Below are 57,671 nucleotides of genomic sequence, written 5' to 3'. Positions count from 1 at the left end.
GGTTGGAACGGGGCGTACGGCCAATAGGCTGCTGGTCGATATCAATAATCTTATCGATATGCTCCAGGCCCTTGATTTTTTTATGTTTCCCCGGTTTACCCTTGGCATGGTACAAACGTGAGGCAATGCCTTTAAACAGAATCTCATTGACCAGCGTACTCTTGCCTGAACCGGATACACCTGTGACCAGGGTAAGCGTGCCCAAGGGGAATTTTACATTGATGTCTTTGAGGTTATTTTCCCCGGCCCCCTGCACTTCCAGGAACTTGCCATTACCAGGACGGCGCCGTGCCGGTACCGGTATAAACTTTTTCCGGGATAAATACTGGCCTGTCACCGACTCCGGCACCTGCATGATTTCCTGCGCCGTACCCTGGGCTACCACCTGGCCGCCATGTTCGCCGGCACCCGGGCCTATATCAATGATATGGTCTGCGGCATACATGGTATCTTCATCATGCTCTACCACCAGCAAAGTGTTGCCTAAATCCCGCAGATTTTTCAAAGTTTCCAGCAGCCGGTTATTGTCGCGCTGATGCAGGCCGATACTCGGTTCATCAAGTACATAAAGCACACCCTGCAAGCCCGAACCAATCTGCGTAGCCAGTCTTATGCGCTGGGCCTCACCGCCGGAAAGCGTACCTGCAGCCCGCGAAAGTGTCAGGTAATCCAAACCGACATTTAAAAGAAAGTTCAGGCGCGCATGAATTTCTTTCAGAATCTGCCGGGCAATTTTGGCCTCGCGTTTGTTTAAATCCAGATTCTGGAAAAACACTTCCGCCTCGCGGATATTCAGCTGGGTGACTTCACTGATATTTTTGCCGCCCACCAGTACCGATAATGTTTCCGGTTTCAAACGGGCACCATGACAGGCGGAGCAGGGAATCTCCGTCATGTAATTTTCATAGGACTCCCGCATTTCATCAGAATCCGTTTCATGATAACGGCGCGAGAGCAGGGGCATTACACCTTCAAACTCCACGTTGTATTCCTTGTTTTCACCAAACATATTGGTGTAATAAAAACGGAATTTTTCATCTTTCGCCCCGTATAAAAGCACCTTTTGCGTTTTCTTGTCCAAATCCTTCCACGGTGTATTAAGGTCACAGCCATAATCACGCAGTACAGCCTCCATGGCACACATGGCATAGGAATGAGGATTCTTGGACAAGGGCGCAAATACGCCATCGCCCACCGACAATTTCGGATCAGGAATCACCAAATCCTCATCGAACTCCATATGGCTGCCCAGCCCCATACAAACAGGACAGGCCCCGTAAGGATTATTAAAAGAAAACATGCGTGGCGTGATTTCCGGCAGACTGATACCGCAGTCCACACAGGCAAAGTTTTCGCTGAACATCAACAGTTCACCATCAACCACCTGTACATAGACCACGCCGTCCCCCAGTTTCAAGGCTGTTTCCAGGGAATCTGCCAGCCGCTGGTCCATGCCTTCCCGTACCACCAGACGGTCCACCACTACTTCAATGGTATGTTTTTTATTTTTTTCCAGATTGATATCATCGTTAATGTCAAAAATTTCCCCATCGATACGCACACGGACATAGCCCTCATGACGGATATGGTCGAGAATTTTTCGATGCTCGCCCTTCTTGCCTCGTACCACCTGTGCCATAATCAGCAATTTAGTGCGCTCCGGCAGTTCTTTTATCTGGTCCACCATCTGGTCCACGGTCTGCTGGGTAATGGGCTTGCCGCATTTAGGACAGTGCGGCCGTCCGGCGCGGGCAAAAAGCAGGCGCAGGTAATCGTAAATCTCCGTCACCGTCCCGACCGTCGAACGGGGATTATGACTGGTGGTCTTCTGGTCAATGGAGATTGCCGGGGACAGCCCGTCAATATTGTCCACGTCCGGCTTATCCATCTGCCCCAAAAACTGCCGGGCATAAGAGGACAAGGATTCCACATAACGCCGCTGCCCTTCCGCATACACAGTATCAAAGGCCAGCGAAGATTTGCCCGAACCTGACAATCCTGTAACCACTACGAGTTTATCCCGGGGAATATCCACATTGATATTTTTTAAGTTGTGGGCTCTGGCCCCCTTGATTTTTATATATTGTTCCATGAAAATACCTCTTTCACGCAATCACAATCACTTTTATTGTAAAATAGTTTATTACAACGAAACCCTTATGTCAATTTGACAATCCGCTTAGTAAACCTTTATACATTTATTTGTTGACAATAACCAAGCAATCGTATATCTTAAAAATATCACTAACAAAGGATATGATGATATGACAACACAACTGCACGACTTGGAAAAAGAAATCCTGCAAGGCTATCGCCTTTCGCGGCAGGACGATTTAAACTGGCTGATTATCGCCCCGCTTGATGACCTGCTGGCCTGCGCCGGCAGACTGCAAAAACATTTTTGCGGCAATCACGTGGATTTATGTACCATTATCAACGGGCGCAGCGGCCGCTGCAGTGAGGACTGCAAGTACTGTGCCCAGGCAGCCTGCCACCATACCGGCGTTGATGAATACGCCTTCCTGCCGGCAGAAGAAATTCTGCATAGTGCCCAAGCTAACGAACAGGCCGGCGTAAACCGCTTTGCCATTGTCACCTCCGGCCGGGCGCTTGGTGGTGAGGAATTTGAGCAGGCCCTCCAAGCCTATGAAAAAATGTTTGCGACATTAAAGATTGACCTCTGTGCCTCGCATGGCATACTAAATCGGCAGCAGTTCCAGCGGCTCAGAGCTGCCGGGGTAAAAAGCTATCATCATAATATCGAAACCTCACGCCGCTATTTCCCCCATATCTGTACCACTCACAGCTATGATGACCGTATCAACACCATCCGCCTGGCTCAGTCAGAAGGCCTTGATGTTTGTTCCGGCGGCATTATCGGTATGGGGGAAACCTGGGAAGACAGGCTCGATATGGCCCTTAGTCTGGCCGAACTGCATATAAAGTCCATTCCGATAAATGCCCTGATGGCAATAAAAGGCACCGGCATGGAAGGACAGCCGCCTCTGCCGGCAGAAGATATCCTCCGCACCGTAGCCATCTTCCGCCTCATCAATCCCGAGGCCAATATCCGCCTGGCCGCCGGCCGCAAACTCCTCCCCGAAAACGGCGCTACCGCCTTCCAGTCCGGAGCCTCGGCCTCCATCACCGGCAACATGCTCACCACCTCCGGCACCACCATCAAAGAAGACCTCGCCCTGCTGGAAAAATTGGGGCTTACCAACAAATAAATCCGCAAAAATCAGCTCACACATATAAATTGCAATTTGACAGTTAATGAGTTCTTAAAAATATCCCGTTAATATGTGCATGGGGTTCACGGGGTAGTAATTTTTCTGCCTCCGCTGAACGACACACCTCGCTAAAAAGAACTGTCCAGTTACCTGCGCCGGGCAGGCCAACGGCGCTCCTTTCAGCGTAGGTGCTTAGCTGCGTACTACAGTGTGCCGGCCTTCGCTGCGCTCAGGCAGTCGCTCCCCGCATAAAAATCACTACCCCGTTCGCCCCCGGCAAGGCCTGTACAATTGGCACGAACTCGTTGCTCCCGTTACAAGAACATCGATGTTCTTGTTCCCTGTCACTGCGAAATAATTCTTTTAAACGGACGACGCTTAGGGCGGAGGTGGTGATGCTTTTCGCAGTGGAACGACTGTCCGAACGCAGTGAGGACTGGCCCACAAACAACAGTTTCTAGAAACCGAGATGAACAATCGCGCCGACTGCTTGCCGGCGCATGTTACTAGAAAAGTACATACTTTTGCTGGTGGGCCATTCAGTGAAACAGCGAAAAGTATTACCACATCCACCTCACTGAGCTGTAACAAATAAAAATAAGCACGCACTAACCAACAAACTGCAATTTATCAAAGCCCCCATAAGCCAGATTTCTTCTTCCGGCTTATGGGGGCTTTTCCCTGCTCACTTTCCTTTGCCCTGCGGCAATGTCCCATCCAATTCCAGTATCATATCGCGCAGTTCAGCAGCCCGCTCGAACTCCAGCGCCCTGGACGCCTGCTGCATTTCGCGCAGCAGGGTTTTAACCAGATTTTCCTTATCCTTTTTGTTGAGTTTCTTTTTCTTCCGCCCCTCACCTGCCGTATATCCGGCAGCGGACTCAGCCACCAAAGTAGTTTCTATCAGTGGCTTAATCGGCTTAATAATAGTCTTGGGCACAATCCCATGTTCTTTATTATAAGCCTGCTGAATTTCCCGGCGGCGTTCCGTTTCGTCCATGGCCCGTTTCATGGAATCCGTAATTCTGTCGGCGTACATGATTACCCGGCCGTTGGCATTACGGGCAGCACGGCCGATTATCTGAATCAGGGATGTATCCGAGCGCAGGAAACCTTCCTTGTCGGCATCGAGAATCGCAATCAGGGAAACCTCCGGCATATCCAGGCCCTCACGCAAGAGATTTATGCCTACGAGTACATCAAACTCCCCGGCCCGTAAATCATGAATGATTTCCGCCCGTTCGATGGTAGCAATGTCCGAATGCAGATAACGCACCTTCACGCCGGCCTCTTTGAGATAATCCGTCAGATTTTCTGCCATTTTCTTGGTCAGCGTGGTGACCAGCACACGCTCATTGCGCTCAATACGCAGGCGGATTTCCGTCAGCAAATCATCAATCTGACCTTCCAGCGGACGCACCTCGATTTCCGGGTCCACCAGGCCCGTGGGGCGGATTACCTGCTGGGCAATCTGCTGCGCCTGTTCCTGTTCATACTTTCCTGGCGTAGCCGATACATAGATAATCTGATTTATCCGGGCCGCAAATTCCTCAAAAGTCAGCGGACGATTGTCAAAGGCTGAGGGCAGGCGGAAACCATTTTCCACAAGTGACACCTTGCGGCTCCTGTCCCCGGCGTACATCGCGTGCACCTGGGGCAGGGTTACATGAGACTCGTCCACCACAATCAGAAAGTCCTCCGGGAAATAATCGAGCAGTGTATATGGTGCCTCCCCGGCCTTTCTATGTGTTAAATGCCGGGAGTAGTTTTCAATCCCGGAACAGTAACCCATTTCCTGCATCATTTCCAAATCGTAATTCGTGCGCTGTTCTATGCGCTGTGCCTCCAGCAGCTTGCCATTTTCCCGAAACAATTTCAGCTGCTCATCCAGCTCGTTCCGGATATCCTGCATGGCAATTTTCATATCCTCGTCTTCCGTGACATAGTGTGATGCCGGGAATACCATCAAATGCGTGCGTTCACCGTAAACCTCGCCGGTCACCACATCGTATTCCACCATACGGTCGATTTCATCACCAAAGAGTTCTATGCGCACAGCCCGGTTATTATAGCCGGCCGGAAATACCTCGACAACGTCGCCGCGTACCCGGAACCGGCCGCGTTCAAAGGCAATATCATTGCGCTCATAGCGCATTTGTACCAGCTTATGCAGGATATCATCACGCGGCACTTCCTGCCCCTTGTGCAGGGACAGCACCATTTCATGATAGCTTTCCGGAGAGCCCAGGCCGTAAATGCAGGACACTGAGGCCACGATAATCACGTCGCGCCGCTCAAACAGGGAACAGGTAGCGGAATGACGCAGCTCATCGATTTCATCATTGATGGAACTGTCCTTTTCAATATAGGTATCAGTTGAGGCAATATAGGCCTCCGGCTGATAATAATCATAGTAGCTGACGAAATAGCCCACATAATTTTCCGGAAAAAACGCCTTGAACTCACTGGCCAGCTGTGCCGCCAGCGTCTTATTATGCGCAATGACCAGCGTCGGCTTTTGCACTTTTTCAATGACCTTGGCTATGGTGTAGGTCTTGCCTGTGCCGGTAGCCCCGAGCAAAACCTGCGCCTGCTGGCCATTTTCTATGCCGGCGGCCAGGTCGGCAATAGCCTGCGGCTGGTCACCCATCGGCTCAAACGGTGCCACGACCTTAAACGGCGTTTCCTTATCAAACTGCATGGTATTTAACTTCGGCACCATAGCCATAGTGAATCCTCCTATAACAAAGCCGCCCCCACATGGGGACGGCTGCCTTTTATTTTAACTTATCCCATAACCTCATTGGCCGTCAGAATGCACGTCACTTTTATATCACGTCTCTGCCCCAGGTCAATGAACTCGCCCCCGGCAGTCTGCACAACCGGCAGGGAGCGCACACGGCTTTCATCCAGGTACACAATCCGGCCTTTATCGCCATTGCTCAGGCCTACCCAGTTACCATTCAAGGCATGGCACAGATGTTTGATGAATAACACACCATACTCCGTATCCAGCTTGCCATCCAGAATATCGTCATACAAGGTTGAAAATACGTCAAAGGGAGATTTGCGCTTGGCAAAGACGCGGTCACTGGCCATGGCATCATAAATATCCAAAATAGCCAGTATCTTGCCAAACTTGGAAATCTTATCTCCCTTTAAGCCGTTGGGATAGCCAGAACCATCGCAGCGTTCATGGTGCTGCAACACGCCCTGCATAATATCCTGATTCGCATTCATCGTCGTCTGCGACAGCATATCATAGCCAAACTGCGCATGTTTTTTCACCATTTCAAACTCGCTGTCGGTAAGGCTGCCCTGTTTTTCCAAAATCTCGCGGGGAACACGCAGCTTACCGATATCCAGAAAGAGGCCGGCAATAACCAGATTGTACTGGTCGAGTACCGACATGCCCAGCCACTTGGCCATAAGTCCGGCCAAAATCCCTACATGCAGGCAATGATGTATCAGATATGAACCGCTTTGCTCCATGTTATGAATCTGGGACACAGCCTTGGCCCCATCACTTAGTTCCGTGAAGTTTTTCTCATCCATAATAGACTGCAAATCCGCAGCATTAAACTCACCGCGCTCTGCCAATCCCGTAAAGAGAACACTGAGCTTATCATAAACTTCATTGTAGCAGTTGGTATAACTGTCGTCCAGCAGATGTTCCTTGCCTGGTATTTCTCCGTGAGTTTCTTCTTCTTCGATATATACGGCAAAAATTGGTCTGTCAAGCAGGCCATAAATCATTTCCTTAGTCAGATTCGTGCCCGTACCAATAAGTATCTGGTCGTTTTCATCCATGATATCACGGCCAACCCGCATCCCCGAGCGCAGATTCTCAACTGCGTATACCTTCAACATCAGCCATCATCCTCCCTAATCCCAGCTTTTGCATAATTAAATATTGATTCTTATCATTATTCCCATTATAGCATACAATAGTACAAATCGCTACATATAAATACACAGGCAAGGTATTTTTCACCCTTGCCTGCATTTATCAGCCATATTATTTTACTACGATATTAACAAGTTTCTTCGGAACACAGATAACCTTGACAATAGTCTTGCCTGCAGTGAGCTCCTTAGCCCGGGGCAATTCCTTGACAGCCTCTTCCATCGCAGCTCTGTCAATATCTGCCGGCAGGGTGATTCTATCCCTTACCTTGCCGTTAATCTGCAGCACGATTTCAATTTCGGCCAGTTTCGTGGCCTCTTCTTCAAACGCTGGCCACTGCTGCTGATGCACGCTGCCCTCACCGAAGAGATTATGCCAGAGTTCTTCCGTAATATGCGGTGCAAACGGAGCCAGCATCTTCACGAGGCTGCCAGCGAACTCTCTGGCCAGACCGGCATTGAGTTCCTTATCCTGGAATACATACGCCGCATTGACCAGTTCCATAATTGAGGAAATAGCCGTATTGAACATAAAGCGGTCGCGAATATCCTCCGTAACCTTTTTGATGGTCACATGGAGTACACGGCGCAGTTCTTTTTCTTCCTTGGTCAGCGCGGACACATCGTAGTCGTCCTTGCCGGCCTTGACCATATCCTCAAAGTGGTCGAGGATACGCCATACACGGCCTAAGAAACGGAAAGCACCTTCCACGCCCTGGTCGCTCCACTCGAGGTCACGGTCAGCCGGAGCCGCAAACAGGATAAACAGACGGGCGGTATCAGCGCCGTACTTGGCGATGATTTCTTCCGGGGAAACAACATTGCCCTTGGACTTACTCATCTTGGAGCCGTCTTTCAGAACCATGCCCTGCGTAAGCAGATTGGCAAACGGTTCGTCAAAGTCTACGAGGCCGGCATCATGGAGCACCTTCGTAAAGAAACGCGAGTACAGGAGGTGCAGGATAGCATGCTCGATACCGCCGATATACTGGTCAACCGGAGCCCAGTAATTGACTTTTTCCTTGTCAAACGGTGCCTGGTCATTTTTCGGGTCAGTATAGCGCAGGTAATACCAGGAAGAACAGATAAAGGTATCCATGGTATCCGTTTCACGCTTGGCATCAGCACCACACTGCGGGCACTTGCAGTTGACAAAGGCCTCGCTGGTAGCCAATGGCGACAGCGCACCACTGTCGAAGGACACGTCTTCCGGCAGTCTGACCGGCAGGTCTTTTTCCGGCACGAGCACTTCACCGCAATGCGGGCAGTGGATAACCGGAATCGGTGCGCCCCAGTAACGCTGACGGGAAATCAGCCAGTCACGCAGGCGGTAGTTAACTTTACGCTTACCAAAGCCCTGCGCCTCAGCTTCATCGATAATGCCGCTCATGGCTTTGTGGATTTCCATGCCGGTAAATTTGCCGGAGTTAACCAGTACACCGTCCTTATCCGTATAAGCAGCGTCCATTTCCTCGAGCTTGAGTTCCTTGTCCTTCGGCTGCAGCGTCAGGATAATGGGCAGGTCGTACTTCTTGGCAAACATCCAGTCGCGCTGGTCACCGGAGGGCACGCCCATAACAGCGCCGGTACCATAATCAGCCAGCACGTAGTTGGTCACCCAAAGCTGAGCCTTGTTGCCGTTGAACGGATTGATAGCATAAACGCCGGTAAAGATACCTTCCTTCTCCGACTCACTGGAAGTACGTTCCATTTCCGACTGATTGCGGACTTTATCACAGAAAGCCTTGATTTCCGCAGCTTTCGGGTTGTTTTCGCAGATTTTTTCCACGAGCGGATTTTCGGCAGCCAGAGCCACGAAAGTAATACCATAAGCCGTATCGGGACGGGTGGTGTAGACGGAAAGTTTCTCATCCAGTCCTTCTACAGGCATCTCGAATTCGAGGCCTTCACTGCGGCCAATCCAGTTGTCCTGCATGGTCTTAACACGCTCCGGCCAGCCTTTGAGCTTATCAAGGTCTTTTAAGAGCACATCGGCATAATCCGTGATTTTCAGGAACCACTGGGACAGGTCCTTCTTCTGTACTTCAGAGTCACAGCGCCAGCACTTGCCGTCGATAACCTGCTCGTTAGCCAGTACCGTACCGCAGGTATCGCACCAGTTTACGGACGCCTTTTTCTTGTATGCCAGCCCCTTCTTGTAGAAGAGTTCAAAGAGCCACTGCGTCCACTTGTAGTATTCCGGGCTGCAGGTGATAGCCTCCCTGTCCCAGTCATAGGACAGGCCCATGGAACGCTGCTGGCGTTTCATGTTCTCGATATTGCTGTACGTCCAATCCGCAGGCTTGACATTATTCTTGATGGCTGCATTTTCCGCCGGCATACCGAAGGAGTCAAAGCCCATGGGATGCAGGACATTAAAGCCCTCCATGGTCTTATAACGGGCCATCACATCACCGATGGAGTAATTGCGGACATGTCCCATATGCAGATTGCCGGAAGGATACGGGAACATCTCCAGCGCATAATACTTCGGACGGTTCGCGTCCATCTCTGTTTTAAAGGCAGCATCTTTTTCCCATTTATCCTGCCATTTCTTTTCTATCTCCTGGGGTGAATACTTATCCAAGCCTATCTCCTCCTAATAATGTTCACAATTAGGTGTATTATACCGTAACTGGGGCAAAATCGCAACCATTGGTCAGATATGTCCGCCAGTAAGCTCCTTATGTCTTTTCTGTTCTTCCTGCCACTTGGCACGGGCGTCCTCATACGTCTCACATTCCAGGGTAAAGCCCTTGCCGGAAACCTCCGAGGTATCCGACACAATCATAAAGGCCTGCCGGTCATAATGGTCAACGATGGCCTTGACGCGGCTGACCTGCGTAAGACGTACCACAATGAACAAAATATCCTTGTGTTCCTGCGCAAAACCGCCCTTCCCTTCCAGGAAGGTCACGCCGCGATGGACATTTTCCATGATGTCCTGACAGATTTGCTCCGCCGCCGGCGACACGATAAAAATCGATTTTTCGCGGTTGAGTCCGGCAGCCACACGATTGGTCAGCTCCGCCGTAACGTAAATGGACACCAGCGTATACAAGGCCTCATCAATGTTAAACATCCAGGCCGAGGACATGACGATGATGAAATTCATCAGGAATATCACCGTGCCCATATCCACGGAATAAAACTTTTTGACCACGGCCCCCACTACATCAAGGCCGCCGGTATTGGCATTGGCCCGAAAGATAATACCAAAGCCTATGCCTGCCATCACACCACCGAAAATGGCATTGAGCATGCCGTCCTGCGTGATGTTCCAGTCCACCAGAAAATGCGTAGCATCCAGAATCAGGGACAGTACCACCGTTCCCACCACTGTATCCCAGGCATACAGCCGGCCAAACACCTTATAGGCCAGATACAGTATCGGCAGATTGTAGACTATGTTCTGCATACCTACCGGCAGGTCCGTCAGATAGTAGATAATCAGGGCAATACCGCTGATACCTCCGGTGAGAAGGTGCGCCGGTATAATAAAAAGATTAAAGCCCAGGCAGACAATCAGCGCGCCCAGTGTAATCTGGATATAACGTACGGTCTGCTTTCGCAATTCATTCTTTGTCATATTTTTGCTCTAAAACTTTCTCTGCATTTTTTGTCATCACATGATTTGGAAAAAGTCCGTAGACTCCCTGTCAGCGATAACTTCCACGTCATATTCCGCCAGCTCCTGGGAAAGTTTTTCCCTGAGAACTTCCACCACGGGGAACTCCGTGGCAAAATGACCGGCGTCAATAACGTGCATCCCCAGCTCCACGGCCTGCTGGGCCTCATGGTATTTTACATCACCGGTAACGTAGGCGTCAGCCCCCATAAAGGCGGCCTTTTGAATAAATTCTGCACCGCTGCCGCTGCATAAAGCCACCTTGCGCACAGCCCGTTTGCCGGCATTAACCAGACGCACATGACTGGCAGGCAGAGCATCGCGCACCTGCCGGGCAAAATCCTCCACCGCCATGGGTGCCGGCAAGGTACCCATACGGCCCAGACTTTCCACCGTACCGTCCTCAGCCTGCGAGGTAATAACAAACGTGGACAACTTTTCCAGACCAATCGCTGTCGCCAGAACATCATTAACGCCGCCCACAGCGATATCAAGATTTGTATGTGCTGCGGCCACGGCTATATCGTGCTTCAACAGCTGCTGCAGCCGTGCTCCCAGCGGCAGGTCCGTGCGGATTTTTTTCAGGCCTTTAAATATCAAAGGATGGTGAGCCACTATCATATCGGCCTCACAGGCAATGGCCTGCTCGACCACTGCGTCACTGACATCCAGGCATACCAGAATACGCCGCACATTTTGCTTAAAGGAACCGACCAACAGCCCGGGATTATCCCAGTCCTCGGCCAGCCGTTTCGGAGCCAGCCGTTCTATGGCATCCATCACCACTTGGCATTTTACCATTTCAGCCGTCCCTCCAATGACCTTACCAGACGTTTTACCCGGGCAAAACGTTTATCACCCTTAGCCCGGTCACTTTTCTCCATGCCGTTAATAATCCGGCGCTGCTGGAAAAGCAGGGCCTCAATATGATTACGCAGCAGCGGCGGTTTTTTCTGCCACAGCTTTGGTCCCACCAGCAAATCCAACGGCCCCGGCTTTTTCCGGCTGCCTTTCTCCGCCTTGATGACCTCGTAGATACGCCCATCAGCAATGACGAGATTCTCATCACTGATATGCCAGGCATTATCATAGAGCCATTCGCGCAATTCTGCGGCACCGTTCATGGGCTGCAGCACCAGCGTCCCCAAGGCCGCAGTCACCTCCGGCTGCGCCTCGAGTATCGAGGCTATCAGTACACCGCCCATACCGGCTATGCACACCGTATCCACTTCACCGGGCTGTAAAACCGCCAGGCCGTCACCTAACCGCACGGCAATCTGGTTTTCCATCAGCGCCTGCTCTTTCACCGTGCGTATCGCAGCCTCATAGGGGCCGCGATTCTTGTCACCAGCCACTACAAAGGCCGCTTTGCCCTGCTGAATAAGTGCTGCCGCCAGATAGCCGTGGTCCGTGCCAATATCTGCAGCCCGGCAGCCCTCCGGCACGAAATCAGCCAGGGCTTGCAATCTTTCATCTAAATGCATAAGGATGCCTCCTTTAATCATAAGAAAAAGGGTGTAACCATTACGTTACACCCTTGAGTATACATGGCTCCCCGAGCGGGACTCGAACCTGCGACATATGGATTAACAGTCCACCGTTCTACCAACTGAACTATCGGGGAATATACATCGATGCCTACGCACCAACAGGGATAATTATATTAAACAGAATCTTTAATGTCAAGGAAATGTTATTAGTCCAGGAAGTCCTTGAGCTTGCGGCTGCGGCTGGGATGACGCAGTTTGCGCAGGGCCTTGGCCTCAATCTGGCGGATACGCTCACGGGTAACACCAAAGTTCTGGCCGACCTCTTCCAAAGTACGGGCGCGGCCATCGTCCAGACCAAAACGCAGGCGCAGAACTTTTTCCTCACGCGGCGTCAAAGTGTCCAGAACTTCCTCGAGCTGTTCCTTCAGGAGCATGAAGGACGCCGCGTCAGCCGGTGCCGGTGCATCCTGGTCCTCGATGAAGTCACCGAGATGGGAATCTTCTTCTTCACCGATAGGCGTTTCCAAGGATACAGGCTCCTGGGCAATCTTCATGATTTCCCGGACGCGCTCTACGCTGATATCCATCTCCTTGGCGATTTCTTCCGGCGACGGTTCACGTCCCAGCTGCTGCAGGAGCTGACGGGACACGCGAATCAGCTTATTGATGGTCTCTACCATATGCACAGGGATACGGATAGTACGCGCCTGGTCTGCAATGGCACGGGTAATGGCCTGACGAATCCACCACGTAGCATAGGTACTGAACTTATAGCCCTTGGTGTAGTCAAACTTTTCCACAGCCTTAATAAGGCCCAGATTGCCCTCCTGAATCAAATCCAGGAACAGCATACCACGGCCCACATAGCGCTTGGCAATGCTTACTACCAGTCGCAGATTGGCCTCTGCCAGACGTTTCTGGGCGATTTCATCGCCGTCCTGCATGCGCTTGGCCAATGCCACTTCTTCATCAGCTGTGAGCAGGGGCACACGGCCGATTTCTTTAAGGTACATGCGTACCGGGTCATCAATGCTGATACCTTCGGGCACAGAGAGGTCAATCTCCACGTCCTCGGTCTCCTTATCATCTATTTCATCGTCAACAGTATCCACATTGCTGGAATCATCAACAATTTCGATACCCTGCTGACTGAACGTGTCATACATACGGTCGATTTCGTCCGGTGAAAGGTCTTCCTGCTGCAAGGCTTCCACAAGTTCGCCATACGTTAATGTACCGCCATTCTTCGCACCTTTGGCCAATAAATTTTCCACAATCTCCGAACTGTGGTTCTTACTGCCAGCCTCAGCCTGAACGCTTATCTTCTTCTTAGCCTCAGCCATTCAGAATTCCCCTTTCCACGACTTCATAACTCCATACAAATTCACTCAAATTGCAACTCTTCCATTTCACTTTTTATTTTTTTTGCTTCGTTTAACTCCGCAATATAGGCGGTGTTGCCAGCCTGCAGATACTCCTCCGCCAGCCGGGCATGCCGCGTGTAACAGGCATTTAAATATGCGTGACGCAATACCCGTATGGCGTCGTTATATGCATCAGCTTCGTTTCTGTTGCCTAAATCCTCCACCAGTGCCCGGGACAGTTCGGCCATTGCTGCCTCACTTATTTTTTCCGCAGCCTGTACTTCATTAGGATTCTGCCTGCTTGCCGCTAATTCCTGCAAGTAAAGCAAAACTTCTCGCTGATTGTCATCTGCAATACTATCCAGGGGTACCATTGTCTGTAAATGGATTAAAATCCCCATATCCTGCCAGGCCATACGCAAAACAATGCGTCCAGCCCGTTTCAGAGCTGAATCCACCTGCCTGGTTGCCTGCCGGATAGGTGTGCTGGCCACAGCTCCCTCCTCCGGCATTTGCGGATTGCGGCCATACCGCCGCAGTTCCTCCTGAATAATGCCTTCTTCCAAAAGCAACGCACTGGACAATTTTTTTTGATACTCAATAACTACAGCTGATTCGCGAATGCCGGCCAAAACCGGCAGCATAGCATGAAGTGCCTTTACCTTGCCTTCCAGCGTATCGTGATTGATATGCTTTAGCACATACTGCAGCCGGTATTCCACCAGCGGCAGGGCTTTTTGCACCAGTTCCTGAAAGGCCTGTGCCCCATGCTTACGAATAAATTCATCCGGATCCTTGCCATCCGGCACCACAATCACGCGCACCGTTGCCCCGGAATCCCGGACAATGGACAGCGCCCGGATAGTAGCCTTTTGCCCGGCCTCATCACTGTCGTAACAGAAATAAATTGCCGGTGCATAACGCATAATCAGCTTGCAGTGCTCTGCTGTAAAAGCCGTGCCCAGCGATGCCACCACATTACGGATTCCGGCACTGAATACAGAAATCGCGTCCATGTAGCCTTCCACGACTATGGCATAGCCGGCCTTGCTTATAGCCCGATGCGAGCGGTCCAAGCCAAAAAGAAGTCTACGCTTATTAAATAAGATAGTTTCCGGAGTATTGAGGTACTTCGGCGTACTGTCATCCAGCACGCGGCCGCCAAAACCGACGACACGTCCCCGTTCATCAGCTATCGGTATGATAACCCGGTGCCGAAAACGGTCATAAATCCCCTGGCTGTTCTTGCGCTCCGCAGCCAGCCCGGCCTCCAACAGGAACTCTTCTTTAACCCCGCGTTTTACAAAGGCTGTGGACAGTTTATCCCATGCCTCGGGGGCATAGCCTAACTTAAACTCTTCAATCGTCTCCGGCGAAATACTTCTCTTGGCAAAATATGCCTTACCGGGCTCACCGAGTTTTGTCAGCGTCAAACAGTTGTGAAAAAAATCCCGCGCCATTTCATTGACCTTGCGCAGGTCAGCTTTTTGCTGGTCACGGGCCAGTTCCTGTGGGGTACGCTGCCGCTGGGGCAGGGGAATACCTAGCTTTTCTGCCTGAAGCTTAATCGCCTCGAAATACGTGACATTTTCAATCAATGATATAAACTTGAAAACATTTCCACCTGCATGGCAGCCAAAGCAATAAAAAAAACCTTTATCCGGTACCACGGAAAAAGACGGCGTCTTTTCACCATGGAAAGGGCAGCAGCCCCAATAGCGGTTGCCCTTTTTTTTCAGGGAAACATAGGTCTGCACAACCTGCAGGATATCTGACTGAGCACGAACCTGCTCAACAAATTCATCCAATTGTTCATTGCGCATGACCTAACCCCTTACCAGATAACCAATATCCCGTTACTAACTATAACAAGCATGCTGTATACTATTCGTGCTTTATACTCAAAATCCTGCTTTTTATAAATAATTTTTCTTGAAAATATAACATTTTTGCATACAGTTCTTTTACAGTATATTATTCTACTCTATTTGTCAATATCCCTTTTTATTTTTTGCCGGACTGGCCGTATGGCCTACCGGCGGCATAAAAATATCATTAAAGAGTTCCACGGCGTAACTGTCCGTAAGACCGGCTACATAATCCGTAACCACCTTCTGCCGCCCCCAGCATTCTTCCCGGCCGATGTATTCCGGCGGCAGCTCCAGAAAATTCTCCATAAAATAATGATAAAGTTCCCTTAAAACAAAGGCTGCCTGACGGCGTTCCCGGGACAGCATGTCCGAGTGATAGATGTTTTTAAACATAAACTCGCGAAAAACATCCATAAGCCCCTTGATTCTGGCTGACTGCAGAATATCGCCCTGCCCTTCAGAGCTGACAATCATATCCTCAACCATGGTCGTAATCATCTGGGAGGTACTTTCCCCCAGACCTTTGTAAATCTCTGCCGGCAGGTCCCCCGGCGTCAGCAGGCCGGCCCGCAGGCTGTCATCATAATCGTGGCATAGATAGGCAATTCTGTCAGCTACGCGCACAATCCGGCCTTCCAAGGTCCGGGGCAGCGTTGGCCCTGTATGGTTGACAATGCCGTCCTTGACTTCAAAAGTCAGATTAAGTCCCTTGCCACCCAGTTCCAAAAATTCTACGACACGCAGGCTCTGCTCATTGTGGGTAAAATGACCTGTCAAATCGTCCATGACCGATTCCCCGGCATGACCGAAGGGCGTATGTCCTACATCGTGCCCCAAGGAAATGGCCTCGGCCAAATCTTCGTTTAACCGCAGCCCCCGGGCAATAGTCCGGGATATCTGTGACACTTCCAGGCTATGCGTCATCCGGGTACGATAATGGTCCCCGGCCACGATATACACCTGAGTTTTATGTTTCAGGCGGCGGAAAGACTTCGAATGCAGGATTCTGTCCCGGTCCCGCTGAAATTTTGTACGAAAGGCACATTCCTCGATAGGCTGTTTTCTTCTGGCCTCCCGGCTCTTGGCCGCCAATGGCGATAATATCTGATATTCCTGTTCCTCAGTGCGCTCCCTGACAGTCACCTTCGCCACCTCCTGTTTCAATATATAACAGATGTTTAATTATACAATACTAGCAGATAAAATAAAAGTCCTGCAATTTTGCCAAAAATAAGTTTTTGCTGTAAAATATAAGTTAATAAATTCATTTAAAGGAGGGGATTTCATGCCTATTCGCCTGCTGACCCTCATCATGCTTTGTTTTTTACTGGTGAGCAGTCCTTTTGTCTATGCTGAATCCGGCAGTGGCCACAACATCAACGCCGATATGGCCAAAAGCAAAGCCCGCCCTACCGTTTCTGCCGAAAATGTAAACTATCATGAAGATACCGGCCTTTACGCACTGGCAGGCAATGTTCGCATCAAACTGGCAGAGCGTACCTTCCTTACACAAACTGCCAGAATAAATCCTGTCTCCCTGCTGCTCTGGACTGACGGCGGTTCGGAAATTATCGAAGGCGAGCTGCATTTTACCTGCGATGCCATGTATGCCGAGCTTTCCGGAAATACCGTCTGGTGCTTTGGCACCCGTTGCGGCGTTGAACGTCCGGGACTTGTCATTCATGGTGATAATATGCAGTACAACTGGGATACCCATATCGTCACCTTTGACGGCCATGTCTTGTGTGTACAAAAAGGAAAGAGCACCACTGCCAGCCATTTGGAATTTGACCTGGATAAGAACGATATCGTGCGGTAAGATTACGCCTTATCCAGCCAAAAAGCCCGATGAAACTGTTTTTAAAACAGTCCATCGGGCTTTTTCATTGTTTATTAAGTCAGGACATATCTACGACTTGGCCCTTTTTTTCCTTAACAACTACATTACGCTGAAAATCAAAGCACTCATCGGCAATATCCTTATGCAGGATAAGCAGGCAGATAAGGTTAGGAATCGCCATCAGGCCATTCATGGTATCAGAAAAGTTCCAGACAACTTCCAAAGCGGTGGTCGCGCCGACAAAGGTCACCAGACTGAAAAGCACCCGATAGCCCATAATCACCGGCCGTTTCTTAATCAAATACTCCAACGCTTTTTCGCCGTAATATTCCCAGCCCAAAATGGTGGAAAAAGCAAACAGGCTCAGGGAGATAGAAATAATCAGCTTGCCGTATTCACCAAAGACTGTACTGAACGCCGCAATGGTGAGCTCGGCACCGGAGAGCAGTTCCCCAGTTGCCGGATTGGTCATGCCCAACATGCCGGAGGAGGCAATAACCAGACCTGTCAGCATGCAGACAATCATCGTATCAAAGAACGTGCCAGTCATATTGACATAGCCCTGCCGGGACGCATGGTCCGTCTGAGCAGCAGCCGCAGCAATAGGTGCAGAACCCAGGCCGGCCTCATTGGAAAACACGCCACGGGCCACACCCCAGCGCATGGAGGTCAGCATTGACGCTACGATAGAGCCGCCCACACCGCCGGCCACGGAATCAAAGGAGAAGGCCATGCGGAACATTTCGGCCACACCGGCCGGCACAGCAGAGAAATTGGCAATAATCACAATCGCCGCCGTTACAAAGTAGAATGCCGCCATCCCCGGCACCACGACACTGGACACCTTGCCAATGCTGTGAATGCCGCGAATCAGCACTGCCAGCGCCAGCACAGTAATCACCGCGCCGGTGGCATAAGCAGGTATCGCATAACTGTGTGACAGGGCCATCGCAATGGAATTGGCCTGCGTCATATTACCGATACCAAAGGAGGCCAGTACGACAAACAATGCAAACAAAAACGCCAGTGTCCGGCCAATAAATTTATTTCTGATACCATAGCGCATGGCATACATGGGGCCGCCGGACATTTCCCCAACGCCGTTGGTTACACGGTACTTGACCGCCAATACCGACTCTGCATATTTGGTAGACAGGCCAAAGGCCGCGCTTATCCACATCCAAACCAAAGCACCAGGTCCACCCAGTACCATGGCCGTGGCCACACCTACGATATTACCGGTTCCCACCGTTGCCGACAGCGCCGTCATCAGCGACTGGAACGGGGAAATATCACCCTCATGGTCAGCCTTGTGCCGGAATATCATGCGTATTGCATAGCCCAGATTTATCCATGGCAAAAAACGCAGGCGCAGGGTGAGAAAAACACCTGTTCCCACCAACAAGGCCAGCATTATCGGCCCCCAGACGAAATTGTTTATATCCGCCATTAAAGCTGCAAAATCCATACATCCACATCCCTACTAATAAAATAAGAACACTCCCCTGCTGAAAATCATACAGGAGAGCGTCTGTCTTTGACGTCTACGTGTAGTATTATAATAGACTCTTGTAATCTTGTAAATATTTTTCCCATGTATTCATGGGAAAAAACCACAAAGCACATTTACCGGTTCAAGGCACGATGGGCAATGTCCTTACGATAGAATGCGTCCTTAAAGGAAATCATGGCTGCCCCCTGATAGGCCTTGTCTACAGCTGCACGCACGTTATCAGCCTTGGCCACAACGCCCAGGACACGTCCGCCATTGGTGACAATGTCTGCCCCCTTTTGCGCTGTACCGGCATGGAACACGAGGCTGCCGGCTGCCCGGGCCTCTGCCAGTCCTTTTATTTTATCGCCCTTGCGGTAAGCCCGGGGATAACCGCCAGCGGCCATGACCACACAAACAGCGGCCCCTTTGCTCCAGTCAATCTGCTGCGCGGCCAGAGTTCCGTCACAGCAGGCAGTCATTATTTCCACCAAATCACTTTCGAGCAAGGGCAGTACCACCTGGGTTTCCGGGTCACCAAACCGGGCGTTAAATTCCACTACCTTGGGGCCGTCTGCCGTAATCATCAGACCGGCATAAAGACAGCCTTTATAGGTTTTACCTTCCTGGGACATAGCCTTGATGACTGGCAACAGTATTTTGTCATAGGTTTCCTGCAAAAGCGCCTCCGTCATCACCGGTGCCGGGGCATAAGTTCCCATGCCGCCGGTATTGGGGCCTTTGTCGCCATCATAAGCACGTTTATGGTCCTGCGAGCTGATCATGGGGCAAATTGTTTGGCCATCGGTAAAGCAAAGCAGGGAGGCCTCTTCTCCAGCCATGAATTCCTCAATGACCACCCGGCTGCCGGCTGTGCCGAATTCCTTGTCCTCCATAATATCGGTAATGGCCGCCAGAGCCTCCGTTTCCGTCATGGCCACCACAACGCCTTTGCCGGCGGCCAGACCGTCAGCCTTGATGACAATGGGTGCACCCTCCTGACGAATGTAGGCCTTGGCCTTTTCCGCCTCCGTGAATACTTCGTACTTAGCCGTGGGGATATGGTACTTCTTCATCAGTTCCTTGGAGAAAGACTTGGAGCCTTCGATTTGTGCAGCCGCCTGTGACGGTCCAAAGGCCCGTATGCCGGCTGCCTCCACAGCGTCTACCAGGCCGTTGGTCAGGGGCACTTCCGGTCCCACCACGACCAAATCAATATGGTGCTGCTGGGCAAAATCCACAATGGCCTGATTGTCCGTTATCTCAATGCCATCCACGCACATGGCCTTATCCGCCATGCCCGGATTGCCCGGCAGGGCATACAGCCTGTCCGTCTTGGGCGATTGGGCAATTTTCCAAACTAACGTGTGTTCACGGCCGCCGCTGCCGATTACCAGTATATTCATTTTACTTACCCCTTATTTTGCCAACTGCTGTTTTAAGTAATCCTGAATCATCGTGTCATAAGCCGCCGTATGTGCAAAAGCCTCCTGTGCCAGCTCCATACGGGTTTTGTCATCTACACCGCCATTTTTCTTAATCTGGTCAATGACATCATTATATTTTGCCGGATTGGTTACGATGGTGACAAATTTAAAGTTTTTAGCCGACGCACGCACCATCGCCGGGCCGCCGATATCAATGTTTTCAATGGCCTCAGCCAGCGTTACATTAGGCTTGGCAATGGTTTCCTTGAAGGGATAGAGATTGACAGCTACGAGGTCAATCCCCTTAATCCCGTGTTTTTCCATCTGGGCCACATGTTCTGCATTGTCACGTACAGCCAAAATGCCGCCATGAATATAGGGATTCAAGGTTTTCACACGGCCGTCCATGATTTCAGGAAAGCCCGTTACATCACTGACGTAGGTTACAGGAATTCCGGCCTCCTTGATGGCTTTCATGGTACCACCCGTGGAAATGATTTCCACGCCAGCCTCATGCAGCTGACGGGCAAACTCCACCACGCCTTCTTTATTGGATACGCTAATCAGGGCACGCTTAATCTGCATTTATCTGTCTCCTTTACGACATTTACTCTAAAATCGTCACCTTACGGCCATCTACTTTCAACTTGCCTTCACAGTACAGGCGGATACACTCAGGATAAATCCGGTGCTCCTCCTTGAGGACTCTGGCTCCCAGAGTTTCTTCCGTGTCGTCAGCCAGTACAGGCACCGCTGCCTGCATGATAATCGGGCCGGAATCCGTGCCCTCGTCCACAAAATGCACGGTACAGCCACTGACCTTGACACCATAAGCCAGCACATCACGATGCGCATGTGCGCCGGGGAAACTGGGCAGCAGCGCCGGGTGAATGTTCATAATCCGTCCAGCAAAATGCCCGACAAAATACGGCGTCAAAATCCGCATGAAACCGGCCAATACCACCAAGGTAACACCAGCGGCCTCGAGCTTTTCAATCAGGGCTTTTTCAAATGGTTCCCGCCCATCATACTGTGTGCGGTCAACGCAGACAGCCTCAATGCCGGCCTTACGGGCCCGCTCCAGGGCATAGGCCTCCTTATCCGTCAGCACAATGGCAATTTCTGCCGGTACCTTGCCGGCGGCAATGGCATCAATGATGGACTGCAAATCCGTGCCCCGGCCGGAGCAGAGTACGCCTAGTTTTTCCTTATGCACCAAACACACCGCCCTGCAACGTCACATCATGATTGCCTTTAACTACCCGGCCGATTTCATATACATTTTCAGCAGCCTGCTGCAAATGGGCCTTGACCGCCTCAACCTCGGCTGCCGGCACGATGAGAATCATGCCAATGCCCATGTTGAAGGTGCGGTACATTTCCGGCCATTCCACATTGCCCCACTGCTGCAGCAGGCGGAAGATAGCCGGCATTTCCCATTTGCCCGTATCGATTTCAACGGCCAGGTCCTGCGGCAGGGCGCGGGGAATATTTTCATAGAAACCGCCGCCCGTGATATGTACCATGCCGTGTATGTCAAACTTCTCTATCAATGGCAGGCAGGACTTAGGATAAAGACGGGTGGGGGTTAAGAGTTCCTCCCCGATGGTCTTGCCCAGTTCTTCCATGTATTCGTCGCCCTTAAAGCCCTTGTGGTCAAAGACAATACGGCGCACGAGTGAGTAACCATTGGAATGTACACCCGAGGACGGCAGGCCGAGAATTACATCACCTTCCTGTACCTTGGCACTGGTGATGAGCTTGCTCTTTTCCACCACACCGACAGCAAAACCGGCAATATCATATTCACCCTGCGGATAAAAACCGTTCATCTCGGCCGTTTCGCCGCCAATCAGTGCACAGCCTGACTCCTTGCAGGCCCCGGCAACACCTTTAACCACATCAGCCACCTGTTCCGGGTCCAGCTTGCCCACCGCCAGATAATCCAGGAAAAAGAGCGGTTCTGCGCCCTGCACCAGAATATCATTGACGCACATGGCTACGGCGTCCTGACCGATGGTATCATGCTTATCCAGCATAAAGGCCAGTTTGAGCTTGGTGCCTACACCGTCCGTACCGGACACGAGCACCGGTTCCTTGTACTTGCCGCTGTTTAAGGCAAAGAGGCCGCCAAAGCCGCCTAAATCTCCCAATACCTCCGGGCGGTAGGTCGCTCTGACGCTTTCCTTAATGAGTTCCACCGACTTATTGCCGGCATCAATATCCACCCCGGCATCTTTATAGGTAATTCCTGCTTTGTTCTCCGTCATTGTCAGCTGTTTCCTCACTTTATCAATTTTGTTTACGCTGTTCAAATACATACTTGCTGTCGCCTGCAGGCTTTTCTCCCTCGGCAATGGGGTAAGCGCTGTTAAAGCAGGCATAGCACATGTCCTCGGCATTAACCGCCGACACACAGGACTTCAGCCCGTCCAGGGACAGGAAGTGCAGACTATCTGCCCCGATAAACTGGCGGATTTCCTCCACACTCTTGGTGGCAGCAATCAGTTCCTTACGTACCGATGTATCAATGCCATAAAAGCAGGGATAACCGATAGGCGGACTGCTGATACACATGTGAACCTCTTTGGCTCCGGCCTGGCGGAGCAGGCGCACGATTTTACCACTCGTCGTGCCCCGGACAATGGAATCATCAACCATGATAACCGACTTGCCCTCCACCACGGAACGAATGGCATTGAGCTTTAATTTCACGCTGTTATCACGTTTTTTCTGCGTCGGCTGAATGAAGGTACGTCCGATATAACGGTTTTTAATCAGACCTTCCACAAAGGGAATCCCTGACTCATAGGCAAAGCCTGTGGCGGCCGTAGTACCGGAGTCCGGCACAGAAATGACAATATCACCCTTAAAGCCGGATTCCCGGGCCAATACCCGGCCCATCATAAATCTGGCGTCATGGACGCTTTGACCGTCAATCACCGAGTCCGGACGGGCAAAGTAAATGTACTCAAAGATACAGGAAGCCTTCTTTTCCTCCGTGGCAAACGGATAGGACTTCACGCCGCTTTCATCAATGACCACCATTTCCCCGGGAGCAATATCACGGACAAACTCCGCGCCGGCCACATCGAGGCCGCAGCTTTCGGAGGAAATAATATAGCTGCCCTCCTCCGTTTTGCCCAGGCATAACGGACGGAATCCCTGCGGGTCACGGGCACCAATCAGCTTATCCTCTGTCATAATGGTCAGGCAGTAGGCACCGCGGATTTTTTTCAGACTTTCGATAATCTTCTCTTCCACCGTTTCTTCCCGGCTGCGCGCAATGAGATTGACAAAAACCTCGGAGTCAATGGACGTCTGGAAAATCGTCCCCTGCTCCTCGAGCTCATGGCGGATTTCCGCCGCATTGGTCAGATTACCGTTATGAGCCAGGGCAATTTTGCCGCCGGAGTAATTTACCATCAGCGGCTGGGTATTGCATAACAGGCTGGAGCCCGTGGTGGAATACCGCACATGCCCAATGGCAATGCACTGATTATCCATATGGGGAATCTGATGACGGAAAACCTCATTTACCAGCCCCATGCCCCGGTTTACATCCATCCAGGCACCGTCCGTAATCGCGATACCGGCGCTTTCCTGTCCGCGGTGCTGCAAGGCATAGAGTCCCAGATATGTCAGAGCTGACACATCTTCCGTATGGGAATATACACCGTAAACACCGCACTCTTCTTTCCATTTCGGTTCTAAGTTATAGCCATTTTCATACATGGTTATGTTTATCTCTCACTTCGTATAAATAATTTTTTACAAAAAAACAGTCCGCTGCCGCGCGCTTTAAAGCTGCGCAGCAACACGGGCTGCTTTCTTGTCCACTTCTTCTACCATTTTTTCACGATAAGCCGCCAGCTTTGCCGCCAGGTCAGAATTGCCCACAGCAAAAATCTGCACAGCAAAAATCGCCGCATTCTTGGCCCCGTTAATGGCCATAGTTGCCACCGGCACACCGGAAGGCATCTGCACCGTGCTCAGGAGCGCGTCCATACCATTTAAGGCCGTGGCATTGATGGGCACACCAATAACGGGCAGCGTAGTATAGCTGGCTACCACACCTGCCAGGTGAGCTGCTGCGCCAGCCGCCACAATAAATACACCCACGCCTTTTTCCGGTGCAGACAAAACAAACTCACGCACCTTAGCCGGGGTACGATGAGCGGAGGCCACCACAACTTCAATCTCTATCCCAAAACTTTTGAGCAAATCTGCCGCCGGTTTCAGAATCGGCCAGTCAGAATCACTGCCCATAAGGATTGCTGCTTTCATTAAAGTTTGTTCTCCTTTCACCAAGCATCTTATAGCGAACCTATAGATACTTGTTTTTCATAGTAATCACATGCGCTCCCCGCCGGGAACCGGCGGACGTAAAGCACATGCCGGGATTTACGTCCGCATTTCCTTAACGGGAAAATCCTTTACCAGTCAAAAGCTCGTAAGCCTCTTTGTATTTTGCAATGGTCTTGTCGATGATATCCTGCGGCAGCTGATAATCACTGTCCGGATTTGCCTTTAACCAATCGCGTACAAACTGCTTGTCATAAGAAGGCTGGCTCTTGCCTTTTTCATATCCTGCCAGCGGCCAGAAACGGGAGCTGTCCGGAGTCAGCACTTCATCACCCAGTACGATATTGCCATCCTCGTCAACACCAAACTCAAATTTCGTATCAGCAATGATAATGCCCTTAGTCAGTGCATACTCAGCACATTTCTTGTAAATGGCGATGGTATAATCACGAATCTTTTCTGCATATTCCTGACCGTGACCAGGGAATTCCTTTTCCAAAACCTTGGCGCCCTGTTCCAGGGAGACGTTTTCGTCATGGTCGCCCAGTTCAGCTTTGGTGCTGGGGGTAAAAATCGGCTCAGGCAGTTTTTCTGATTCCTGCAAACCTGCCGGCAGCTCAATACCGCAGATCGTGCCGTTTTCCTTATAGCTTTCCCAGCCGCTGCCGGTAATATAGCCGCGAACAATGCACTCCATCGGAATCATGTGCAGTTTCTTGCACTTCATGCTGTTGCCCTGAAATTCCTCCTGCTGGAAGTATTCCGGCATATCGGCATTGTCCACCGACAGCATGTGGTTAGGAATGATATCACTGGTGAAATCAAACCAGAACCGGGACATCTGGGTGAGTATAGCCCCCTTGTCCGTAATCTTGTTCTTCAGGATGTGGTCAAAGGCCGAAATACGGTCCGTAGCCACCATGATGATGCTGTCATCAGCCTCATAAACCTCGCGAACTTTACCGGATTTGAAAGGTTTGTACGTTTTCATTGATTTTATCGTCTCCCATAAAATACTAGAAAATAAATCATCGACTCTTACATCATATCGATATTTTTTTTACCTGTCAACGATTTTTAGGACACATGTCCTTGAATTGTTGCCACCTGCAAATAGTCAGGGGATAATGTCCTTTTTCATTTGACATAGCCTGCCCATTGTTATATATTAGTGAACGTATTAAAAGAATATTAAGAGGATGTATACGAATGATAATCTGGATAAAACGGCTGGCAATCATCATGCTGGTCATCTGTGCAGCCCTGTTCGGGATTGTTTTTTACATTATGCACAAGCCCAACCAGCCTGTGCCGGTACTGAACTACCATCAGATTAACGACCGGGATGAAAACGCCCTGACCGTACACACGGATCAGTTTGACTCCCAAATGAAGTATCTGGCAGATAATGGCTATCATACCATTACGCCCGATGAAATGGTGTCCGCCTGGGAATCAGGCACTCCTTTGCCGGAAAAGCCCGTTATCATCACTTTTGATGACGGCTATGCTGACAACTACCGTTGTGCTTACCCTATACTGCAAAAGTACAACCTCAAAGGCACCATCTTTTTGGTTTCTGATTTCATCAGCACGTATCCCAACTATCTGACCTGGGCGCAAATCCTGGAAATGCAGGAAAGCGGCCTGATGAACTTTGAAAGCCATACGCTGTCCCATGCTCAGCTGGACACCACGAGTCCGGAAGAAACGTGGAATCAGCTGTACAACTCCAAAAAGGCTTTGGAATGGTATTTGAAAACAGATGTAAACTTCCTGGCCTACCCCTGTGGTTTCTATGATGAGGAATTGCAAAGCAAGGTAAAAGAGGCCGGATATAAAGGTGCCTTTACCGTCAACTTCGGCTTTGCGGACAAGGACGCCAACCGCTATATACTGGACCGCGTGCCCATCTTCGGCTGCACCAATCACACCCTGATGCGGTTTAAAATGCGCTTACAGTACGCTCCGATATTCGCGCCGCTGGCTCAAATCCACAAACAATTATTGGATAACAATCATACCTTTATCGCCAGATTTATTCCCACGCCATAAAAAAGGGACTGTGAAAAATCCCTTAACCTAAAAAGTCCGTTGACAAAAAATGTCAATGGACTTTTTTAAATTGAAGTTTGACGGTCAAAGAGTTCTTAAAAATATCCCGTTCATACGTGCATGGGGTTCACGGGGGAGTAATTTTTCTGCCTCCGCTAAACGACACACCTCGGAAAAGATAGCTGTCCAGTTACCTGCGCCGGGCAGGCCAACGGCGCTCCTTTCAGCGTAGTTGCTTAGTGATGTCCTGCAGTGTGCCGGCCTTCGCTGCGCTCAGGCAGTCGCTCCCCGCATAAAAATCACTCCCCCGTTCGCCCCCAGCAACGCTATTTACAATTGTCACGAACCCGTTGCTCCTGTTACAAGAACATCGATGTGCCTGCTCCCTGTCACTGCGAAAGAATCAGTTTACACAAACGTCGCTTAGGGCGGAGGTGGTGATGCTTTTCGCAGTGGAACGACTGTCCGAACGCAGTGAGGACTGGCCCACAAACAACAGTTTCTAGAAACCGAGATGAACAATCGCGCCGACTGCTTGCCGGCGCATGTTACTAGAAAAGTACATACTTTTGCTGGTGGGCCATTCAGTGAAACAGCGAAAAGTATTACCACCTCCACCCGACTGAGCTGTAACAAATAAAAATAAGCACGCACCAAACGTTAAACTGCAATTTATGTTTGTCGATAAGCTATAGTATACTTTTTGCACAGCACCTTTTTGTCACTGATTAACCTACCAGTTCATACCCGGCATCGGTGATTACCTGCGCAAATTCATCCCGGGAAATGTCCCTTCCGGCGGTAACTTTAGCCGTACCAGCCTCCAGATTTACCTCCACAGCCGTGACACCGGCCATCTTGCTCAGGGCGTCATTTACATGTTTCTGACAATGAGCACACATCATGCCCTCAATCTTTAATTCAGTTTCCATAGCCATTTTTATTCCTTCCTTTCCGACAGATACCTGTCTTTCCTGATTACCTTGTGTATTTTCACTCCCGGCGTCACTGCGCTCCGGCCGGAAAGACCGCAGCCGCAATGCGTTCAGAACCACACAAACACTGGACATACTCATGGCCGCTGCCCCTATCATCGGGGAGAGCTTTAGCCCAAAAGCCGGGTACAAAAGACCTGCGGCCAAAGGTATGCAAATGATATTGTAGATAAATGCCCAAAACCAATTTTCTTTGATATTGCGGATTACGGCCCGGGACAGCTTGATGGCACTTACCGCATCGAGCAGATTGCTCCTGATAAGCACAGCGTCAGCACTATCCATAGCCACATCTGTACCGGCACCAATGGCAATGCCTGCGTCTGCCCGTGCCAGGGCCGGAGCGTCATTGATACCATCACCAATCATAGCCACCTTGTGCCCTGCGGCCTGCAAAGCAGCAATATGCTGCTCCTTCATGGCCGGCAGCACCCCGGCAATGCATTTTGTCAATCCCAGACGGCGGCGCACGGCCTCGGCGGTACGTTCATTATCACCGGTCAGCATTATGACTTCCAGCCCCATTTGTTTCAGCTGCCTGATAGCCTCGCTGCTGGATTCCTTCACCCTGTCAGCGGCAGCGATAATCCCGGCCAGCCTGCCGTCCTGTGCGAACAGCAGCGGTGTTTTCCCCTCAGCAGTGAGCCTTGTCAATTCCTTATGGCAGGACGCCGTATCTACGCCCTGTTCCTCCATAAAGGCCGCATTGCCAGCCAGGCACAGGCTGGCACCGGCACGGCCTGTAAGCCCCTTGCCAATAACAGCCTGAAAATCATTTACCGGCACAGGCGTCAGCCCCTTTTCCGCCGCATAGGCCATAACGGCCTCAGCCAACGGATGTTCACTGTTTTTCTCCAGCCCTGCCGCCAATGCTGTCAGCTCAGATTCGGATAAGGCCAGGGGAATTACATCAGTAACCACAGGCTTGCCCTCTGTAATGGTTCCTGTCTTATCCATGACCACCGTATCTACGGCCTGGGCATTTTCCAGTACTTCACCGGATTTTATGAGAATGCCGTTCTCCGCTCCCTTGCCGGTCCCTACCATAATCGCCACCGGCGTAGCCAGTCCCAGGGCACATGGACAGGAAATGACGAGCACGGAAATCGCCATCGAAAACGCAAATTCCACACTCTCGCCTAAGGCCAGCCAGATACCACCGGCAGCCAGCGCAATGATGATAACCACCGGCACAAACACCCCGGCTATGCGGTCAGCCAGTCTGGCCAGTGGTGCTTTGCTGGCGCTGGCCTCTTCTACCAGGCGGATTATCTGGCTGATAGCCGTATCACCGCCCACTTTTTCCGCCCGGAAATGAATTGCGCCGTTTTTATTCAACGTGGCCGCCGTAACCTTGTCACCGGGCTGCTTAAACACCGGCAGGCTCTCCCCCGTCAGCGCCGACTCGTCCACACTGGTCTGGCCGGAAAGCACCACACCATCAGCCGGCAGTCGTTCTCCGGGACGCACGACTATTTCATCGCCCACGGCCAGACTGTCGGCCGGGATAGTGACTTCCTGACCGCCGCGCATGACAACGGCCTGCTGTGGTGCCAAAGCCATAAGCCCGGCCAGTGCCGCACCTGTTTTGCCTTTGGCCTTGGCCTCCATGAATTTTCCCACGGTAATCAGCGTAACTATCATACCTGCCGATTCAAAATAAAGATTACGGCTGTACTCAGCTACCAGTCCCCAGTCACCATGGCCGAGTCCCCAGCTCATGCGAAACATGGCAAAGGCCCCGAATACGGCCGCCGCCATCGAGCCCATGCCCACGAGGCTGTCCATATTCGGCGCACCTTGAAACAGATTGCGGAAACCATTTATATAGTATTTCCTGTTCAGGTACATTATGGGCAGCAACAACAAAAACTGGACCAAAGTAAAGGTTAAGGCATTTTCCGGGCCGGCAAAAATCGTCTGTATAATTTCCGGCACTGGCAGGCCCAGCCAGCCATAAACCATCTGGTGCATGGCGATATACATAAGCGGCAGTAAAAACACAAGTGATAAACAAAGCCGTTGTTGCAATGCCGCTGCGTCCTTAGCCCATATATCATCGCCGTCAGCCTGCGGCTCACTTGTCTGCTTTGTGTCCTTCAGACTGGCCCCATAGCCTGCCTGTTCCACAGCCGCAATGATTTGCGCCGGACTTAGCTGCCCTTCATCATAAGCAAGCTGCAGGGAATTAGTCAACAGATTTACGCTCACGTCCTGCGTGCCAGCCAGTTTCGTCACAGCTTTTTCCACTCTGGCCGAACAAGCCGAACAGGTCATGCCTGTAATCGTAAACCGTTCTTTTTTCATTTTATCACCTCGCCTCAGCGAACCATTTTGCTCAATAGCATTACGAGCTCGTCCACCACTGCGTCATCACCTTCACGGATATCATGCACTACGCAGCTTTTGATATGCTCAGACAAAAGCTCCTTATTAAAAGCGCCCAAGGCGGCTTGAATTGCACTGACCTGCGTCATGATATCCACACAGTACCTGTCATCTTCCACCATACGGCGAATGCCCCGTACCTGCCCTTCAATACGGTTCAGCCGGGATATCAGTTTCTTGTATTCCCTGCCATCCTTATCGCGGTGTTTATGTCTTACTTCACCGCCACAGCAGCCTGCAGCACTTGTTTCCATAAAAGCCTCCATACACAAATATACCCCCTATAGGTATAAATTTTATACCTATAGGGGGTATATGTCAAGATTGCCGGCAATCAGATAAAGACCTCACAGTCATCTTCGACACGCTTGCAGTTATTGCGGACATTTTCCATAACAGCCTGTACATCCTGGCCTTCTTCAAATTCCACCTTCATTTTCAAAGTCATGAAATTGACGCTGGCGTCTTTAACCCCGGCCGTGTTTTTGGCAGCCTCTTCCATCAGATTTGCACAGTTAGCACAGTCTACTTCAATTTTGTAAGTTTTCTTCATGATAAATACGCCCTTTCCTCATTAGCTTATTAAATATCAGGCTGCAGTCACATCTGTATGCATTTGACTGCCAGCCGCTTTTACAACATCGCTTTGCGGTACAAACAAGGCTCGTACGGCATTGAGTACCGCCAGTACCATTACCCCCACATCAGCAAAGATAGCCGCCCACATATTGGCCAGGCCCAGGGCCCCGAGCAGCAATACCAGCACCTTGATACCGATGGAGAACCAGATATTCTGTTTTACAATTCTCAGTGTCTTGCGCGCAATCTTCATAGCTGTCGCAATCTTTAACGGGTCATCGTCCATGAGCACAATATCTGCAGCCTCAATAGCCGCATCAGAACCCATAGCTCCCATAGCAATCCCCACATCAGCCCGGGAAAGCACGGGTGCATCGTTGATGCCATCACCGACAAAGGCTAGTTTACCAGTTCCCTGCTGTGCTAAAAGTTCTTCGACTTTCGTCACCTTATCCTGCGGCAGCAGCTGGCTGTAAACCGTATCCAGCTGTAAATCAGCCGCCACTTTGTCTGCTATGACCGCATTATCACCAGTCAGCATAACCGTCTGCCGGATACCACTTTTCCTTAAGGCCTTAATCGCCTCGGCGGCATGTTCTTTCACCACATCAGCAATGATGATATGTCCGGCGTATTCCTGGCCAATGGCCACATGGATAATTGTGCCGACAGCATCACACTCATACCAGTCAGCACCGATGGCCGCCATCAGCTTGGCATTACCAACGTAGACAGTCTGCCCGTTCACCTGTGCGCGGATACCCTGTCCGGCAATTTCCTCCACCTGTTCCACAGTACAGCCGTCTGCCTCCTGCCCGTAGGCATTGCGCAGCGACTCAGCAATGGGGTGCGTGGAATAACGCTCCACATGGGCTGCCAGGTGCAGCAATTGTTCTTCATTCAATTTATCCGAGTGAATGGCCGTAACTTGAAAAACGCCCTTGGTCAATGTGCCCGTCTTATCAAAGACGATGGTTGCTACCTCCGACAGAGTTTCCAGATAGTTGGAGCCTTTCACCAGCACCCCCTGACGGCTGGCACCGCCAATGCCGGCAAAGAAAGACAGCGGAGTACTGACCACCAGGGCACAGGGACAGCTGATAACCAGAAACGTCAGGGCACGGTAAATCCACGTCCCCCATTCCGGCGCCAGTCCCATGCCCAATATTCTTACCAATGGCGGCAGAACAGCGAGCGCCAAGGCGGCATAAACTACGATAGGAGTATATACCCGGGCAAATTTAGCAATAAAGTTTTCGGATTTGGACTTGCGCGAACTGGCGTCCTCTACCATTTCGAGAATCTTGGAGGCAGTTGACTCGTCAAAATCCTTGGTAGTCTTAATTTTTAACAGGCCATTCAGATTCACACAGCCGCTGATAACCTCATCGCCCTCTTGGGCCTCCCGGGGCAGAGCCTCACCTGTCAGCGCCACGGTATTCAGGCTCGAGGCTCCGGACACCACTATCCCGTCAAGGGGAATTTTTTCCCCGGGCTTAACCACGATTATGCTGCCGATTTCCACTTCATCCGGCTCAACCTTTTCCAGTGTACCGTCTGCTTGCTCAATATTGGCATAATCCGGCCGGATATCCATCAAAGCGCTGATATCCCGGCGGCTGCGCCCCACCGCATAGGCCTGGAACCATTCACCTATCTGGTAGAACAGCATTACCGCGATAGCCTCTGTATAATCACCGTCTTCATAAATGGCCAGCGCCATCGCCCCGATAGTGGCTATCGACATCAACAGGCTTTCATCAAAAGCCTGCCGGTTCTTAATCCCCTTGCCGGCCTTATATAAAATATCATAGCCCACAATAAGGTACGGCACGAGATATGCAAAAAATCGCGGCATTCCTGCCAGCTCTGTAAAGGCAAGTACAATCATCAGCACAGCCGCAATGATAATCCGCACCAGATTTTTCTTCTGCTTTTTATTCATAACCTGTCTCCTCTCTCACCCACCGGAGCCATTACCAATATATGAACACTCATTCATTTGTTAATGTGATTATACCACATAACAGCTTTATTGGCAAAAAAAAAATCTGCTGACTACATTTGCAGTCAACAGATTTTTCTGTTAGGTAAAAATATTTATGGACGTCTTTATAACGCCGTTGTTCCAGTTTTGCCATAGGCAAAACTTCCTCTTGGCGTTTCAACGAGGCGAGAGTTATGCTCGCCGCCTGTTTTGGTATTCGTGCCCCCACCTGCTGAGGTGGGGGACATTTTCTTGCCTCGTTATAGCACGCTGCACTTACGCCTCTTTACTAAAGGTAAACTTCCCATCTACAAACCCAATGCTGACCTTATCACCTTCCTGCACATCGCCGCGGATAATAGCCTTGGACAACTCCGTTTCTACCGTATGTACCAGCAGACGACGCAGCGGACGGGCACCAAAATTCGGGTCAAAGCCCTGGTCAGCCAGGGCCGTCAAGGCGGCATCATTCCAGCCCAGGGTAATCTTCACCTGACGTTCCAGACGTTCACCCAGAGCCTTTAAGAGAATCCCGGCGATATTCTTCACCTGTTCCTTGGCCAAAGCCTTGAACACGATGATATCGTCCACACGGTTGAGGAATTCCGGACGGAAATATTCCTTCAGTATCTCCTTGACCGCACTTTGGGCCTCTTCATAATTCTTATTGAGGATTTCATGCGAGCCCAGATTACTCGTCATAATGATTACCGTATTCTTGAAGTTCACCACCCGGCCCTTGCCATCAGTCAGGCGGCCGTCATCGAGAATCTGCAGCAGTACGTTGAATACATCACGATGAGCTTTTTCGATTTCGTCGAGCAGAATGACACTATAGGGACGACGGCGCACAGCCTCAGTCAGCTGGCCGCCTTCATCATAGCCCACATATCCCGGAGGCGCACCAATCAGACGCGCCACACTGTGCTTTTCCATATACTCGCTCATATCAATGCGAATCATGCTGCGTTCATCATCAAAGAGCGCCTCCGCCAGTGTCTTGGCCAGTTCGGTCTTGCCCACGCCCGTCGGCCCCAGGAAGATGAAGGAACCAATGGGGCGGTTGGGGTCTTTTATGCCGGCACGGGCACGCAGGATAGCCTCGCTGACCGCCTTTACGGCCTCATCCTGACCGACGACACGCTCATGAAGTACATCTTCCAGATGAATGAGTTTTTCCCGTTCACCGGTGAGCATTTTGCTGACAGGAATCCCCGTCCAGCGGCTGATGACTTTGGCGATATCTTCCTCGCCCACTTCCTCTTTTAAGAGAGTTTCCCCCTGCGCCCGGGCAGCGATTTTTTCTTCCTCTTCCTTTAACTGCTGCTGGAGCTGCGGCAGCTTACCGTATTTCAGTTCCGACAGGCGGTTGAGGTCATACGCCCTTTCGGCACTTTCCATCTGGCTGTTGACATCATCGATTTCCTTCTTGATAGCCCGGACGCGCAGGATAGCCTGCTTTTCACTGTCCCATTTGCCTTTGAGCGTGTTTTCCTCAGCCTGTAATTTAGCCTTTTCATTGGTGATTTCCGTCAGCTTTTCCTGGGAGGCAGCATCTGTTTCCTTCTTTAACGCCTGCTCTTCAATCTCCAGCTGCATGATTTTGCGGCGGATTTCATCGATAGGTGCCGGCATGGATTCGATTTCCGTACGCAGTTTAGCTGCGGCCTCATCCACCAGGTCAATGGCCTTATCCGGCAGGAATCTGTCGGAAATATAGCGGTCAGACAGTACAGCCGCCGACACCAGTGCTGCGTCACGGATACGCACGCCGTGGTGCACTTCATAGCGCTCTTTGAGGCCGCGCAGAATGGAAATCGTGTCCTCCACGCTGGGCTGCCCCACCATTACCGGCTGGAAACGCCGCTCCAGAGCCGTATCCTTTTCGATGTACTTGCGGTATTCGTTCAGCGTCGTTGCACCGATACAGCGCAGTTCGCCACGGGCCATCATCGGCTTTAAGAGGTTGCCGGCATCCATGGCCCCTTCAGCAGCACCGGCACCCACCACCGTATGTACTTCATCGATAAAGAGCAGAATCTGCCCATCGGACTTGGTGATTTCATTGAGTACGGACTTTAACCGCTCCTCAAATTCGCCGCGGAACTTGGCCCCGGCAATAAGTGAACCCATATCGAGCGAATACAGGGTTTTGTTCTTCAAGGATTCCGGCACATCACCTGCTACGATACGCCGGGCCAGGCCTTCGACAATAGCCGTCTTGCCGACACCCGGCTCACCAATCAGCACCGGATTGTTCTTCGTGCGCCGAGAAAGAATTTCAATCGTCCGGCGAATTTCTTCATCGCGGCCAATCACGGGGTCCAGTTTCCCCTGACGGGCAGCCGCGGTCAGGTCACGGCCAAATTTTTCCAACGACTTATACCCATCTTCAGGATTATCGCTGGTGACATTCTGCTTACGATGTTTTTTGATAGCACTTTGAATATTGCTCTTGGTCAGTTTAAATTCCTTGCAGATATTCTGCACATCACTGCTGCCATCAACAGCCAGCCCCAGCAGCAAATGCTCCGTTGACAAATACTCGTCCTGCATGGATTTGGCAAACTCTTCCGCCCGGGCCAGTACGCGTACCATATCCATGCCCATCGACAGCCTGTCCGTTCCGCGGACGCTCGGAATCTTGCCCAGTTCCTGTTCCAGCCGGGCTTTGAGCATGGGCACATCCGTCTGACACTCAGTGAAAATGTCATTTAACAGCCCTTCCGGCTCCTTGGCTAGTGCCAGCAGCACATGCAAGGAAGTGATTTCCTGATGATAACGCATAGCGGCCATCTGTTGTGCCCCCTGCAGGGCAGCCATAGTCTTGGCAGTATATTTTTCCTGTCCCATAATGTATTCCTCCGTTAAACTCGCGGTTAAATCCTCATTTCTAAATCTTATTATACAGGATAAAGTCAAAAAGTCAAATGTTTTATTGACTTTTTGACTTTATATTCACCAAAATCTGCTTGGTAAAAATATTATCTGTATTGCACGAATGTAAGTTGAAGTTTGACGGTCAAAGAGTTCTTAAAAGTATCCCGTTCATACGTGCATAGGGTTCACGGGGGAGTAATTTTTCTGCCTCCGCTAAACGACACACTTCGGAAAAAATAGCTATCCAGTTACCTGCGCCGGGCAGGCCAACGGCGCTCCTTTCAGCGTAGTTGCTTAGCTGAGCCCAACAGTGTGCCGGCCTTCGCTGCGCTCAGGCAGTAGCTCCCCGCATAAAAATCACTCCCCCGTTCGCCCCAGCAACGCTATTTACAATTGTCACGAACCCGTTGCTCCTGTTACAAGAACATCGATGTACTTGTTCCCTGTCACTGAGAAAAAGACGTTTTATATTGACGCTGCTTAGGGCGGAGGTGGTGATGCTTTTCGCAGTGGAACGACTGTCCGAACGCAGTGAGGACTGGCCCACAAACAACAGTATCTGGAAACTGAGATGAACAATCGCGCCGACTGCTTGCCGGCGCATGCAGCTAAAAAAATCCAAACTTTTGCTGGTGGGCCATTCAGTGCAACAGCGAAAAGTATTACCACCTCCACCCCACTGAGCTGTAACAACAAAAAGTAAGCACGCACTAACAATCAAACTGCAATTTATGTAAAAAAGTCCGCTGATTTCATCAACGGACTTTTCCAGTTATACGGAAGAAATATCTCTTCCTCTTATGCATTTTTAAAGTACGATTTTGCTGAAGTCAGCTACACGGTTCACCAATGTGTCAATAGCCTTAAGCAGGGACAGACGGTTGTTCTTTACCTTTTCGTCCTTGTCCATAACCATGACAGCATCAAAGAAAGCGTCAATCGGTTTAGCCAGTTCCTTCAAGGCATCGATAGCGCCGGCATAGTCCTGACCGTCCACCAGGCTGGCTACGGAGCTGGCCGTGGACTTGTAGACATCGTACAGATTCTTTTCCTCGTCAGCAGCAAACAGGCTTTCACTGATTTCACCAGCCTCGGCTTTTTTCGCCAGGTTGGAGGCACGAACAAAGGCCTGAATGTTGGCGGCAGCATCGCTGCCTTCTACAAACTTAGCCACAGCGGCAGCGCGCAGGTCAACAGCGTAGATATCATCCACATTTTCGAGCACAGCGTCCACCACATCGTAGCGGACAGCCTCGAGAACGTTCTTCAGACGCAGGCGCATAAAGTCAGCTACATCAGACTGCATCTTCGTGCGGACAGCCTCGTCCTTCAGACCGTACAGGTCCATGGACTTAGCCACGACCTTGGCCAGACTCACGTCCCACTTAGCCTCAATCAGCATATTTACAAGGCCCAAAGCCTGACGGCGCAGGGCGAAGGGGTCCTGGGAACCCGTGGGAATCTTGCCGCGGCTGAACGTACCAACGATGGTATCAATCTTATCAGCCATGCTGACAATACGGCCGGCAGCGGTCTGCGGCTGATTGTCGCCGGCAAAGCGCGGCATATAATGCTCGTCGATAGCGATAGCTACGTTTTCACATTCGCCATCCAGCTTAGCGTATTCGCGGCCCATAATGCCCTGCAGTTCCGTAAACTCGGTAACCATGCCGGTTACGAGGTCAGCTTTACACAGGAGTGCAGCACGCTGTGCATGTTTATGGGCTTTTTCATCAGCACCGATTTCATCAGCGATAAAGCCGGCCAGTTCCACGAGGCGCTCGGATTTTTCATACATGGTGCCAAGGCCCTGCTGGAATACAACGGTCTTGAGCTTTTCGCGGTGTTCTTCGAGGCTCTTCTTGCGGTCCTCGTCAAAGAAGAACTGCGCGTCAGCCAGTCTGGCACGCAGTACGCGCTCGTTGCCGTGCTGTACGGTTTCGAGGTGTTCACTGCCGCCATTGCGTACCGTGATAAAGAGCGGCAGGAGTTTGCCGTCTGCCGTCTTAACCGGGAAGTAACGCTGATGGTCACGCATCGGCGTGATAACCGTTTCCGGCGGCAGTTCCAGATATTTTTCCTCGAACTTGCCACACAGAGCCGTCGGATATTCAACAAGATAAAGCACTTCTTCAAGCAGATCTTCAGTGATTTCAGCCTGGCCGCCATTCTGCTTGGCAACTTCGACAATCTGCTCGCGAATCATGGCCTTGCGCTTTTCCTGGTCAACGATGACAAAGTTTTCTTCGCAGGCTTTCTCGTATGCTGCAGCACTCTCAATGGTGAAATCGCCCTGCGACAGGAAACGATGGCCGCGGGAAACCTTGCCGGATTTTACTTCAGCCACTTCAAAAGGCACAACTTCGGTATCATAGAGGGCTACAATCCAGCGCAGCGGACGGATGAACTTGAAGTCCAGGTCGCGCCAGCGCATATTGTTCGGGAAATTCAGGCCGCAGATGAGTTCCGGCAGAATGGTCTGCAGGAGCTGCGCCGTTTCCTTGCCTTTTTCGTGTACCATGGCATAGACATAGCCGTCTTTTTCCACGAGGTCTTTCGGGTCAATGCCCTGACCACGGGCAAAGCCTTGAGCTGCCTTGGTCGGATTGCCGTCAGCGTCAAAAGCGATAGCTGCGGACGGGCCGCGGTTTTCACTTTCCACATCTTCCTGCTTTTCGGCCAGGTCTTTGACCAAAAGAGCCGTGCGGCGCGGCGTACCGATGGTGCGGATTTCCCCGCAGGCAATGCGGCTGTCAGCAAAAGCCTTAGCGGCATTTTCCTTCAACTGGGCAAGGATACCCGGCATTACGTGTGCCGGTACTTCTTCCGTGCCGATTTCTAACAGTAAGTCCTTGCTCATTATTTCTCCCCCCTGTGCAGCATGGGATAACCAAGTTCCTCACGCTGTTTTAAGTAACACTCTGCACACAGACGTGCGAGCTTACGCACGCGGCCGATAAAGGCGGTACGCTGGGACACGGAGATAGCACCGCGCGCATCCAGCAGGTTGAAGGTATGGGAGCATTTGAGCACATAGTCATAGGCCGGGTGTACATAGCCTTCCGCAATTACGCGAACAGCCTCGGCCTCGTACTTGTCAAACATCTCAAACAGCAGTTTTTCGTCGGAGAGGTCAAAAGCATAAGCGGACTGCTCGTACTCATTCTGATGGAATACATCGCCATAGGTGTAATCGTCCGTCCACTGAATGTCGTAAACATTTTCGACACCCTGAATGTACATGGCAAGTCTCTCCAGACCATAGGTGATTTCCGAGGCTACCGGTTTAACGTCCTGGCTGCCTACCTGCTGGAAGTAGGTGAACTGGGTGATTTCCATGCCGTCGAGCCATACTTCCCAGCCCAGGCCCCAGGCGCCCAGCGTCGGAGATTCCCAGTTATCCTCTACAAAACGGATATCGTGCTGTTTCGGGTCAATGCCCAAACGTTCCAGACTCTCGAGATAGAGTTCCTGAATGTTATCTGGAGACGGTTTCATGATAACCTGGAACTGATGGTGCTGATACAGGCGGTTCGGGTTATCGCCATAGCGGCCGTCAGCCGGACGGCGCGACGGCTCAACATAAGCCACGTTCCACGGCTCGGGGCCGAGTACACGCAAAAAAGTGGAAGGGTTCATGGTGCCGGCACCTTTTTCCACATCATAAGGCTGTGCTAAGATACAGCCCTGCTCTGACCAGAAGTTCTGCAGAGCCAGGATGATTTCCTGAAATTTCATAGGTACAACTCCTTTTTCTCTGTTACGTTGACATAACTAAAAAGTCCCGTCCCCGTAACGCACTCGTTACAGGGACGAGACTATATTTCTATATTCCCGCGGTTCCACCCTGATTGGTTTCCGCTCAGCGAAAGCCCACCTCAAAGTTTTCTCTTGTCTTGTGCTCCAAAGTGCCCTTCACGCCCTGACCGGCTCACACCGTCCCGGTCTCGCTTGCCTGCGCTACTCCTCTTTTTCATCGCTGTCAACAATTTTAACAAAGTACGGGATTCTTGTCAATTACTTGCTGTCTTTATCAGCTTTCTGCTTACGCCATTCTTTCTCGTATTTCTCCCTGGCCTCAGCTTTAGCCTTGGTTAGTTCCTTATATTCCTTTGGGGCAATTTCCTGCAGGTATTCTTCAGGAATGTTTCTGTAGGCCTTGGAGCGCAGTTTGTAGAACTCGCGGTAGTTTTCCTTGGCCTGTTCCTTATTCCCCAGTTCATCATAAATCTGGGCGGACAGCAGGTAGACGTAGATATTTGACTTGTCAATTTCCTTAGCCTTTGACAAGTCAGCCAAGGCAGCTGTGGTATTGCCCTGCATATGGTAAATATCGCTGCGATTCAGGAAGGTGTAGACATTTTGCGGATTGGTGCTGACAGCCTTATCGGCCTCCGCCAGGGCTGCCGCAAAGTCCCCCTTTACCGCCAAAGCTCTGGCATTGATAGCCAGGCTTTCACCCAGGTCGTCCATATTCTGGCAGGCAAACACACGCTGCATTTGTTCAAGGGCCTTGTCCCCCAGGGCATAATCGCTGTAGGCGTCAGCATTTTCCCGCAGTTTCTTGACGGTTTTCACATCAGCCTGCAAATTGGCCGCCCGCAGTTTCTGCATTTCCTGCCAGCGTTTTTCCTCTGCCTCCCGGTATTTTTGCCGGGTACCAGCAGCCTGTTCCGCCGCATAGGCCTTGGTCACGAGCTGCTGCAGTGTTTCCCCGGCGTTGCGCAGGCGCAGGAATTCCTGTAAGGTTTTATTTACCCGCGTTTCCGGCAGGCAGGTAACCTTGCCGGTGCTGTCCTTACGGAAATCCCAGCCGGTTATGTTATTGTAATCATGGAAGGCCTTGGCAATAGCCCCGGCCACATAATAAGCATTTTCAGCTTTATTGTCATAGCCTTCGCCCGTCCACTCTACTGACAGAAGTTTTTCCCCATCAATATAGATATCCTGCTGATTCTGTACGGTGACATGGCCAAAACCATACTCTGTCATCATCTTGGCCAGCCGTTCTTCGCGCAGTTTGGTTTCCGGGTGGTCGCTGTAATGCTCCCGTTCATTTTCCTCAGCATTCGGGCTCTGATGTTCGAGGAAGTTCTGCGTTTCATAGGTCAGATAATAGGCCATACGCGCCATAGCCGCGGCACCGCCGCCGGGATTAAAACCGGCACTGGTCATGATATAAAAGCCGCCGGCATCAGCCTCATACTCTGTGGGCAGGGTTATGTTTTTGGCGATGGAGTAATTGGCCAGCCCGTTTAATTTGTTCCAGTCCATGGAATTGGTATCCATGTTTAGGAAACTCATACCCATGTACTGCGCCACAGCCTTGGCGTAATTGCTGGCGCTGTGCTGTTCCAGCCCGTGCGTCATTTCATGCGCCAGCACGGCCGCCAGTTCGTCCTGGTCCAGATTGAGCCCTCTTACGAGCGCCCGGTTGATACTGATGTAATTGGTGGGATAACAGGCAGCATTGAAGTCCTTGCTGTCATTCACTGCCCAAATAAACGGCAGGGAATTATTTTTCAGCACATAGTCCCCGTGAAAGACCAGCTGCTGCATAACCTCATCTACCACGCGCACGTCATTAGGATTGGGATCCAGTCCATTTTGTTTAATGTCCTGAGCCCGGCTCTGCACCTGAGCGTTAACATCGTTGCCCAGCGCCAAAATGCTGGCCAGGCTTGATTTATAGGCAGCATACACGCCCAAAGCCTGCGCTGCCGCGCCCCAGCCGTCCACAGCCTCAGCCTTGGACAAAGGGAGCATAGCGGCACTCAGCCCCACACAGCCGGCCATAATCGTATTTAAAATCTTTCTCTGCAAGATAATCACCTCGACTTTCTTAGCTCTTACCTATTCTAACATAATATGGTTAGAAGGAAATGAAAATTGCCCGCAAAAAAAATTCTACATTTTTTCTCTTTTGTAACTCGGGTTACATATTCTTTTCAGAAATCTTGGTTATAATGAGTTTGTCAATAAGAGAAAAGCTAGTCAATCCCCTAGATATTTATCTCTTGTTGATTCCCTAGACAAGAAGGAACATCCCACCCTTCTTGCTTCCCATTTCTCAAATTTTTTATCATCCCTTCCCTATGAAGACCACGGAGTCAATCCCACTCCGTGGTCTTTTCTCTGTCTAAAAACAAAAACCTCCCGGCACAACGCCGGGAGGTTTTTAGATTCAGCGCACCGGCTGAATAGTAAGTTCCATGATATTGCTGTCCCCTACAGGCCGAACCTGCAGTTCCACACTGGTCACTTCCACCAATGCGTCGAGCAGGGTGCTGGCAGCTGGTGCTACCGGCTGTACAGGTGACAGTTCCACCGTTTCCGTAGGCGGCTGACTGACAGGCTGGCTCTGGCCAATGGGCTGTATCGGCGGCAGCTCTACCACATTTTCCCTAACCGGCTGTGGTGCCTGTGGCTGGACGACGGTCTGCGGCTTAACCGGCATTTGCGGCTTAAGTTCAGGCTGCTGCAAGGGGCGCGGCGAAATAATCTGCTCCGTTGTTTTTTTGCCTTGCTTTTTCTCTTCCTTACGGGCCTTATCCACATCTGCGGCCGTAATGATAATTGGTATAGCCTTATGCTGACGCTGCGCGGCCTTCTGCTCCTCCGCGAGTTCCTGCGGACTCTTTACCGCGGCCCAGCGCAGCCTGGTATTTAATTCCGGCAGGTTGCTTATCGCATTATCTACGGCCTTGGCCGCCTTTTGCTTGCTGTCTGCCTGCGGCTGGTCCTGTATCATAAGGGAACGGGCAAAATCACTGTTTTCTCCTGCTCCTGTATCAGCGGCAAACGCCACATTCCCCAGCAACAGCATGCTGACAGCCATGCCCAAAGCCTTGCTACTATACTTCATCATCTATAGCCTCCAATGGTTTACCCCATAAGGTATTTTTAAACACATAAATAAAAATTCGGCAGGAGCCCACAAAAGTCCTGCCGAATTTTATTAAATTTCCTCTTCCCGTTGCCAGGCTTGGGAACATCTGCCGAATTATTTTTCCTTAAAGGTGGTTACACCCTTCTGGAACAGTGCAATGGCACTATTACGCAGGTCAGGGTTGTCAATGAGCTGAATGGAGTAACGGCCGCCCTTGTTGCCGCGGAAGAATGTCACGGCCATCTGGGTGTCAGCCTTAGCCGTCATATCCGGCTTGCCGTCACCGTTGCTGTCGATTTCGACTTCCTTGGCAGTGATAGCATAAATAGCCTTGTCCTTTTTGGTGCGGCTGATGAGTTCAATAGCCTCGTAGCCGTTGCTGGCCATCAGTGCCGAGCAATACTTTTTGGCCTCTTCCTCATTGATTTTGTTAAGGTCCGGCATGCTCTTTTCCTCGAAAGCATCTTTGATGATAACCCAGGCATTTTTAATGGTGTAGCCTTCGTTATCAAAGACCAGGACTTCGCCCTTCTTGTTTTCATAGATGAGATGAGCCGGCACAACATTAGGTTTTTTCGGGCAGTTAATCGTATAACCGTATTCCTTGCTGGTGTATACGTAAGGAACAGCAGCCTGCGTGTCTGCGCTTGCCGTCTGGGCAGCCGGAGCCGCAGCGGCCTCCGTGCCTGTCATACCGGTTCCCATAAAGAGAGCTCCCATAAGACCTAAAGCTGCGATAATCTTTGCTTGTTTCTGCATGTTGCATTACCTCTTTCTTTCAGTGTTAATGGGTATTCCTATAATTCTCTATTTCGTATATATCATCACCGCTTGCGGGCAGGTTCTACATTTACCTTGTAGCCCTTCACCGTATTGCGGTGCATGATGCTCATAACTCGTTCCGCCACATCCTCGGGAACTTCCACGAAAGTGAATTTATCGTAAATATTGATAACCCCGATGGTAGCACCGGGAATATCGGCCTCGTCAGCGATAGCCCGGACAATATCTGCCGGACGGATTTTCTGGCTGCGGCCGATGTTGAGGAACAGGCGCACCATACCGGGCGCGCCCCCAGTGTCACCAAAGGCCCCGGACTCCTTGTCCACATCCTTGAATCCCTCCAGGGATAATTTCAGGGCCGCAGCGGCGATGTCCACCATATCAAAACCTTCCGCTGCCACATCGGAGATGATTTCATGATAATCATCGTAATGATTCTGCTGCAAAGTCTTAATAAGGCGCTCCTGCACTAATTCCTTTTGGTGTTCCAGCATATCAGACGCCGTAGGCAGTTCCTTGCGCTGGATTTTCGTATGCGCCAGTTTCATGATAAGGCGCAGCTGGCGGTATTCCTTGGGCTCGATAAAGGTCATAGCCACGCCCTTGCGGCCTGCCCGACCGGTACGGCCGATACGGTGCACATAAGATTCGTGGTCCTGCGGAATATCGTAGTTGATAACATGCGTGATATCGTCAATATCAATGCCCCGGGCTGCCACGTCCGTGGCAATCAGAATATCAATACGTCCTTCGCGGAAACGTTTCATCACCCGGTCACGCTGAATCTGTGATAAGTCCCCATGCAGGCCGCCAGCGGAATAGCCGCGGGCCTCCAGGGAGGCCGTCAGGTCATCAACCGCCCGTTTTGTCCGGCAGAAGATAATCAGTTTGCCAGTTTCTTCCACATCCAGCACCCGGCACAAGCCTTCAAACTTTTCCCGGGTTTCGTAGTAAAGCTGGTCAATCAAAGGAACTGTCAGGTTTTCTTTGGTGATAGTCACACGCTGCGGATGCTGCATATAGCGGCGTGACAGTTTTTCAATAGGTGCCGGCATCGTAGCCGAGAACAGCAGTGTCTGCCGCCCATCGGGAATCTGGCGCAGGATATTTTCGATATCATCTATAAAGCCCATATCCAGCATTTCATCGGCCTCATCGAGCACCAGTGTATTAACCGTATCCAGGGCCAGCGTGCCGCGATTCAGATGGTCAAGCAGACGCCCCGGCGTGCCTACAACAATGTGCACACCGCGTTTCAAAGCCCGAATCTGTCTGTCGATAGACTGGCCGCCGTATATGGGCAGCGTCCGCACCCGTTTAAACTTGCCGATTTTATTCAGCTCTTCGGCCGTCTGAATAGCCAGTTCCCGCGTCGGCGTCAGAATAAGCGCCTGTACCCGATGGATTTTCTCCGTGACTTTCTCCACCGTCGGAATCCCAAACGCCGCCGTCTTTCCCGTACCTGTCTGGGCCTGACCGATTACGTCATGTCCCTCCAGCGTCAGGGGAATCGTCTGCGCCTGAATCGGTGACGGCTCCTCAAAGCCCATCTCCCTAAGCGCCTGCAGTAATTTCCGGCTAAGTTCAATCTCACCAAAGTTTTTAAGTTCCTGTTTCAAAAAGTTCCTCCAAAATATATAAAAAGTAAATGCAGTGGTTTTCCCACCTCATCCGTCAGCGTGTCGGCTGCCACCTTCCCCTCAAGGGGAAGGCATAAAGTCGCGGTATATCGCCACCACGCATTATTCCACCGGCTCACCTACTACATCATAGGTGAATCCCTGCAGGATACGCACCTTAATGATATCTCCGGGCTTGCTGTCCGTATCGCCTTCGATATAGACCTGACCATCAACCTCAGGCGCCTCACGATAGGAGCGGCCTACAGCGATGTTGGGCTGTTCCTCGTCCCGGCCTTCTACCATGACTTCAATGACCTTGCCCTCAAAGCTCTGGTTGACTTCCTCGGAAATCTTGCTCTGCACGCTCATCAAATCATGATAACGCTCCTGCATAACCTCTTCCGAAATTTGATTTTCCATATTGTAGGCCGGCGTATCTTCTTCCCGGGAATAAGTGAACACGCCTACTTTATCGAGACGCTGCTCAATTAAGAAGTTGCGCAGTGTCTGATACTGGGCGTCCGTTTCCCCGGGGAAACCAACGATAAAGGTCGAGCGGATGGTCACGCCGGGAATGCGCTCACGCAGTTTCTTAATCAGCGTAATCATCTGTTCCTGCGTATCCGGGCGGTGCATGGACCGCAGCACCGAATCATGCGCATGCTGCAGGGGCAGGTCCACATATTTGCAGACCTTGGGCTCCGTCGCATATACATCGATGAGCTCATCGGTAAAGAATTTCGGATACAAATACAGCGTCCGCACCCATTTGAGTTTCGGTACCTTTACCACTTCACGCAGCAGTTCGGCCAGCGCCGGGCGGTTGTAAATATCCCGGCCATAGTTGGTGCTGTCCTGTGCGATGAATACCACTTCGCGTACGCCCTGTTCCGTGAGTCTTTCCACTTCCGCACAGATATCCTCAATCTTACGGCTGCGGAACCGGCCGCGAATCTGCGGAATGGCGCAGAAAGCACAACGGTTGTCACAGCCCTCAGCGATTTTCACATAAGCCGTATAGTCAGGTGTTGTTCTGATACGGGGTGTCTTTTCATCGTACAGGGATTCGTCCTCCCCGGCAATAACTACCCGGCGGCCCTTCAGCGTTTCCTCCACAGCCTCCATAATACGGTTCCAGGCCCCCGTGCCCAAAATAGCGTCAGCCTCGGGCAGTTCATCGAGCAGTTCCTGCTTGTAACGCTGGCCCAGACAGCCGGCCACAATCAGGCTGCGGCAGCGGCCGGATTCCTTATAATCAGCCATATTGAGCACCGTGGTGATGGATTCCTCTTTAGCGGACTGAATAAAGGCACAGGTGTTGACAATCAAAATGTCAGCCTCTGCCGGGTTATTGGTTAATTCAATGCCGTGGCTTTGGAGCTCGCCCAGCATAACTTCTGTATCTACAAGATTCTTGGAACAGCCAAGACTAATAAAACCTGCTTTCACAGCCAAACCTCCTAAAATAACGTTTTATACGTCTAAAACAACGGAAAGAGGATACAGCCTGCGCAAAGACAGGCAGCACCCTCTATAGCTCACACTTACTTGAACCGCACTTCCTTGACCCATCTGTCCAGAAAATCATGTTTCTGCTGGGCCGTAAACATAGCCGGCTGGTCAAAGAGTATCATATTCTTGCCGGCAAACGACTTATACGCCAGTGTACCGGGGTTCGTCGGTACAAAGTAGAAATCCTGCGTTTGCAGTGCCTGCTGGGCCTCGTCCGTAAGCAGCCAGTCAGCAAATTCCTTAGCTGCTGCCGCGTCGGTGTTCTTAGCCCGGAAAGCAATGCCTGTCCCGGTAATCATCGCCGCCGTCCCATCAGCAGGATAGACGATTTTCAAAGGATAGCCCCCCTGCATATAGCGCACGGCCTCACTTTCCACGGCAATGGCTACATCGACTTCGCCCATACCGGCCTGCCGCACAGGGTTGGAAAGATAACGGGCATACTGCACCACTTTAGGATGAATCTGCCGCCAGATATCGTAAGTGGCCGCATCTCCAAACTGCGCCAGCATGCTCATAAATAAATTCGCGGACGCGTCAGCTGCCAGAAAATCGGTAATACCGACGCGCATCTGCGGCTGAGCTGCTAAATCCTTCCAGGTGTCCGGCACCCGTGACAGTGTCAGCAGATAATCGCGGTTCATGCAAAAGACGATGGGGTCATACCAGACACCAGTCCAATAGCCGTCGCTCTGGCGGAATGATTCCGGAACCTGGTCCCCGGCCTCGGATATATAGGGCACCAAATAACCTGCAGCTGCAGCCCTGGTCAGAGTTTCCTTATCTGCCAGCACCATAGCCGCGGCCTGGTCACCACCATTTTCGACCTGACTCTTAAGCCGGTTCAGGATTTCCTCGCTGGCCAGCGGAACAAAGTTTATCCGGACGCCCTTGGCCTCCTCGTAAGCGGCTGTCAGTATCGAAGCATGCTCAGCAGGCAAGGTGGTATAAACCGTCACCTCACGCATCGGCCGTCGCACAGCATCCTGCCCGGCACCGGCAAAGTACGCCGAACCGGCCACCACCAACATGAACAGGCAAAAGGCAGTGAGCAGCAGGGATGTATATCTTCTCATCTGAAATTACCTCATTTATACACTTAGCAATTATAACCATTCTATCACAATAAAAAGGCTGTCGCAACAGCAACAGCCTTTTATCCACAATTAAACTAAATGCCACTAAGGTCTATACGCTCAATCTTCTTCGGCATTCTTGTCCTTTATGGGCACACCGAAGATAAGGTTATCGAGCAAACCGATAAGCTGATTGATTTCCGGTTTGGCAATCTGTCCGGAAGCCCCCAGCTGCTCGCCCTTGATACGCATTTCTTCACTAATCAGGGAGGAGAAGAGTACCAGCGGCACATCTTGCAGAACTTCATCCTCGCGCACCAGTTTCAAGAGACGGTGACCATCCATCTTGGGCATTTCCACGTCGGAAATAATAACCCGTACATGTTTGTCGATGGGGCCATCCTTCTTGGCCAGGCCGCGCAGATAATCCCAGGCATCCTGACCATTGCCAAAGTCGCGGACATAACGATAGCCGGACTCATGCAGCGTCGTAACCAGCAGGTCACGCAGCATCGGCGAATCTTCTGCGACTACAACATGAACATCAGAACGTTTGCTCTTGACGTCCTCCGTAGCCTCTTCATAGGTAGTGAGCTTAGCGTTGATTTCCGGATTGATTTCCGCAATGATGGTTTCAAAGTCAATAAGAAGTACAATGCGGTCTTCCATCTTGATGATACCAACAACACGGGACTGGTCACCGACCTCAGGTGCCGGTTCCATATCCTTCCAGGAAATACGATGAATACGGGAAACATTTTCCACAAGGAAACCGATGTTGTAATTGTTTATCTCCGTAACGATGACGTTACGAGGTTCTGCCTTGGACTGCACATTTAAGCAGCGGGGCAGATTAACCAAAGGTATAGCCTTGCCACGCAGGGTAAAGAGGCCATCGATATACGGATGTGCCTGCGGCATCGCTGTCACCGGCGGACACGTGATTACTTCACGGACCTTGGCCACATTGATACCATAATTAACCTGACCAATGCTGAATTCGACAATCTCAAACTCGTTGGTGCCGGTCTCCAGCAAGATTCCTTTCTTATCTCCACTCGTTTCTGCTGCCATCTACTTCGCCCCCATATATTTTATATCCCATCAAATTTCGTCTCTAGCTTTCATATTCGCCTTTGAAGTATAAAATCCTTCAAAGTCATGAAATTTTCTTAAGATTCTTTGAGATATGTCCAGCCATCTTTTTCTTCGATGCGTTTTTCGCGTAATAAATGACCTAAAGCCCGCTTAAAAGCAGCTTTGGAAATACCAAATTTGTCACGGATTACCTCCGGGGAGGATTCGTCACTGTAAGGCATTTTTCCGCCGCGGCTCGTGAGCAGTTCCAGAATGCGCTGGGAATCGGAAATGAGTGCCTTTTCCTTGGCCTCACGCAGGGACGCGTTCAAACGGCCGTCAGGACGTACAAAGGTCACCCGGGCCGTGACGACTTCGCCCACCCGGGGACGGTTCTGTTCCGGCATTTCCTTGTTGGCGATAAAGACAATATAGCGTTCTTCACTGAACATAAAGGCCCCGGCGTCGGTGTAATTGTAAATAGCCCCCGTCACCATCTGGCCTTTTTTCACCTTGACCGCCGGCTGGGAGGCCCGGCGCATTTCGTCCTCTACTTCCATGGTCACCGCCAGACGTCCGGATTTATCCGTGTAGAGCTTGGCCCAGACAACTTCGCCAATCTGCGGACGGCCGCGCATGCCGGCATAGGGCATGAAAATACCGCGTTCCGCTCCTACATCAACAAAAGCGCCGTCCCGGCTCACATTGATGACCTGCAGCCGGGCAATCTGCCCTTCCTTCATTTTCGGCACACGCATACTGGCGGTCAGCTTGCGCTTGGGGTCAAGATACAGGAATACCTCCACCTCATCACCGATACTTACGGGATGTGTCTGCTGATTCTTATGGAGCAGGATATCATCGCTGGTATTGCCGGTTTCCGCATCGAGGAAAGCGCCTAACTCCGACTCGCGCACCACTTTCAGGACAGCCACGGAGCTCGGGCCATACTTGCGTTTTACTTGTTCTTCCATATCGGCCTCAGCAGTCTTAGTCTTCATAAACGGTCAGCTTGGCGTCGCCCCACAGCTGTTCCAAAGCGTAGTACTCACGGGCCTCCTGCATGAACACATGCGCCACTACATCACCGTAATCGAGCAGCACCCATTCACCTTCCCGGTAGCCTTCCTTGTGGTTGAAATCCACACCGGCCTTGCCAAGTTCTTCTTCGATGTTGTCAGCAATCGCCCGTACCTGGGTAGCGGTGTTGGCAGAGCAAATCACAAAATAATCCGTAGAGGAAGAAATCCCCTGCATATCCATGATGACAATATCACGGGCTTTCTTATCACTGGCGGCCTTACAAATGGCCTGGCTCATTTCTTCAATCGTCACTTTATTTACCTCCTATAAAACTCACTGTTTATCCAATCCCTCTGTAGGGAATAATTCCTTCATCCGTTCGGCCGCAGCCAGATCATCCATAACCCAGATGGTTTGGTCATCAGCCGCCGGCTCACCGGGCAGGATTACACTGACCGGCGTATCGCTGTTCAGGCGCCGCAGTACATTGGCCAGGTGCATGGAGTCAAAAATCTCCGCACTGTAATCAACCCGTTTTTTGCAAATCTCCGCAATTTCCGGCAGTTTGGCCACCGTCCGTACCTGCAGGAGATTCTGATACAAGGCCTTGCAGAAACGCTGCTGGCGCTGCACACGCCCCTCATCGCCCAGGTCCTCACTGCGATAGCGCAGATACTGCTGCGCCTGTTTTCCGTCGAGATGCTGATAGCCCTTGGGCAGGTGAATTGCAATCCCGGCCTCCTGGTCATCGTAATTCATGTCGCTTTCGACATAAATATCCACGCCGCCGAGCACGTCAATCAGTTCACTGAACACATTCATATCCAGCACTGCGTACTGATGGATAGAAATCCCCAGAACATTATTTATCTGCCGCACCATGAGCGGTGCGCCGCCCAAGGCATAGAGATTCTTTATCTTCATCTGCTGGCCGGTGCTGATTTCATTTATCCAGGTATCACGGGGAATGTGAATCAGGCGCAGCTTGCCGGTTTCATTTTCCAGACTGGCCACCATAATAGCGTCGGCACGTTTTTCATCGCCGCCGTCACTATCAAGACCATCATCAATGCCCATAATCAGCACATTGGTATACCCGTCAAACTTCGGGTCAACATTGCCGCGACGCAGCTGCTGCCGCGTCGTATAGCCATCGTACATGGCCTGATATTCCCGGTTGACCATCGAGCCCACCGTCACCAGGCCATAACCCACAGCAACAATGCCTGTCAGCACCAGTATCACAAAAATAATGAGCAATATCAGCCGCAGAATAGCCCTGCGCCGCCGCCGGGCCATTTCCCGCCGCTTGCGAAGTATATTTTGTTTGGTGACATTTACTTTCCGGTTATCTCTTCCCCGGCTGTCCATTGGCTCTTCCTTCTTTATCCTTTATTCCGCAGTAAAATCTCATTACGGGCCGTAATCGTAGCCGGATGAATGAGTCCGCCACGCTGGGCCACAAAGATGATGGACTGGGTAAGACCAGCCAGCACCATCGCGTCTAAGTCTGCGGTTTGGGCCAATGCCCTTAGTTCCTCCACCCCGGGATAATCACGCCGGGGTTCTATCATATCAGCAAACCAGATTATCTTATCCAGCTTTGTCATATCGGCGCCGCCCACGGTATGCCGCCAAATAGCCTGCGACACCGCCGTATCGTCCACGCCGTATTTTTCACGGACCAGCCTGGCTCCTACATAAGCATGCAGCAGCAACGGCATCTGCCGTTCAATCGGTTCTACCACAATCTGCCGCGCCTCGGCCTCCGCAATGAGATTCTCATTGGGAAACTCCCGGGCACAGTCATGCAATAAACCGGCCACCCGGGCCTGTTCTTCCGCCACACCAAACCGCCGGGCCAAAGCTGCCGCCGTTTCCGCCACGCCTAAGCTGTGCTCATAACGCGAGGGTTTCAAACTCTTTTGCAGCAGGCTCCGCATACTTTCATAATCCATGCTCATACTCATTGATACAGCCCCATTTCCGCAATATACGCAGCCACCGGGAAGGGCAGGAAATACCGTACCGACTCACCTTTTGCCAGCCGCTGCCGCAGCATTGTCGATGATATATCCAGCTGCGGTATTGGCAACAGGTGAATACGGCTCCACAATTCTCCCCAGCGCTCAGCTAAAGCTGCCTCGTCCAGCGGACTGTCCGGCCGGGTAGTGCCGATAAAATGACACGCCCGCACCAGTTCCTCAGCATGATACCAGGTATGCAGTTCGTTTATGGAGTCACTGCCGGTAATGAAGTAAAACTCAGCCTCATGGCCATACTCACGCTGCAATTCCTTAATGGTCAGCAGGGAGTACGACGGGCCCTGCCGTTCAATTTCCATCAGCGACAAGGAAAAAGCCGGATTATCTGCAATGGCCAATTCTGTCATCTTCACGCGGTCATATACACCGGTGATTTTTCTATCCAGTTTATGGGGCGGAATATAGGCCGGGATAAAGATTACCCGGTCCAGTTTATATGCCTGCCGCGCCTCCTCGGCAATGACCAAATGAGCGATATGGATAGGGTCAAAAGTGCCGCCCATTATGCCGATTCGCTCTCCCATAATTAAAATCCTCCCCCGATATAAAGCAGGAGCCAGACAAGCAGCACGGTAGCTGCGATGAGCAGCAGCGCCCTGCCGTAATCCCTGGTATCATGGCTCCCCTTGGGTGTCTTTACATAAGCACGCCAGGTTCTTATGTAGCCATACAGCTTACGCACTAGCGAACCTGTCCGTTGCCGTTAATCAGATACTTGGTGCTGGTCAGCTCCATCAGTCCCATCGGACCGCGGGCATGCAGTTTCTGTGTACTGATACCGATTTCCGCACCAAAGCCGAACTCAAAGCCGTCCGTAAAACGCGTGGAGGCATTGACATACACCGCCGCTGCGTCCACTTCCTGCTGGAATCGCGCAGCATTCACCAAATCATTGGTGACAATGGTTTCAGAATGTCCGGTATTGTAACGGTTAATATGGGCAATGGCCGCCGTCACGTCAGCTACGACTTTGACCGACAGAATTAAATCACCATACTCCGTTGACCAGTCAATTTCTTCGGCTGGCTGCATATCCGGACAGACAGCTCTTGCCTTGTCACAACCGCGCAGTTCTACACCTTTTTCCGCCATAGCCTGGCTGAGCTGTGGCAGGAACTCAGGCGCAATATGCTCATGCACCAGCAGGGTTTCCATGGCATTGCAGACAGAAGGACGGCTGGTCTTGGCATTGATGGCAATATCTAAAGCCATCTTAAAATCAGCACTTTCGTCCACAAAGGTGTGACAAACACCGGTACCCGTTTCAATGACCGGCACAGAACTGTCTTCAACCACACGTTTAATCAGGCCGGCACCACCCCGGGGAATGATGACATCCAAAAGCCCCGTCAAATGCGTCATAACCCCGACAGCCTCCCTGTCCGTAAAATCCACGAACTGTACAGCGCCCTCGGGAATGCCATGAGTATAGGCGGCTTTGGCCAGCAGGCTGCTGATGGCAATATTGGACTGCAAAGCCTCACTGCCGCCTCTGAGCAGCACCGCATTACCTGATTTCAGGCATAAGCCCAAAGCGTCAGCGGTCACATTAGGACGGGCCTCGTAGATGATGCCAACCACGCCTAAAGGCACATGCACCCGGCGGATGGAGAGCCCGTTAGGACGCACTGAACCGGCGTCCTCCTGGCCAATGGGGTCAGGCAGGGCGGCCGTCTGCCGCAGGCCTTCGGCCATACCGGCAATACGGCTCTCATCGAGCAGCAGCCGGTCAAGATATGATTTCTTAATCCCCTTTTCCCGGGCAGCTGTCATATCCTGTGCATTAGCTGCCAGAATCTTATCGCAGCCCTGTTCCAGAGCGTCAGCCATGGCCAGCAGAGCCTGATTTTTCACCGCGGTGGATAAAACGCCCAGCTTATAAGATGCCTCTTTGGCCGCCTGTGCCCGGCGCCGTAATTCTGCCTGAATATCCATTGTCATTCCCCCTAATGTCAAACCATTAGAACCATATTATCCCGGTGGATAACTTCCTCCGGTACATTTTCGCCTACCAGACGGGTAATTTCTTCGCTCTTATGCCCCATAACCCGGCTGAGCGTTGACATGTCAAAATTCACAATACCACGGGCAATTTCCTGCTGCGTTTCTGTCAATACGCGAACGGTACTGCCAGCAGCAAAATCACCGGCACAGGCCACGACGCCGGCAGGCAAAAGACTGCTGCCCTTGTCACGCATAGCGGCGGCACAACCGGCGTCCACTACGATTTCCCCGGCCAGACGCTTGCCAAAGGCCAGCCAGGACTTGCGCACACGCAGATGTGATTCCCGGGCCGGGAACACTGTGCCGATATTTTGACCGGTCAAAACCTCACGCAATACTCCCTCACGGGAACCGGAGGCAATAACCATGGTCACGCCGGCACTCATGGCAATCTGGGCGGCCTGAATCTTGGTCATCATGCCGCCGGTCCCGAGCTTGGAACCAGCCCCACCGGCAATAGATTCCACCTGCGGGGTAATTTCCGGGATTTCACTGATAAGTTCGGCCTCGGGGTGTGTTGCCGGGTTAGCCGTATACAGTCCCTCGATATCCGACAAGATTATCAGCGCGTCAGCATCTACTAAAGTCGCCACCATCGCGGACAGATTGTCATTGTCGCCAATCTTAATTTCATCGACCGCCACCGCGTCATTTTCATTGATGACCGGTACCGCCCCCATGGCCAGCTGCGCCAGCAGGGAATTACGGGAATGAATGTACTGGTGGTGCTGCACAGAGTTTTCCTTGGTCAGCAGCACCTGTCCCATCACCTGCCCGTATTCGGCAAAGAGTTTCTCGTAGATATGCATGAGCACGCCCTGACCAATGGCGGCCACCGCCTGCTTTTCCGGGATAGAATCAGGCTTTTTGTCCAGCCCTAATTTTCCCAAGCCGGCGGCAATAGCTCCTGAGGACACCAGAATCATTTCCTTGCCTTGATTTTTCAGGTCAGCAATTTCGCGTATCAGCTTATCAATACGATTCAGATTTAATTTTCCCGTTTCATGGGTCAGGGTGCTTGTGCCAACCTTCACCACGATACGCTTGGCCTCTTGCAGACGCTGACGTGCATTTCCCATAACCAGGCCTCCATATTTTTATTTACGGCAATTCGATTTTCGGCTTTTCGTAGTTGCGCTTGAAGAGCAGACCATTGCGGCCGATAATCTGTACGAGATTCACATCCGCACGTTCAGCCAGCATGGTGATGGCATCTTCCGGCTCTTCCATACAGTTCTGCAGCACACGTACCTTAATGAGTTCGCGCTTTTTAATGGCCTCCTGCGCTGCCTGTACAACTGTCGGTGTCACACCTTCCTTGCCCATCATAACCACGGGTTCCAATTTCTGCCCCATGGAACGCAAAAAGCTCTTCTGCTTGCCCGTTAAAGAATTTCTTAACAAATTTATTCCTCCGTAATTTCCTTACTCAACCGCCTTAGTCGCGGAATTCAAATTCCATTTCCCCGATATGAATGGTGTCGCCTTCTTTAGCACCCTTTTCCCGGAGCTTTTCATCCAGGTTCTTAATGCGCCAGATGTACTGGAAACGGCGAACAGCCTCATCGTTGAGGAAGTTGGTCATCTTCACGAGTTTTTCGATATTCTGGCCGGATACCACCAGTTCACCGCTGATATTACGGGAAATGGTAATCTTGTCCGGGTCTTCCTCATTCTCGTCATAAACTACGACTTCTTCTTCCGTTTCCGGCTCTTCCACATAGTTATCCAGCCATTCACCGGTGTAATCGATAAGCTCCTGCACACCTTCGCGCGTAGCCGCGGAAATTGCAAAGAACTTCAAGCCGTTTTCCTCAGCCAGTTTCTTAAGACGCGGCAGATTTTCCTGCGCCTCCGGCAGGTCAATCTTGTTCGCTACGAGCACCTGCGTACGGCGGGCAATCTTTTCGCTGTACTTTTTGAGCTCTGCATTGATTTTATGATAATCATCAATTGGGTCACGGCCTTCCAGACCAGATGCGTCCACAATGTGCAGAATCAATTTCGTACGCTCTACATGGCGCAGGAAGTCATGACCAAGGCCCACGCCGTCAGCAGCGCCTTCGATAAGGCCCGGGATATCGGCCATGACAAAGCTCTTTTCGTAGTCTGTCTTAACCACACCGAGCACCGGCGTAATCGTTGTAAAGTGATACTCCGCAATCTCAGGACGGGCTGCCGAACAGCTGGCCACCAGGCTCGACTTACCCACGCTCGGATAGCCGACCAGGCCGACATCCGCGAGCAGTTTCAATTCCAGAATCAGATTCTTGGCCTCACCCGGTTCACCGAATTCCGCAAAGGTCGGCGTACGGTTGGCCGAGTTGGCAAACTTCGCATTGCCGCGGCCGCCACGGCCGCCTTTGCAGACTACAGCCTCCTGACCGATTTCCGTCAGGTCAGCCAATACCTTGCCCGTAGCCTCGTCCTTCACAATCGTTCCGGGCGGTACCTTGACATAGCAGGCCGGTGCATTGGCACCATACTGATTCTTGATATCGCCATTTTCCCCGTTCTTCGCCGTAAACTTCCGATGAAAACGGAAATCCAGCAGGGTGTTCATATTCTGGTCGACGATAAAAATAACATCGCCGCCCCGGCCGCCATCGCCACCGGACGGACCGCCCTTCGGTACAAACTTCTCTCTTCTAAACGCCGACTTACCATGACCACCGTCACCGGCCTTCACAATAACACGGGTTCTATCAATAAACTGCATATTTCCTCCACATCAATAATGAACAAAGGCAAGAGCCGGCATTGCGTTCAATACCGGCCCTTGCCTTTATGCACTACAACGCAACTTAACGCCGTTCCATATATAATACAACAATACCTGCGCTTAAAAAGCGCAGGTACCGAGTATTTGTCTTACATAGCTTCTTCAGCCGTATAAACGCTGACCTGACGCTGGTAGCGGCCTTTGCGCTCGAAAGCAACCTTGCCGGCAACCTTTGCGAACAGAGTGTCATCCTTACCGATACCAACATTGTGGCCCGGATGGAAGTGCGTGCCGCGCTGACGAACCAGAATGCTGCCAGCAGTTACAACCGTACCAGCCTGTTCCTTAACGCCAAGACGCTTGGAATGGCTGTCGCGGCCGTTACGCGTGGAGCTAACACCCTTTTTATGTGCGAATAACTGCAAATCAAAAGTAAACATGGAATTCACCTCCGCTGTTCTTGAATTCGTACACCTTCCGGACTGAGCTTAGCAATCTCCATCAGTCCTAGAAGCATTGTTTGTAAAAGCGTTTCTGTCAGTTCATCGGGAGCACCCTTGAGCTGCATTTTGAGCTTTCCACTCGCTACGGAATAATCCATTTCGCGATGCAGATGCTCGCCCAGTCCCAACAATGCCGTCTGCGTCAGAGCCGAAACTCCGGCACAGACAATGTCCTGACCACGCTCTGCCGTACCGCTATGGCCGGCAACTTCAAAGCCAACAATACGTCCTGCTGACTCTTTAAAGATTTTCACCTTAATCATGGATTAAGCTTCAATCTTTTCGATAACAACCTTCGTGAACGGCTGACGATGACCCTGACGTTTACGATAGTTGCTCTTAGCCTTGTACTTGAAGACCAGAATCTTCTTGTCCTTGCCCTGAGCTTCTACCTTGCCCGTTACCTTGGCACCAGCAACAACCGGCTTGCCAACTTTGACATCACCGTCGTTTACTACCGTCAGAACTTCATCAAACACTACAGCTTCGCCTTCAGCAGCGGAGAGCTTCTCCACCATGATTACATCACCTTCAGCGACTTTGTACTGCTTGCCACCAGTTTTGATAATTGCGTACATGAAAACACCTCCCTATAAGATTACTCGCCAACTACGGCACTGCCACAAGGCAGTTTCAACAGCCTCGCTGTGCGGTTGGGGATGGGCTTTTAAAACCCAAATCAAGACGCACTTCATGCGTCTACAGTTAGTAATACTAGCATAGGCCTGCTAGGTTGTCAAGGAAAATAATATAATGTTTTTCCTTATCTAGAAAAGTAAAAAGCCGTTAGGGTAACCACTCCCTCACGGCCTATACAATTTCATTCGTCCTAAAAGCCTGACTTTCTTCGGGAAGTCGGGCTGTTTATTTACCACCGCCTTATTTGTCTAATACGCCGCCAGTGGGAATGCTTGCCACGCGGTGCTCGGTGGCTCGCTAAAAAAACTCTTTTGTCCCTTAACTAACCATGCCGAA

At 51.2% G+C, this 57,671-nt stretch carries 49 protein-coding genes and 1 tRNA gene (1 of these 50 only partly in view); 3 read left to right on the top strand and 47 right to left on the bottom strand.

Annotation, left to right across the window (positions count from 1 at the left end; translation table 11 throughout):
• Positions 1-2,092, bottom strand: partial view of an excinuclease ABC subunit UvrA gene (gene uvrA / locus DL94_RS0108145; protein ID WP_028129739.1) — the 5' portion only. The gene continues 737 nt to the left of window position 1, outside the view; the window shows 2,092 of its 2,829 coding nt (coding positions 1-2,092); its start codon is at positions 2,090-2,092; its stop codon lies off the left edge, out of view.
• Positions 2,093-2,264: 172 nt separating this feature from the next.
• Between uvrA and bioB the strand changes: the two genes are divergently transcribed.
• The gene (bioB, locus tag DL94_RS0108140) at positions 2,265-3,230 is read left to right on the top strand and encodes a biotin synthase BioB (protein ID WP_028129738.1); all 966 of its coding nucleotides are present in this window, start codon (positions 2,265-2,267) and stop codon (positions 3,228-3,230) included.
• Positions 3,231-3,918: 688 nt separating this feature from the next.
• Here the strand turns inward: bioB and uvrB are convergent.
• The 10 genes from uvrB to DL94_RS0108090 form a co-directional block, all read right to left on the bottom strand.
• Positions 3,919-5,961 (bottom strand): excinuclease ABC subunit UvrB, encoded by a 2,043-nt coding sequence (gene uvrB, locus DL94_RS0108135; protein WP_028129737.1) that lies wholly within the window; start codon positions 5,959-5,961, stop codon positions 3,919-3,921.
• 59 nt (positions 5,962-6,020) lie between these two features.
• Entirely contained in the window at positions 6,021-7,103 is a 1,083-nt protein-coding gene (locus DL94_RS0108130; protein ID WP_028129736.1) for an HD-GYP domain-containing protein, read from the bottom strand.
• Positions 7,104-7,251: 148 nt separating this feature from the next.
• Positions 7,252-9,726: a leucine--tRNA ligase gene (gene leuS, locus DL94_RS0108125; RefSeq protein WP_028129735.1), complete on the bottom strand. Its 2,475-nt coding sequence runs from the start codon at positions 9,724-9,726 to the stop codon at positions 7,252-7,254.
• Between the two features lie 72 nt (positions 9,727-9,798).
• Complete coding sequence (locus DL94_RS0108120; RefSeq protein ID WP_037371607.1) at positions 9,799-10,728, bottom strand: YitT family protein; 930 nt, start codon at positions 10,726-10,728, stop codon at positions 9,799-9,801.
• A gap of 36 nt (positions 10,729-10,764) precedes the next feature.
• Positions 10,765-11,568 (bottom strand): Nif3-like dinuclear metal center hexameric protein, encoded by an 804-nt coding sequence (locus tag DL94_RS0108115; RefSeq protein WP_028129733.1) that lies wholly within the window; start codon positions 11,566-11,568, stop codon positions 10,765-10,767.
• Positions 11,562-12,251: a tRNA (adenine(22)-N(1))-methyltransferase gene (locus DL94_RS0108110; RefSeq protein ID WP_028129732.1), complete on the bottom strand. Its 690-nt coding sequence runs from the start codon at positions 12,249-12,251 to the stop codon at positions 11,562-11,564. The genes DL94_RS0108115 and DL94_RS0108110 overlap by 7 nt, the downstream gene beginning before the upstream one ends.
• Before the next feature lie 64 nt (positions 12,252-12,315).
• A tRNA-Asn gene (locus DL94_RS0108105) sits at positions 12,316-12,391 on the bottom strand.
• Between the two features lie 72 nt (positions 12,392-12,463).
• Complete coding sequence (gene rpoD, locus DL94_RS0108100; RefSeq protein ID WP_028129731.1) at positions 12,464-13,600, bottom strand: RNA polymerase sigma factor RpoD; 1,137 nt, start codon at positions 13,598-13,600, stop codon at positions 12,464-12,466.
• A 41-nt stretch (positions 13,601-13,641) separates the two neighbouring features.
• The gene (gene dnaG, locus DL94_RS0108095) at positions 13,642-15,444 is read right to left on the bottom strand and encodes a DNA primase (RefSeq protein ID WP_028129730.1); all 1,803 of its coding nucleotides are present in this window, start codon (positions 15,442-15,444) and stop codon (positions 13,642-13,644) included.
• A 168-nt stretch (positions 15,445-15,612) separates the two neighbouring features.
• Complete coding sequence (locus DL94_RS0108090) at positions 15,613-16,635, bottom strand: deoxyguanosinetriphosphate triphosphohydrolase (protein ID WP_028129729.1); 1,023 nt, start codon at positions 16,633-16,635, stop codon at positions 15,613-15,615.
• Between the two features lie 142 nt (positions 16,636-16,777).
• On the opposite strand from DL94_RS0108090, the gene DL94_RS0108085 reads away from it, so the two are divergent.
• Entirely contained in the window at positions 16,778-17,311 is a 534-nt protein-coding gene (locus DL94_RS0108085) for a hypothetical protein (RefSeq protein ID WP_028129728.1), read from the top strand.
• 79 nt (positions 17,312-17,390) lie between these two features.
• On the opposite strand, the gene DL94_RS0108080 is transcribed toward DL94_RS0108085, so the two are convergent.
• The 8 genes from DL94_RS0108080 to DL94_RS0108045 all read right to left on the bottom strand — a co-directional run bounded on the left by DL94_RS0108080 (position 17,391) and on the right by DL94_RS0108045 (position 25,547).
• A complete protein-coding gene (locus DL94_RS0108080) occupies positions 17,391-18,800 on the bottom strand; it encodes an alanine/glycine:cation symporter family protein (RefSeq protein ID WP_197020731.1) in 1,410 nt (469 codons plus the stop codon).
• 158 nt (positions 18,801-18,958) lie between these two features.
• Complete coding sequence (gene purD, locus DL94_RS0108075; RefSeq protein ID WP_028129726.1) at positions 18,959-20,230, bottom strand: phosphoribosylamine--glycine ligase; 1,272 nt, start codon at positions 20,228-20,230, stop codon at positions 18,959-18,961.
• 12 nt (positions 20,231-20,242) lie between these two features.
• On the bottom strand, positions 20,243-20,836 hold the full coding sequence (locus DL94_RS0108070) for a hypothetical protein (RefSeq protein ID WP_028129725.1): 594 nt from the start codon (positions 20,834-20,836) through the stop codon (positions 20,243-20,245).
• A 22-nt stretch (positions 20,837-20,858) separates the two neighbouring features.
• Positions 20,859-21,467, bottom strand: coding sequence for a phosphoribosylglycinamide formyltransferase (purN, locus tag DL94_RS0108065; RefSeq protein ID WP_028129724.1), 609 nt, complete (start codon positions 21,465-21,467; stop codon positions 20,859-20,861).
• Positions 21,460-22,521 (bottom strand): phosphoribosylformylglycinamidine cyclo-ligase, encoded by a 1,062-nt coding sequence (gene purM, locus DL94_RS0108060; RefSeq protein ID WP_028129723.1) that lies wholly within the window; start codon positions 22,519-22,521, stop codon positions 21,460-21,462. The genes purN and purM overlap by 8 nt, the downstream gene beginning before the upstream one ends.
• A 22-nt stretch (positions 22,522-22,543) precedes the next feature.
• Entirely contained in the window at positions 22,544-23,986 is a 1,443-nt protein-coding gene (gene purF / locus DL94_RS0108055; protein WP_028129722.1) for an amidophosphoribosyltransferase, read from the bottom strand.
• Between the two features lie 66 nt (positions 23,987-24,052).
• On the bottom strand, positions 24,053-24,538 hold the full coding sequence (purE, locus tag DL94_RS0108050) for a 5-(carboxyamino)imidazole ribonucleotide mutase (protein WP_028129721.1): 486 nt from the start codon (positions 24,536-24,538) through the stop codon (positions 24,053-24,055).
• A 133-nt stretch (positions 24,539-24,671) separates the two neighbouring features.
• On the bottom strand, positions 24,672-25,547 hold the full coding sequence (locus tag DL94_RS0108045; RefSeq protein WP_028129720.1) for a phosphoribosylaminoimidazolesuccinocarboxamide synthase: 876 nt from the start codon (positions 25,545-25,547) through the stop codon (positions 24,672-24,674).
• 218 nt (positions 25,548-25,765) lie between these two features.
• Between DL94_RS0108045 and DL94_RS0108040 the strand changes: the two genes are divergently transcribed.
• On the top strand, positions 25,766-26,611 hold the full coding sequence (locus tag DL94_RS0108040) for a polysaccharide deacetylase family protein (protein ID WP_028129719.1): 846 nt from the start codon (positions 25,766-25,768) through the stop codon (positions 26,609-26,611).
• Positions 26,612-27,339: 728 nt separating this feature from the next.
• On the opposite strand, the gene DL94_RS0108035 is transcribed toward DL94_RS0108040, so the two are convergent.
• The 28 genes from DL94_RS0108035 to rplU all read right to left on the bottom strand — a co-directional run bounded on the left by DL94_RS0108035 (position 27,340) and on the right by rplU (position 57,274).
• On the bottom strand, positions 27,340-29,913 hold the full coding sequence (locus DL94_RS0108035; RefSeq protein ID WP_028129718.1) for a heavy metal translocating P-type ATPase: 2,574 nt from the start codon (positions 29,911-29,913) through the stop codon (positions 27,340-27,342).
• Positions 29,914-29,927: 14 nt separating this feature from the next.
• Positions 29,928-30,248 carry a metal-sensing transcriptional repressor gene (locus DL94_RS0108030; protein WP_028129717.1) on the bottom strand — a complete coding sequence of 107 codons (321 nt, stop codon included), beginning with the start codon at positions 30,246-30,248 and terminating at the stop codon, positions 29,928-29,930.
• A gap of 80 nt (positions 30,249-30,328) precedes the next feature.
• A complete protein-coding gene (locus DL94_RS0108025; protein WP_028129716.1) occupies positions 30,329-30,547 on the bottom strand; it encodes a cation transporter in 219 nt (72 codons plus the stop codon).
• Positions 30,548-30,583: 36 nt separating this feature from the next.
• On the bottom strand, positions 30,584-32,518 hold the full coding sequence (locus DL94_RS14550) for a heavy metal translocating P-type ATPase (protein ID WP_051586385.1): 1,935 nt from the start codon (positions 32,516-32,518) through the stop codon (positions 30,584-30,586).
• 49 nt (positions 32,519-32,567) lie between these two features.
• Positions 32,568-32,714 carry a hypothetical protein gene (locus tag DL94_RS16055; RefSeq protein WP_156031753.1) on the bottom strand — a complete coding sequence of 49 codons (147 nt, stop codon included), beginning with the start codon at positions 32,712-32,714 and terminating at the stop codon, positions 32,568-32,570.
• A 122-nt stretch (positions 32,715-32,836) separates the two neighbouring features.
• Entirely contained in the window at positions 32,837-35,413 is a 2,577-nt protein-coding gene (gene clpB, locus DL94_RS0108015) for an ATP-dependent chaperone ClpB (RefSeq protein ID WP_028129715.1), read from the bottom strand.
• Between the two features lie 835 nt (positions 35,414-36,248).
• Positions 36,249-38,300: a glycine--tRNA ligase subunit beta gene (glyS, locus tag DL94_RS0108010; protein WP_028129714.1), complete on the bottom strand. Its 2,052-nt coding sequence runs from the start codon at positions 38,298-38,300 to the stop codon at positions 36,249-36,251.
• Positions 38,300-39,178, bottom strand: a complete 879-nt coding sequence (gene glyQ, locus DL94_RS0108005) for a glycine--tRNA ligase subunit alpha (protein ID WP_028129713.1) — start codon at positions 39,176-39,178, stop codon at positions 38,300-38,302. Before glyQ ends, glyS begins: the two co-directional genes overlap by 1 nt.
• Before the next feature lie 279 nt (positions 39,179-39,457).
• Positions 39,458-41,272, bottom strand: a complete 1,815-nt coding sequence (locus tag DL94_RS0108000) for a M48 family metalloprotease (protein WP_369793720.1) — start codon at positions 41,270-41,272, stop codon at positions 39,458-39,460.
• 352 nt (positions 41,273-41,624) lie between these two features.
• Positions 41,625-42,308, bottom strand: coding sequence for a hypothetical protein (locus DL94_RS0107995; protein WP_028129711.1), 684 nt, complete (start codon positions 42,306-42,308; stop codon positions 41,625-41,627).
• A gap of 135 nt (positions 42,309-42,443) precedes the next feature.
• Positions 42,444-43,088 carry a hypothetical protein gene (locus tag DL94_RS0107990; RefSeq protein ID WP_028129710.1) on the bottom strand — a complete coding sequence of 215 codons (645 nt, stop codon included), beginning with the start codon at positions 43,086-43,088 and terminating at the stop codon, positions 42,444-42,446.
• 65 nt (positions 43,089-43,153) lie between these two features.
• Complete coding sequence (locus DL94_RS0107985; protein ID WP_028129709.1) at positions 43,154-44,731, bottom strand: DEAD/DEAH box helicase; 1,578 nt, start codon at positions 44,729-44,731, stop codon at positions 43,154-43,156.
• A gap of 123 nt (positions 44,732-44,854) precedes the next feature.
• Complete coding sequence (gene rimO, locus DL94_RS0107980; RefSeq protein WP_028129708.1) at positions 44,855-46,183, bottom strand: 30S ribosomal protein S12 methylthiotransferase RimO; 1,329 nt, start codon at positions 46,181-46,183, stop codon at positions 44,855-44,857.
• Between the two features lie 95 nt (positions 46,184-46,278).
• Positions 46,279-47,322 (bottom strand): ABC transporter substrate-binding protein, encoded by a 1,044-nt coding sequence (locus DL94_RS0107975; RefSeq protein ID WP_028129707.1) that lies wholly within the window; start codon positions 47,320-47,322, stop codon positions 46,279-46,281.
• Between the two features lie 120 nt (positions 47,323-47,442).
• On the bottom strand, positions 47,443-48,396 hold the full coding sequence (locus DL94_RS0107970) for a chemotaxis protein (RefSeq protein WP_028129706.1): 954 nt from the start codon (positions 48,394-48,396) through the stop codon (positions 47,443-47,445).
• Between the two features lie 98 nt (positions 48,397-48,494).
• Positions 48,495-49,400: a CvfB family protein gene (locus tag DL94_RS0107965; RefSeq protein WP_028129705.1), complete on the bottom strand. Its 906-nt coding sequence runs from the start codon at positions 49,398-49,400 to the stop codon at positions 48,495-48,497.
• Entirely contained in the window at positions 49,390-49,719 is a 330-nt protein-coding gene (gene rsfS / locus DL94_RS0107960; RefSeq protein WP_369793721.1) for a ribosome silencing factor, read from the bottom strand. Before rsfS ends, DL94_RS0107965 begins: the two co-directional genes overlap by 11 nt.
• A 36-nt stretch (positions 49,720-49,755) precedes the next feature.
• Positions 49,756-50,793 carry an LCP family protein gene (locus tag DL94_RS0107955; RefSeq protein WP_028129703.1) on the bottom strand — a complete coding sequence of 346 codons (1,038 nt, stop codon included), beginning with the start codon at positions 50,791-50,793 and terminating at the stop codon, positions 49,756-49,758.
• 14 nt (positions 50,794-50,807) lie between these two features.
• Positions 50,808-51,386 carry a bis(5'-nucleosyl)-tetraphosphatase (symmetrical) YqeK gene (yqeK, locus tag DL94_RS0107950; RefSeq protein WP_028129702.1) on the bottom strand — a complete coding sequence of 193 codons (579 nt, stop codon included), beginning with the start codon at positions 51,384-51,386 and terminating at the stop codon, positions 50,808-50,810.
• A 2-nt stretch (positions 51,387-51,388) separates the two neighbouring features.
• On the bottom strand, positions 51,389-51,991 hold the full coding sequence (gene nadD / locus DL94_RS0107945) for a nicotinate-nucleotide adenylyltransferase (RefSeq protein ID WP_028129701.1): 603 nt from the start codon (positions 51,989-51,991) through the stop codon (positions 51,389-51,391).
• 2 nt (positions 51,992-51,993) lie between these two features.
• Positions 51,994-52,149 (bottom strand): hypothetical protein, encoded by a 156-nt coding sequence (locus tag DL94_RS16310; RefSeq protein WP_197020730.1) that lies wholly within the window; start codon positions 52,147-52,149, stop codon positions 51,994-51,996.
• Positions 52,149-53,402: a glutamate-5-semialdehyde dehydrogenase gene (locus DL94_RS0107935; protein ID WP_028129700.1), complete on the bottom strand. Its 1,254-nt coding sequence runs from the start codon at positions 53,400-53,402 to the stop codon at positions 52,149-52,151. Before DL94_RS0107935 ends, DL94_RS16310 begins: the two co-directional genes overlap by 1 nt.
• Before the next feature lie 17 nt (positions 53,403-53,419).
• Positions 53,420-54,550, bottom strand: a complete 1,131-nt coding sequence (gene proB / locus DL94_RS0107930; RefSeq protein WP_028129699.1) for a glutamate 5-kinase — start codon at positions 54,548-54,550, stop codon at positions 53,420-53,422.
• A 22-nt stretch (positions 54,551-54,572) separates the two neighbouring features.
• Positions 54,573-54,875: a ribosome assembly RNA-binding protein YhbY gene (gene yhbY, locus DL94_RS0107925; protein WP_028129698.1), complete on the bottom strand. Its 303-nt coding sequence runs from the start codon at positions 54,873-54,875 to the stop codon at positions 54,573-54,575.
• A 34-nt stretch (positions 54,876-54,909) separates the two neighbouring features.
• Positions 54,910-56,190 carry a GTPase ObgE gene (gene obgE / locus DL94_RS0107920; protein ID WP_028129697.1) on the bottom strand — a complete coding sequence of 427 codons (1,281 nt, stop codon included), beginning with the start codon at positions 56,188-56,190 and terminating at the stop codon, positions 54,910-54,912.
• 152 nt (positions 56,191-56,342) lie between these two features.
• A complete protein-coding gene (gene rpmA / locus DL94_RS0107915) occupies positions 56,343-56,633 on the bottom strand; it encodes a 50S ribosomal protein L27 (RefSeq protein ID WP_026761230.1) in 291 nt (96 codons plus the stop codon).
• A gap of 5 nt (positions 56,634-56,638) precedes the next feature.
• The gene (locus DL94_RS0107910) at positions 56,639-56,959 is read right to left on the bottom strand and encodes a ribosomal-processing cysteine protease Prp (protein WP_028129696.1); all 321 of its coding nucleotides are present in this window, start codon (positions 56,957-56,959) and stop codon (positions 56,639-56,641) included.
• A gap of 3 nt (positions 56,960-56,962) precedes the next feature.
• Complete coding sequence (rplU, locus tag DL94_RS0107905) at positions 56,963-57,274, bottom strand: 50S ribosomal protein L21 (RefSeq protein ID WP_028129695.1); 312 nt, start codon at positions 57,272-57,274, stop codon at positions 56,963-56,965.
• Positions 57,275-57,671: the final 397 nt, after the last annotated feature.

The sequence above is a fragment of the Selenomonas sp. AE3005 genome (assembly GCF_000686945.1).
Lineage (GTDB): Bacteria > Bacillota > Negativicutes > Selenomonadales > Selenomonadaceae > Selenomonas_A.
This window is presented reverse-complemented; position numbering and strand designations above follow the sequence as displayed.

Coding starts and splice junctions, on each gene's coding strand:
- bioB (WP_028129738.1), top strand. CDS start 2,265: ATGACAACACAACTGCACGACTTGGAAAAAGAAATCCTGCAAGGCTAT.
- uvrB (WP_028129737.1), bottom strand. CDS start 5,961: ATGGCTATGGTGCCGAAGTTAAATACCATGCAGTTTGATAAGGAAACG.
- DL94_RS0108130 (WP_028129736.1), bottom strand. CDS start 7,103: ATGTTGAAGGTATACGCAGTTGAGAATCTGCGCTCGGGGATGCGGGTT.
- DL94_RS0108120 (WP_037371607.1), bottom strand. CDS start 10,728: ATGACAAAGAATGAATTGCGAAAGCAGACCGTACGTTATATCCAGATT.
- DL94_RS0108115 (WP_028129733.1), bottom strand. CDS start 11,568: ATGGTAAAATGCCAAGTGGTGATGGATGCCATAGAACGGCTGGCTCCG.
- DL94_RS0108110 (WP_028129732.1), bottom strand. CDS start 12,251: ATGCATTTAGATGAAAGATTGCAAGCCCTGGCTGATTTCGTGCCGGAG.
- rpoD (WP_028129731.1), bottom strand. CDS start 13,600: ATGGCTGAGGCTAAGAAGAAGATAAGCGTTCAGGCTGAGGCTGGCAGT.
- dnaG (WP_028129730.1), bottom strand. CDS start 15,444: ATGCGCAATGAACAATTGGATGAATTTGTTGAGCAGGTTCGTGCTCAG.
- DL94_RS0108085 (WP_028129728.1), top strand. CDS start 16,778: ATGCCTATTCGCCTGCTGACCCTCATCATGCTTTGTTTTTTACTGGTG.
- DL94_RS0108080 (WP_197020731.1), bottom strand. CDS start 18,800: ATGGATTTTGCAGCTTTAATGGCGGATATAAACAATTTCGTCTGGGGG.
- purD (WP_028129726.1), bottom strand. CDS start 20,230: ATGAATATACTGGTAATCGGCAGCGGCGGCCGTGAACACACGTTAGTT.
- DL94_RS0108070 (WP_028129725.1), bottom strand. CDS start 20,836: ATGCAGATTAAGCGTGCCCTGATTAGCGTATCCAATAAAGAAGGCGTG.
- purM (WP_028129723.1), bottom strand. CDS start 22,521: ATGACGGAGAACAAAGCAGGAATTACCTATAAAGATGCCGGGGTGGAT.
- purF (WP_028129722.1), bottom strand. CDS start 23,986: ATGTATGAAAATGGCTATAACTTAGAACCGAAATGGAAAGAAGAGTGC.
- purE (WP_028129721.1), bottom strand. CDS start 24,538: ATGAAAGCAGCAATCCTTATGGGCAGTGATTCTGACTGGCCGATTCTG.
- DL94_RS0108045 (WP_028129720.1), bottom strand. CDS start 25,547: ATGAAAACGTACAAACCTTTCAAATCCGGTAAAGTTCGCGAGGTTTAT.
- DL94_RS0108040 (WP_028129719.1), top strand. CDS start 25,766: ATGATAATCTGGATAAAACGGCTGGCAATCATCATGCTGGTCATCTGT.
- DL94_RS0108035 (WP_028129718.1), bottom strand. CDS start 29,913: ATGAAAAAAGAACGGTTTACGATTACAGGCATGACCTGTTCGGCTTGT.
- DL94_RS0108030 (WP_028129717.1), bottom strand. CDS start 30,248: ATGGAAACAAGTGCTGCAGGCTGCTGTGGCGGTGAAGTAAGACATAAA.
- DL94_RS0108025 (WP_028129716.1), bottom strand. CDS start 30,547: ATGAAGAAAACTTACAAAATTGAAGTAGACTGTGCTAACTGTGCAAAT.
- DL94_RS14550 (WP_051586385.1), bottom strand. CDS start 32,518: ATGAATAAAAAGCAGAAGAAAAATCTGGTGCGGATTATCATTGCGGCT.
- DL94_RS16055 (WP_156031753.1), bottom strand. CDS start 32,714: ATGGCAAAACTGGAACAACGGCGTTATAAAGACGTCCATAAATATTTT.
- clpB (WP_028129715.1), bottom strand. CDS start 35,413: ATGGGACAGGAAAAATATACTGCCAAGACTATGGCTGCCCTGCAGGGG.
- glyS (WP_028129714.1), bottom strand. CDS start 38,300: ATGAGCAAGGACTTACTGTTAGAAATCGGCACGGAAGAAGTACCGGCA.
- glyQ (WP_028129713.1), bottom strand. CDS start 39,178: ATGAAATTTCAGGAAATCATCCTGGCTCTGCAGAACTTCTGGTCAGAG.
- DL94_RS0107995 (WP_028129711.1), bottom strand. CDS start 42,308: ATGATGAAGTATAGTAGCAAGGCTTTGGGCATGGCTGTCAGCATGCTG.
- DL94_RS0107990 (WP_028129710.1), bottom strand. CDS start 43,088: ATGCAGAAACAAGCAAAGATTATCGCAGCTTTAGGTCTTATGGGAGCT.
- DL94_RS0107975 (WP_028129707.1), bottom strand. CDS start 47,322: ATGAGAAGATATACATCCCTGCTGCTCACTGCCTTTTGCCTGTTCATG.
- DL94_RS0107970 (WP_028129706.1), bottom strand. CDS start 48,396: ATGGCAGCAGAAACGAGTGGAGATAAGAAAGGAATCTTGCTGGAGACC.
- DL94_RS0107965 (WP_028129705.1), bottom strand. CDS start 49,400: ATGAAGACTAAGACTGCTGAGGCCGATATGGAAGAACAAGTAAAACGC.
- rsfS (WP_369793721.1), bottom strand. CDS start 49,719: ATGAGCCAGGCCATTTGTAAGGCCGCCAGTGATAAGAAAGCCCGTGAT.
- DL94_RS0107955 (WP_028129703.1), bottom strand. CDS start 50,793: ATGGACAGCCGGGGAAGAGATAACCGGAAAGTAAATGTCACCAAACAA.
- yqeK (WP_028129702.1), bottom strand. CDS start 51,386: ATGAGCATGGATTATGAAAGTATGCGGAGCCTGCTGCAAAAGAGTTTG.
- nadD (WP_028129701.1), bottom strand. CDS start 51,991: ATGGGAGAGCGAATCGGCATAATGGGCGGCACTTTTGACCCTATCCAT.
- DL94_RS0107935 (WP_028129700.1), bottom strand. CDS start 53,402: ATGGATATTCAGGCAGAATTACGGCGCCGGGCACAGGCGGCCAAAGAG.
- proB (WP_028129699.1), bottom strand. CDS start 54,550: ATGGGAAATGCACGTCAGCGTCTGCAAGAGGCCAAGCGTATCGTGGTG.
- obgE (WP_028129697.1), bottom strand. CDS start 56,190: ATGCAGTTTATTGATAGAACCCGTGTTATTGTGAAGGCCGGTGACGGT.
- rpmA (WP_026761230.1), bottom strand. CDS start 56,633: ATGTTTACTTTTGATTTGCAGTTATTCGCACATAAAAAGGGTGTTAGC.
- DL94_RS0107910 (WP_028129696.1), bottom strand. CDS start 56,959: ATGATTAAGGTGAAAATCTTTAAAGAGTCAGCAGGACGTATTGTTGGC.
- rplU (WP_028129695.1), bottom strand. CDS start 57,274: ATGTACGCAATTATCAAAACTGGTGGCAAGCAGTACAAAGTCGCTGAA.